General features: G+C 46.1%; 55 protein-coding genes (2 of these 55 cut by a window edge). 32 read left to right on the forward strand and 23 right to left on the reverse strand.

All coding sequences use genetic code 11. From position 1 onward, the window contains the following. The 4 genes in view from OCV50_RS00245 to OCV50_RS00260 are tightly spaced (at most 2 nt apart) and all read right to left on the reverse strand, a layout consistent with a single transcriptional unit that may run on beyond the window. On the reverse strand, nt 1-57 hold the 5' end (the start) of the coding sequence (locus tag OCV50_RS00245; RefSeq protein ID WP_261903381.1) for a hypothetical protein. It extends 1494 nt beyond the left edge of the window; 57 of the gene's 1551 nt are visible here — the first part of the coding sequence; its start codon is at nt 55-57; its stop codon lies beyond the left edge, outside the window. Nucleotide 58: 1 nt separating this feature from the next. Continuing rightward, nucleotides 59-631, reverse strand: a complete 573-nt coding sequence (locus OCV50_RS00250; protein WP_239842168.1) for an ECF-type sigma factor — start codon at nt 629-631, stop codon at nt 59-61. Next, complete coding sequence (locus OCV50_RS00255) at nt 631-2067, reverse strand: chromosome partitioning protein ParA (RefSeq protein WP_261903382.1); 1437 nt, start codon at nt 2065-2067, stop codon at nt 631-633. Before OCV50_RS00255 ends, OCV50_RS00250 begins: the two co-directional genes overlap by 1 nt. A 2-nt stretch (nt 2068-2069) precedes the next feature. After that, nucleotides 2070-3362, reverse strand: coding sequence for a serine/threonine protein kinase (locus tag OCV50_RS00260; RefSeq protein WP_261903383.1), 1293 nt, complete (start codon nt 3360-3362; stop codon nt 2070-2072). A 344-nt stretch (nt 3363-3706) separates the two neighbouring features. Here OCV50_RS00260 and OCV50_RS00265 point away from each other — a divergent pair, with 344 nt between their 5' ends. Continuing rightward, a complete protein-coding gene (locus tag OCV50_RS00265) occupies nt 3707-4948 on the forward strand; it encodes an NADH:ubiquinone reductase (Na(+)-transporting) subunit B (RefSeq protein WP_261903384.1) in 1242 nt (413 codons plus the stop codon). A gap of 79 nt (nt 4949-5027) precedes the next feature. Here the strand turns inward: OCV50_RS00265 and OCV50_RS00270 are convergent, their stop codons facing one another. The 4 genes from OCV50_RS00270 to OCV50_RS00285 all read right to left on the reverse strand — a co-directional run bounded on the left by OCV50_RS00270 (nt 5028) and on the right by OCV50_RS00285 (nt 8701). Next, nucleotides 5028-5276 carry a DUF6482 family protein gene (locus OCV50_RS00270; RefSeq protein ID WP_239842171.1) on the reverse strand — a complete coding sequence of 83 codons (249 nt, stop codon included), beginning with the start codon at nt 5274-5276 and terminating at the stop codon, nt 5028-5030. Nucleotides 5277-5408: 132 nt separating this feature from the next. Continuing rightward, complete coding sequence (gorA, locus tag OCV50_RS00275) at nt 5409-6764, reverse strand: glutathione-disulfide reductase (RefSeq protein WP_261903385.1); 1356 nt, start codon at nt 6762-6764, stop codon at nt 5409-5411. 229 nt (nt 6765-6993) lie between these two features. Further along, nucleotides 6994-7692: a glutathione S-transferase family protein gene (locus OCV50_RS00280; protein ID WP_261903386.1), complete on the reverse strand. Its 699-nt coding sequence runs from the start codon at nt 7690-7692 to the stop codon at nt 6994-6996. 169 nt (nt 7693-7861) lie between these two features. Further along, the gene (locus tag OCV50_RS00285; protein ID WP_032551040.1) at nt 7862-8701 is read right to left on the reverse strand and encodes a 23S rRNA (adenine(2030)-N(6))-methyltransferase RlmJ; all 840 of its coding nucleotides are present in this window, start codon (nt 8699-8701) and stop codon (nt 7862-7864) included. A gap of 272 nt (nt 8702-8973) precedes the next feature. Between OCV50_RS00285 and prlC the strand changes: the two genes are divergently transcribed. After that, complete coding sequence (gene prlC, locus OCV50_RS00290; protein WP_261903387.1) at nt 8974-11025, forward strand: oligopeptidase A; 2052 nt, start codon at nt 8974-8976, stop codon at nt 11023-11025. A 68-nt stretch (nt 11026-11093) separates the two neighbouring features. Here prlC and asnC read toward each other — a convergent pair whose 3' ends face one another. Then, complete coding sequence (gene asnC, locus OCV50_RS00295) at nt 11094-11558, reverse strand: transcriptional regulator AsnC (protein ID WP_261903388.1); 465 nt, start codon at nt 11556-11558, stop codon at nt 11094-11096. Between the two features lie 99 nt (nt 11559-11657). On the opposite strand from asnC, the gene OCV50_RS00300 reads away from it, so the two are divergent. The 3 genes from OCV50_RS00300 to OCV50_RS00310 all read left to right on the forward strand — a co-directional run bounded on the left by OCV50_RS00300 (nt 11658) and on the right by OCV50_RS00310 (nt 16419). Then, entirely contained in the window at nt 11658-14795 is a 3138-nt protein-coding gene (locus tag OCV50_RS00300) for an EAL domain-containing protein (protein ID WP_261903389.1), read from the forward strand. A 117-nt stretch (nt 14796-14912) separates the two neighbouring features. After that, the gene (locus OCV50_RS00305) at nt 14913-15692 is read left to right on the forward strand and encodes a class I SAM-dependent methyltransferase (RefSeq protein WP_261903390.1); all 780 of its coding nucleotides are present in this window, start codon (nt 14913-14915) and stop codon (nt 15690-15692) included. Between the two features lie 121 nt (nt 15693-15813). Continuing rightward, nucleotides 15814-16419, forward strand: a complete 606-nt coding sequence (locus OCV50_RS00310; protein WP_261903391.1) for a hypothetical protein — start codon at nt 15814-15816, stop codon at nt 16417-16419. A 69-nt stretch (nt 16420-16488) separates the two neighbouring features. On the opposite strand, the gene OCV50_RS00315 is transcribed toward OCV50_RS00310, so the two are convergent. Further along, nucleotides 16489-17367 (reverse strand): carboxylate/amino acid/amine transporter, encoded by an 879-nt coding sequence (locus OCV50_RS00315; RefSeq protein ID WP_261903392.1) that lies wholly within the window; start codon nt 17365-17367, stop codon nt 16489-16491. A gap of 51 nt (nt 17368-17418) precedes the next feature. Continuing rightward, nucleotides 17419-17853 (reverse strand): universal stress protein UspA, encoded by a 435-nt coding sequence (gene uspA / locus OCV50_RS00320; protein WP_239842179.1) that lies wholly within the window; start codon nt 17851-17853, stop codon nt 17419-17421. 187 nt (nt 17854-18040) lie between these two features. Between uspA and ftnA the strand changes: the two genes are divergently transcribed. The 7 genes from ftnA to OCV50_RS00355 all read left to right on the forward strand — a co-directional run bounded on the left by ftnA (nt 18041) and on the right by OCV50_RS00355 (nt 23412). After that, entirely contained in the window at nt 18041-18571 is a 531-nt protein-coding gene (ftnA, locus tag OCV50_RS00325) for a non-heme ferritin (protein ID WP_032551049.1), read from the forward strand. Nucleotides 18572-18637: 66 nt separating this feature from the next. Further along, nucleotides 18638-18961, forward strand: a complete 324-nt coding sequence (gene uspB / locus OCV50_RS00330) for a universal stress protein UspB (RefSeq protein ID WP_032551050.1) — start codon at nt 18638-18640, stop codon at nt 18959-18961. Nucleotides 18962-19173: 212 nt separating this feature from the next. Next, complete coding sequence (locus OCV50_RS00335; RefSeq protein ID WP_261903393.1) at nt 19174-20367, forward strand: BaiN/RdsA family NAD(P)/FAD-dependent oxidoreductase; 1194 nt, start codon at nt 19174-19176, stop codon at nt 20365-20367. Nucleotides 20368-20680: 313 nt separating this feature from the next. Next, nucleotides 20681-21151, forward strand: coding sequence for a hypothetical protein (locus OCV50_RS00340; protein WP_239842311.1), 471 nt, complete (start codon nt 20681-20683; stop codon nt 21149-21151). 280 nt (nt 21152-21431) lie between these two features. Next, complete coding sequence (locus OCV50_RS00345) at nt 21432-21701, forward strand: PTS sugar transporter subunit IIB (protein ID WP_032551053.1); 270 nt, start codon at nt 21432-21434, stop codon at nt 21699-21701. Nucleotides 21702-21712: 11 nt separating this feature from the next. Beyond that, nucleotides 21713-22969, forward strand: a complete 1257-nt coding sequence (locus OCV50_RS00350) for a PTS ascorbate transporter subunit IIC (RefSeq protein ID WP_261903394.1) — start codon at nt 21713-21715, stop codon at nt 22967-22969. Continuing rightward, nucleotides 22966-23412: a PTS sugar transporter subunit IIA gene (locus OCV50_RS00355; RefSeq protein WP_261903395.1), complete on the forward strand. Its 447-nt coding sequence runs from the start codon at nt 22966-22968 to the stop codon at nt 23410-23412. Before OCV50_RS00350 ends, OCV50_RS00355 begins: the two co-directional genes overlap by 4 nt. 90 nt (nt 23413-23502) lie before the next feature. Here OCV50_RS00355 and OCV50_RS00360 read toward each other — a convergent pair whose 3' ends face one another. Further along, a complete protein-coding gene (locus OCV50_RS00360; RefSeq protein ID WP_261903396.1) occupies nt 23503-24396 on the reverse strand; it encodes a DMT family transporter in 894 nt (297 codons plus the stop codon). Between the two features lie 136 nt (nt 24397-24532). Here OCV50_RS00360 and rmuC point away from each other — a divergent pair, with 136 nt between their 5' ends. The 7 genes from rmuC to tatC all read left to right on the forward strand — a co-directional run bounded on the left by rmuC (nt 24533) and on the right by tatC (nt 30763). Further along, nucleotides 24533-26065 carry a DNA recombination protein RmuC gene (rmuC, locus tag OCV50_RS00365; RefSeq protein ID WP_261903397.1) on the forward strand — a complete coding sequence of 511 codons (1533 nt, stop codon included), beginning with the start codon at nt 24533-24535 and terminating at the stop codon, nt 26063-26065. A 65-nt stretch (nt 26066-26130) separates the two neighbouring features. After that, the gene (gene ubiE / locus OCV50_RS00370; RefSeq protein ID WP_239842185.1) at nt 26131-26910 is read left to right on the forward strand and encodes a bifunctional demethylmenaquinone methyltransferase/2-methoxy-6-polyprenyl-1,4-benzoquinol methylase UbiE; all 780 of its coding nucleotides are present in this window, start codon (nt 26131-26133) and stop codon (nt 26908-26910) included. Between the two features lie 85 nt (nt 26911-26995). Next, complete coding sequence (locus OCV50_RS00375; RefSeq protein WP_032551061.1) at nt 26996-27601, forward strand: ubiquinone biosynthesis accessory factor UbiJ; 606 nt, start codon at nt 26996-26998, stop codon at nt 27599-27601. Continuing rightward, the gene (gene ubiB, locus OCV50_RS00380; protein WP_261903398.1) at nt 27598-29232 is read left to right on the forward strand and encodes a ubiquinone biosynthesis regulatory protein kinase UbiB; all 1635 of its coding nucleotides are present in this window, start codon (nt 27598-27600) and stop codon (nt 29230-29232) included. Before OCV50_RS00375 ends, ubiB begins: the two co-directional genes overlap by 4 nt. Before the next feature lie 52 nt (nt 29233-29284). Beyond that, nucleotides 29285-29521 (forward strand): Sec-independent protein translocase subunit TatA, encoded by a 237-nt coding sequence (gene tatA, locus OCV50_RS00385; protein ID WP_239842187.1) that lies wholly within the window; start codon nt 29285-29287, stop codon nt 29519-29521. Between the two features lie 3 nt (nt 29522-29524). Continuing rightward, a complete protein-coding gene (gene tatB, locus OCV50_RS00390; protein ID WP_261903399.1) occupies nt 29525-29932 on the forward strand; it encodes a Sec-independent protein translocase protein TatB in 408 nt (135 codons plus the stop codon). A gap of 84 nt (nt 29933-30016) precedes the next feature. Next, nucleotides 30017-30763 carry a twin-arginine translocase subunit TatC gene (gene tatC / locus OCV50_RS00395; protein WP_239842188.1) on the forward strand — a complete coding sequence of 249 codons (747 nt, stop codon included), beginning with the start codon at nt 30017-30019 and terminating at the stop codon, nt 30761-30763. 281 nt (nt 30764-31044) lie between these two features. Here the strand turns inward: tatC and OCV50_RS00400 are convergent, their stop codons facing one another. Then, nucleotides 31045-31830, reverse strand: coding sequence for a TatD family hydrolase (locus tag OCV50_RS00400; protein WP_239842189.1), 786 nt, complete (start codon nt 31828-31830; stop codon nt 31045-31047). Nucleotides 31831-32041: 211 nt separating this feature from the next. On the opposite strand from OCV50_RS00400, the gene hemB reads away from it, so the two are divergent. The 4 genes from hemB to OCV50_RS23320 all read left to right on the forward strand — a co-directional run bounded on the left by hemB (nt 32042) and on the right by OCV50_RS23320 (nt 37312). After that, a complete protein-coding gene (gene hemB / locus OCV50_RS00405) occupies nt 32042-33085 on the forward strand; it encodes a porphobilinogen synthase (protein ID WP_239842190.1) in 1044 nt (347 codons plus the stop codon). Nucleotides 33086-33150: 65 nt separating this feature from the next. Further along, entirely contained in the window at nt 33151-33585 is a 435-nt protein-coding gene (locus OCV50_RS00410) for a GNAT family N-acetyltransferase (protein WP_261903400.1), read from the forward strand. 681 nt (nt 33586-34266) lie between these two features. Then, nucleotides 34267-37071, forward strand: coding sequence for a DNA polymerase I (polA, locus tag OCV50_RS00415; RefSeq protein ID WP_261903401.1), 2805 nt, complete (start codon nt 34267-34269; stop codon nt 37069-37071). A 193-nt stretch (nt 37072-37264) separates the two neighbouring features. Further along, nucleotides 37265-37312 carry a hypothetical protein gene (locus tag OCV50_RS23320; protein ID WP_438356636.1) on the forward strand — a complete coding sequence of 16 codons (48 nt, stop codon included), beginning with the start codon at nt 37265-37267 and terminating at the stop codon, nt 37310-37312. 264 nt (nt 37313-37576) lie between these two features. Here OCV50_RS23320 and OCV50_RS00420 read toward each other — a convergent pair whose 3' ends face one another. Together OCV50_RS00420 and yihA are read right to left on the reverse strand one after the other, a co-directional pair. Further along, nucleotides 37577-38209, reverse strand: a complete 633-nt coding sequence (locus OCV50_RS00420; protein WP_390905105.1) for a GTP-binding protein — start codon at nt 38207-38209, stop codon at nt 37577-37579. Between the two features lie 189 nt (nt 38210-38398). After that, the gene (gene yihA, locus OCV50_RS00425) at nt 38399-39058 is read right to left on the reverse strand and encodes a ribosome biogenesis GTP-binding protein YihA/YsxC (protein ID WP_239842193.1); all 660 of its coding nucleotides are present in this window, start codon (nt 39056-39058) and stop codon (nt 38399-38401) included. A 148-nt stretch (nt 39059-39206) separates the two neighbouring features. Here yihA and OCV50_RS00430 point away from each other — a divergent pair, with 148 nt between their 5' ends. The 5 genes from OCV50_RS00430 (at nt 39207) to hemN (ending at nt 43699) form a co-directional block, all read left to right on the forward strand. After that, on the forward strand, nt 39207-39824 hold the full coding sequence (locus tag OCV50_RS00430; protein ID WP_239842194.1) for a c-type cytochrome: 618 nt from the start codon (nt 39207-39209) through the stop codon (nt 39822-39824). 558 nt (nt 39825-40382) lie between these two features. Further along, complete coding sequence (locus tag OCV50_RS00435) at nt 40383-41021, forward strand: class I SAM-dependent methyltransferase (RefSeq protein ID WP_152467944.1); 639 nt, start codon at nt 40383-40385, stop codon at nt 41019-41021. Continuing rightward, nucleotides 41021-41572, forward strand: coding sequence for a Der GTPase-activating protein YihI (yihI, locus tag OCV50_RS00440; RefSeq protein WP_032551082.1), 552 nt, complete (start codon nt 41021-41023; stop codon nt 41570-41572). Before OCV50_RS00435 ends, yihI begins: the two co-directional genes overlap by 1 nt. A 6-nt stretch (nt 41573-41578) precedes the next feature. Beyond that, nucleotides 41579-42067, forward strand: a complete 489-nt coding sequence (locus tag OCV50_RS00445) for a DUF2489 domain-containing protein (protein ID WP_261903402.1) — start codon at nt 41579-41581, stop codon at nt 42065-42067. 240 nt (nt 42068-42307) lie between these two features. Beyond that, a complete protein-coding gene (gene hemN / locus OCV50_RS00450; protein ID WP_239842196.1) occupies nt 42308-43699 on the forward strand; it encodes an oxygen-independent coproporphyrinogen III oxidase in 1392 nt (463 codons plus the stop codon). Between the two features lie 92 nt (nt 43700-43791). Here hemN and OCV50_RS00455 read toward each other — a convergent pair whose 3' ends face one another. From OCV50_RS00455 to glnA, 5 genes are all read right to left on the reverse strand, one after another. Then, nucleotides 43792-46326 (reverse strand): phosphodiesterase GepA, encoded by a 2535-nt coding sequence (locus tag OCV50_RS00455; protein WP_261903403.1) that lies wholly within the window; start codon nt 46324-46326, stop codon nt 43792-43794. A gap of 106 nt (nt 46327-46432) precedes the next feature. Continuing rightward, the gene (gene glnG, locus OCV50_RS00460) at nt 46433-47833 is read right to left on the reverse strand and encodes a nitrogen regulation protein NR(I) (protein WP_261903404.1); all 1401 of its coding nucleotides are present in this window, start codon (nt 47831-47833) and stop codon (nt 46433-46435) included. A gap of 112 nt (nt 47834-47945) precedes the next feature. Beyond that, nucleotides 47946-49022: a nitrogen regulation protein NR(II) gene (glnL, locus tag OCV50_RS00465; protein ID WP_239842199.1), complete on the reverse strand. Its 1077-nt coding sequence runs from the start codon at nt 49020-49022 to the stop codon at nt 47946-47948. Between the two features lie 167 nt (nt 49023-49189). After that, the gene (locus OCV50_RS00470; protein ID WP_261903405.1) at nt 49190-49753 is read right to left on the reverse strand and encodes a DUF4124 domain-containing protein; all 564 of its coding nucleotides are present in this window, start codon (nt 49751-49753) and stop codon (nt 49190-49192) included. Between the two features lie 189 nt (nt 49754-49942). Continuing rightward, on the reverse strand, nt 49943-51352 hold the full coding sequence (gene glnA, locus OCV50_RS00475; RefSeq protein WP_032551090.1) for a glutamate--ammonia ligase: 1410 nt from the start codon (nt 51350-51352) through the stop codon (nt 49943-49945). A 553-nt stretch (nt 51353-51905) separates the two neighbouring features. On the opposite strand from glnA, the gene typA reads away from it, so the two are divergent. Further along, entirely contained in the window at nt 51906-53735 is a 1830-nt protein-coding gene (gene typA / locus OCV50_RS00480) for a translational GTPase TypA (RefSeq protein WP_239842201.1), read from the forward strand. Nucleotides 53736-53912: 177 nt separating this feature from the next. Here the strand turns inward: typA and OCV50_RS00485 are convergent, their stop codons facing one another. Together OCV50_RS00485 and OCV50_RS00490 are read right to left on the reverse strand one after the other, a co-directional pair. Continuing rightward, nucleotides 53913-54443: an AAA family ATPase gene (locus tag OCV50_RS00485; protein ID WP_261903406.1), complete on the reverse strand. Its 531-nt coding sequence runs from the start codon at nt 54441-54443 to the stop codon at nt 53913-53915. Between the two features lie 14 nt (nt 54444-54457). Further along, nucleotides 54458-55099, reverse strand: a complete 642-nt coding sequence (locus tag OCV50_RS00490; protein ID WP_239842203.1) for a DUF2959 domain-containing protein — start codon at nt 55097-55099, stop codon at nt 54458-54460. 40 nt (nt 55100-55139) lie between these two features. Between OCV50_RS00490 and OCV50_RS00495 the strand changes: the two genes are divergently transcribed. The 3 genes from OCV50_RS00495 to OCV50_RS00505 are packed head-to-tail and all read left to right on the forward strand — an operon-like array spanning nt 55140 to nt 57433. Continuing rightward, nucleotides 55140-56081 carry a virulence factor BrkB family protein gene (locus tag OCV50_RS00495; RefSeq protein WP_239842204.1) on the forward strand — a complete coding sequence of 314 codons (942 nt, stop codon included), beginning with the start codon at nt 55140-55142 and terminating at the stop codon, nt 56079-56081. Further along, nucleotides 56053-56487: a D-aminoacyl-tRNA deacylase gene (dtd, locus tag OCV50_RS00500; RefSeq protein WP_261903407.1), complete on the forward strand. Its 435-nt coding sequence runs from the start codon at nt 56053-56055 to the stop codon at nt 56485-56487. Before OCV50_RS00495 ends, dtd begins: the two co-directional genes overlap by 29 nt. A gap of 10 nt (nt 56488-56497) precedes the next feature. Further along, nucleotides 56498-57433 (forward strand): bifunctional GNAT family N-acetyltransferase/hotdog fold thioesterase, encoded by a 936-nt coding sequence (locus tag OCV50_RS00505; protein WP_239842206.1) that lies wholly within the window; start codon nt 56498-56500, stop codon nt 57431-57433. 46 nt (nt 57434-57479) lie between these two features. On the opposite strand, the gene OCV50_RS00510 is transcribed toward OCV50_RS00505, so the two are convergent. Continuing rightward, on the reverse strand, nt 57480-57671 hold the 3' end of the coding sequence (locus OCV50_RS00510) for an AsmA family protein (protein WP_261903408.1). 1800 nt of this gene lie beyond the right edge of the window; the window shows 192 of its 1992 coding nt (coding positions 1801-1992); the start codon falls outside the window, past its right edge; the stop codon is at nt 57480-57482.

Below are 57671 nucleotides of genomic sequence, written 5' to 3' on the forward strand. Positions count from 1 at the left end.
CAGCAGAACTAATGCTCCGCAGCCAGAGACAACCAAGAAACAGAGGCGCTTTTTCATGTTAAACCAGTTTGCTTTGCAACCAACAACGAGAGAATTTGAGATCTTTTTCAATCAAGCTTGCACTGCACTCTAACAGTTCGCTGATCTCACGATTTCGCATGCCCATTAGGTACTTGAGCTTTAGTGCCTGAGATTGGCGAGGGTAGTGAATGCTGAAACTGTCAATGGCTTTGTCCATCATCATGAACTGCTCAAACTTATCTCCATCATTGTCGCTAATCATGGTCATTTGTTGACGCTTTTGCGCCTGAAGGTGGCGAGCGTTATCGATTAGGATTTGGCGCATCACCTTAGCCGCCATCAAAAAGAAATCTTTTTTGTTCTCGATCGATTGCAGGTCTGAAGACGATATTTTCAGATAGGCATCGTGAATTAACGCAGTGGTGCTATTCATACTGTCGCTCAGCACTTGGTTATCGGTGCCGTATTTCTGTGCACTTCGAGTACGCTCTTGTTGGGCGATCTGACGAAGCTGTAAGTAGGCGAATTGGTACAAGTCTGCTTCGGCGCTTTTGTTACCGGATTGCCATTGGTGGATGATCTGTGTGATATCTGGAGTTGCAGTTGCCATTAGCTGTTAGACCTCACTTTAGAAAACTCAGAAACAGATAGGGTGCTGATATTATGAGATTTATCTGGGTTTAGCGAAATTTTTTGTTTGAACCTGTAGAGAATGCCTTGGTCCCAGTTTTTACCTGCAGGTAGATATTCCCAAGCAGTGAAATGCTGCTGAGGGACGGAATCGTACCAGCGAACGCCAACATTCATTTGAGCGAGAGATGCTGTCGGTTCTGGGTTGCTCAACCACCACATGTCACCGAATTTCTCAGTCACGTCTTTTGTGTATTGTTGGTGGTTTGTTGGACAGCTTTCACCTTCGGTTGGACCTAAAAGAATACGTTGATCCTTAACCAGTAGACATTCTGTGAGGATATCAGCGTGCTGATATTGAGTATGTTGCCAGATGCCCTCATAAGGAATCTTATTGCCACGCTCATTGGTGTAGGTGAACCAGATCATCTCACCCTTGTTGGCATGGCGAATGTGTTCCTTCTGACCTAAGCCTTGGGTTTTCTCCATCAAGAGTTCGGTCTCTGTATCGAAGTCCAAAGCGACAGTACGATACTTCCAGTCCCCTTCATCGTTGTAGTCTTCAATGGAGAAACCACTGAGATCGTGGCGCGTGCAGCCCGTTTGCGCACAACTGGTAAAGCCGGTCCAGCCATCACCCACGGAGAGTGGCTCTCTGATGATTTCTTGAGGGGTGTTGTATGGGCGTAGATTACAGCCATTAAAGTAATCACCCGTTCCTGGGAATTGGATCAACTCACTGTCTGTAATTTGATAGCTCAGCTCGCCAATTGGGCCTTTATATTTAGGGTTCGCGTGGTGAGCGAGATCGTAGAAACAAGCTCTTCCGGCATAGTCTTTCTTGGCGATGATGACGTTATGCAGCACCTTATCTTTAGGTGAGAAGATGATCTCATCAGACGCAAAGTTGCTCTTGATGTATTCCTGGCTTTGATTGAGGTGCTCGGCTGCCTCTTTAACGGAAACCAAATCGATCCCGAGGTCTTGAGCATCGAGATAGCTTAAATCTAGGTTCTTAAGCTTTTTTTGGAACTCCACGTCAGACAGCACTTTACTGGCTAAGATGATCTCATCACGGTGCTCCGGCGTGTCATCGAGTGACAGCAGTAAGCGCGTCATATTGATGCTGCGGCTTGGACGAGTCGATGACAAAGTCGGCGTAATGACTTCTTGACCTGATAGGGTAGTCAGCAGGTAACCCGAGTTATCGGTGCCAATGAAAAAGCTCACGATATCACCTGAGTTGTATTGGAATGCGCCTTTATCGGTGGTGCCTGAAAGGTTAGAACTGGTCTCGTAGTAGAGCCCCGAAACTGGAGAGTCGATAAAGTACCCCGTTAGAGGTGGGTTATCCTCTGCGTGCGCAGTCAGGCTGACAACGCATGTTGCAAAACAGGTTAGGAGAGCTTTTTTCATAATCAGTTACTAGATGAATTTGCTTTGTTTTTATGAGTGACGGATTTTTCTGGTGCTGGCGTTAGCATCGCCAATAACATTTTTTGCTTAACTTCTTTTGGTAAGTCTGGGTTTGAAAGTATTCGGCGCCGTGTCAATTCGAGCATGGTGCCCACCGACATTTTGGCGGCATCGCTGCCTTTGGCATGAAATAGCAGACTCGTGACCTCGTACATCATCTCTTCCGCAACCTGTTTTTCTTTCTGCAGTTGTAGATTCTTATTAAAGATTGCCGTCGAAAAGGTAGTACCTGATATCAACAACAGAATCGTCAGGGCACTCTGTACTGGGCGACGCTTTAGTAGTTTCGATAGGGTATGGAGTGGGTGCTTCTCTCGGAGCGAGATAGGGCGACACTCCAACATACGGACGATATCTTGGCGCAATTCACCTACGCTGGCATAGCGTCGATAAGGCTCATGGTGTGTTGCCTTCTCAACAATAAGATCGATATCCAAGTTGGATGAAGAGTCGAAGATCAGCGCTAGAATCTTACCTAGTGAATAAATGTCGCTTTGCTGCGTCAAAAATTGACCGGCAGCCTGCTCTGGGCTTGCATAAGCCTTGCTATAAGCGGTGAGCAGAGAAGTATCGGTACCCTGATTTGGCGTTGGCTGCTTAACCTTTTGAGTCAGGTTGAAATCCAGAATCTTAGGTGAACCCAGTGGATCAATTAAGATGTTCTCTGGTTTAAGGTCTGCGTGCAGCACCTGTTTCTGGTGAGCGTGTTCAATGGCGGAACACACTTCTTTGAAGAGGTTCAGTTTCTGCCTTTCACTCAACGAACGATTCTGTAAGTGTAGCGAGAGTGTTTCCCCTTCTACACGTTCCATTACGATGTAAACCGACTCTTGATACACACCACCATCAAAAACTTTAGCAATACAAGGGTGGTTGAGGTGTGCGAGTAGCTGCGCTTCTTGGAATAGAGCGTGTTCACCAAGAATGTGTGAAAGGGCTGGCTGGATGAATTTGACCGCTAAGTCTTGCTCAAAAGTTCGGTCTGCTCGACTTGCTGCGTAGACAATGCCCATACCGCCACGACCAAGCTCGTGAGAGATTTGATACTTGTCCACTAGCATATTGGTGAGGTCGAGTTCTGTCTCTGTTGCTTGTTGTGCGTGAAAGCCGAACAGCGATGTGATCTGCTCTGAAGGCTCTTCGTTAATGAGTGGAAGAACTTGTTGGTATAAGCCGGGTTGTTTAGCCTTTAGTTGCTCTAAGTAAAGGCTCTTTTCTTTCTCTGACAGATCCATGAGGTGATAAAAAACCTCAGTGGAGCCACTGCTTTTATTTTGCACAACTGATCTTTTTTATGTCTTTTATTATTCAGGCATTCTATAAGAGTTTTCGATGTTTTTTCGATATTTTTGTCAATTAGTTATGAAAAAATGAGCTAATGAGTCGCATTTTTGAGAGGTGGTGCAAAAACCACCAGTGTGTGATCTTCTCCCCAAACTTAATCGGTTGATTTTTAGGCGATAAACCAAAGTTTCGCTAATGTTGCGTGGTTTATTTATTGGTGTGATTTATCTAAATTGCTCTCAAGTTGAGTTTGTTTCGTATTACTTGTGACTCAAGAAAATGAGGTTACAAAGATATGAAATTGAAGAAATGGATAGAGGGTGTCTCCCCTCAATTCGAAGCGGGCGGTAAGTACGAAAAATGGTACCCCTTGTACGAGGCTGCCGCGACCATATTCTATACCCCTGGCCATGTGAACAAAGGCCTAACTCACGTTCGAGACAGCATCGACCTCAAACGCATTATGATCATGGTGTGGCTAGCTACCTTCCCAGCAATGTTTTGGGGTATGTATAACGCTGGTCATCAAGCCGTTATGGGGCTGAATTCGACCTATACTGGCGCCGAGCTGTTGGCTGTTATTGAAGGAAATTGGCGTTTAGCTTGGGCCTTCGGGAGCGTAGAGGCGCTTACATCTAGCGGATGGTTGAGTCAGATGTGGCTCGGCGCACTCTATTTCTTACCTGTCTATGCCACCGTGTTTGTCGTCGGGGGATTTTGGGAAGTGCTGTTTGCTATTGTGCGTAAGCATGAGGTTAATGAGGGCTTTTTTGTTAGTTCGGTGCTATTTGCGCTGATACTGCCGCCAACGATTCCACTTTGGCAAGCTGCGTTAGGGATTACCTTCGGTATTGTGGTTGCGAAAGAAATCTTCGGAGGGACCGGACGCAACTTTCTTAACCCAGCCTTGGCAGGACGTGCATTTCTCTACTTTGCTTATCCGGCCAATATGTCTGGCGGCTTAGTGTGGGTCGCTGCTGACGGTTATTCAGGGGCAACACCATTGAGTCAATGGTACGAGGGCGGTAACAGTGCGCTGATGAACAATATGACCGGAGAGGCGATCTCTTGGATGGATGCGTTTCTTGGTAATATCCCCGGCTCTATGGGGGAGGTGTCATCGCTATTGATTATGCTCAGCGGCTTGGCACTCATCGTAATGAAAATAGCCTCTTGGCGGATTGTTGCAGGGGTGGTTGTTGGTCTTGTAGCGACTTCTAGTTTACTAAACTTGATAGGCTCAGAGACAAATGCCATGTTTTCGATGCCCTTCTATTGGCACTTTGTCCTTGGTGGTGTGGCCTTTGGTACCTTCTTTATGGCAACCGACCCAGTGTCTGCAGCCTTCACCAATAAAGGCAAGTGGGCCTACGGTATTCTTATCGGTGTCATGACGATAGGGATTCGAGTGCTCAACCCAGCGTATCCAGAAGGCATTATGCTTGCGATATTGTTCGCAAACCTGTTTGCTCCTTTGTTTGATTTCATTGTCCGTGAAGGCAACATTAAGCGCAGAAACCGACGAATGGCACGCTGATTACTATGCAAGTCGAAAAAAGAGGACTTAATTTTAAGTCCTCTTTTCAGTTTGAAATACATTTGGAATGTGGTGGTGCTTACCATCTTAGGTCGACACTGAGAGGAGTGTCGCTGCCGCATTGCTCACCACACATCTCATCATAAGCACTGTTGTGAACCAGCGTCGCAGAGGTGATTGAGTGGTCATGAAAGTGGTCGCGCACTTGGTTGAGGCTCATAAACTTTTTCGGGTGCTGGTCGCTGTCCATCACCAGTCTTCGGTTATGGTCTGTGACTTGATAAGCAAGGTAGATACCGCCTTCAAATGATTCAATCAGTAAGTTCATAACACACTCCGATGTTTCGTTAAGAGGAAATCTTTGTCTGTTACGTTGAAGTGCTGGGCAAGGTTCAGAAGAGACACAAAAAAAAGCAGGCCAAAGCCTGCTTTTCGAAGTCTAGAATGGTCGTAACTGCGATTAACGCATCGTTACGAACTCCTCAGAACCTGTAGGGTGGATAGCTACAACTGAGTCGAAATCTGCTTTGGTTGCGCCCATCTTCATTGCTACGCCGAAGCCTTGAATCATCTCATCTACAGTGAAGCCGATGCCGTGTAGACCAACAACAGTCTCTTCTTCGCCCGCACATACAAGCTTCATCTTACAAGGTTGGCGGTGCTTAGTAACCGCTGTGTACATAGCGGTGAAGCCAGACGTGTAGACCTTGATGTTGTCTTTGCCGTACTTCTCTTCAGCTTCTTGCGTTGTTAGACCAATGGTGCCGATTGGTGGGTGGCTGAATACCACAGTTGGTACCAAATCGTAGTCCATCTTAGCGTTAGTTTTGCCGTTGAATAGGCGCTCAGAAAGTTGACGACCTGCTTTAACAGCAACGGGTGTTAGCTCGATACCACCTTCCATGATGTCACCTACACAGTAGATGCCAGGAACGTTAGTTGTTTGGTATTCGTCTACCTTGATGTAGCCGCGATCGTTCGTTTCTACACCTGTTGAAGCTAGGTTGATTGCGTCAGTCGCAGGGTGACGACCGATCGCCCAGATTAGAGTATCAACGTTCTGGCTTTCACCGTTTTCTAGGTGAAGCGTTAGGCTACCATCTGCTTCTTTAACCACTTCTTTAGGTACAGAGTGAGTGTGCAGAGTTGGGCCTTCAGCGTCCATCACTTCAACTAATGTTTCGATGATCATTGGATCAAAGCTACGTAGTGGAGACTCTTTACGGCAGAACAGGTGTGTTTCTGTGCCCAGTGCGTGTAGAACGCCTGCGATTTCAACGGCAATGTAGCCAGCACCGATAACCGCGACGCGCTTTGGTTGCTCAGCAAGGTCGAAGAAGCCGTTTGAATCAATACCGTATTCAGCGCCTGGAATGTTTGGAATTGTTGGACGACCACCCACTGCGATCAGGATGTGATCTGCTGTGTAGTGTTCACCGTTCACTTCAACCGTTTTCTCGTCAACAAACTTAGCAAAGCCTTTAATCACGTTAACTTTGTTGTTGCCTAGAACACGGTCGTAAGATTGGTGGATACGACCAATATAAGCTTGGCGGCTCTCAACCAGTTTGCTCCAGTCGAAGCCTTTTACATCTACATCGAAGCCGTAGTCTTCTGCGTATAGGTTCATCGCTTCTGCCACTTGAGCACCGTGCCACATAACCTTTTTAGGAACACAGCCAACGTTTACACATGTGCCGCCTAGGTCTTGTGCTTCGATAAGTGCAACCTTTGCGCCGTACATTGCTGCACGGTTTGCTGATGCAATACCGCCAGAACCACCGCCGATACAGATATAATCAAAATGAGTCGCCATTACTTTCTCCAAGAGCTTATTTATTTTGTTGATAACAATTACATTGGGGTGCGTCTGAGTGAACTCAACGTCATCAACATGAATTGTTACCTATCCTATGCTGCTATCATAAATCGAGTCTAGCAATTTACTAAATGGGAAAAAGTGACATTGCTTATGACAAATAGCGATGAGACAGCAACAAAGCGGAATAAGACATCACTCCGCTTTGCTGGAATGGATGAGAAGTTTAGCCACAGCAGCTGTTTGAGCCACATCCGCTCTGAGCTTGCACGTCCTTACCATCAGCAAGATACGTGTTGGTGAGGTAGAAGTCGCTAAACAGCTTAACGAAATCTTCGGAAACGGTTTTTTCGACTAACCCCGACTCTAGAACATTTTTCTGCCAGGCCTGCATTTTTGGTAAACCACAGAAGAAGTCGTAGCCAGAGTGTGCCTTCACGATCGCAGCACGGTGAAGCAGCGGTAGCCACGCCATATCAACATTGCTCATTTCATCCGACTTGAAGAACTTGGTGTCACCGGATAGTTGGTTCTCGGCTTTTTGGAACGCTTTAATCAGTTTCTCTGCACGCTCTTCAAAGGTTTGTTTATCCTTGCTACTCATGGTGCCGCATTGAGGCAGATAGTGTTTCGAGCCTAAATAACTCCATGCGCGGTCTAGGGCGCGTTGTTCATTGGTCACGCCTTGCTCTAGTGGGCCAAACTCATCTTCAATGTACTCGATGATCGCATCTGACTCGAATAGCGCTGTGCCAGACTCGGTCACCATCACTGGTACTTGGCCGTTTGGCGAGATATCGAGGAACCACTGTGGCTTGTCTTTTAGGTTGATGTACTCAATCTCGTAAGGGATCTGTTTTGCTTCTAGCGCTGCAGTGACACGTTGAACAAATGGGCAAATTTTGAAGCTGATAACTTTAATCATGGGGTTTTTCTCACTCTAAGAATTAGTTTACCTACACTCTTAAGACGAGGGTCAGTGAGAAAAGACGAAGCTGAGACGAAAAAATTTACCTTCTAATAAATAAAAAGTGCAGCGAGAGGTTCGCTGCACTTTTATCTTTTTGATTCTATTTGAATAAACTTAAGACAATTTATTCAGGAACAATCCAGTCGACTTTCCAGTGGCCAGTTGCTGGCGCAATGGCGTCTTTTAGGAACGGCAGAATCTCTTTCATCTGGCTTTCCAGTTTCCAAGGTGGGTTAATCACGATCATACCCGAAGCTGTCATACCGCGTTCATTGGTGTCTGGCGATACACCAAGTTCAATTTGCAGAATCTTACGAATGCCGAGACCTTCCAACCCCTCAATCATGTCTTCGATATCACAGCGGTTAACTACTGGGTACCAAATCGCGTAAATGCCCGTAGCCCAGCGCTTATGGCTTTGGAAGATTGCGTTTACGACATCGCGATACTCTTTTGCTAGCTCATAAGGTGGATCGATCAAAACCAGACCGCGGCGCTCTTTTGGAGGTAGGCTGCCCTTAAGTCGCTTGAAGCCATCTTCTTTGTAGATAGAGACTTGGCGATCGCGGTGGAACTCTTGCTCAAGCAGTGGGTGATCGGCTGGGTGCAGCTCAGTCAGTACCATACGGTCTTGTTCACGTAGGTGAGCGCGAGCAACACGTGGTGAGCCTGGGTAGTAACGCAGTTTTTCACCGTTGTTGAGGGTTGCGATAGCGTCTAGGTAGCTTTGAATCTCTTCTGGAATCTGCTTTTGATCCCATACACGTGCAATACCTTGCTTGTATTCGCCTGTTTTTTCCGACCATTCATGAGTTAAGTCGTAGCGACCAACACCAGAGTGGGTGTCGTGGTAGACAAAAGGTTTGTCCTTCTGCTTCAGTGAATTAAGAATAAGGCTTTGTACAATATGCTTAACCACATCGGCATGGTTACCCGCGTGGAAGCTGTGGCGATAACTTAACAAATTAAACTCTCGTAACACTCTCGCTATAGAGTGTGGTTGGTGTCGGTTGGTATTCTGTCTTCATTATATACCGCACTAGCTAATAAATTCTCCCCAAAATAAGTGTGTCGTCGCGCGCAGGAGTGGTTAGTTATTGGTTCTACTATTGAAATTTGCGCTTATGGACACTATTTAATAACTATTCGCATGTATTTATCCGCTGATTAAGCCTAACACTGTAAGACGACCCAATTACATAAAGACGCAAGTCTTCAAGCCAAAGGAATGTTTATATGTCTAACCCGCTATTAACCTTCACGGACCTACCGCCGTTTTCACAGATCACCCCTGCGCACGTCAAGCCAGCGGTAGAGCAAGTGATTGAAGAGTGTCGCAATAAGATAGAACAAGTACTTGAAGGTAATACCTCGCCAAGCTGGGATAACCTAGTGGCGCCAATTGAAGAGGTGGATGACCGCCTAAGCCGTATTTGGTCGCCAGTGAGTCATATGAACTCGGTCGTGAACAGTGATGAGCTACGCGAAGCTTACGAGAGTTGTTTGCCGTTGTTATCTGAATACGGCACTTGGGTTGGTCAACATAAAGGCTTGTTTGAGGCTTACAAATCGATCAAAGCGAGTGATGAGTTTGCGTCACTGAGCCAAGCTCAGAAGAAAACCATTACCGATGCGCTGCGCGATTTTGAGCTGTCAGGCATTGGCCTACCTGCTGACGAACAACACCGTTACGGCGAAATCAGCAAGCGTATGTCAGAGCTAGGCTCGCAATTCTCAAACAACGTGCTCGATGCCACTATGGGTTGGAGCAAGCAGATCACAGACGTTGCAGAGCTTGCTGGTATGCCTGAATCTGCACTGGCTGCACTGGCTGCAGCGAAAGCAGCGGCAGAAGCCAAAGAGCAAGAGGGCTACCTGCTAACATTAGACATTCCATCTTACCTTCCAGTGATGACTTACTGTGATAACCAAGCGCTACGCCAAGAGCTGTATGAAGCGTATGTCACTCGTGCTTCGGATCGTGGTCCAAACGCAGGTAAGTGGGACAACAGCGAGATCATCACCGAGCAACTGAAACTGCGTCACGAAATCGCACGCATGCTTGGCTTTGGTACCTACAGCGAGAAATCTCTGGCAACCAAAATGGCAGAAACGCCAGATCAGGTTCTGGGTTTCTTGAATGACTTAGCGGTGAAAGCGAAACCACAAGGCGAGCGTGAAGTGGAAGAGCTGCGTCAGTTCGCTGAAAAAGAGTTTGGCGTGTCTGAATTAGAGCTTTGGGATATCGCTTACTACAGCGAAAAGCAGAAGCAGCACCTATTTGAGATCTCCGATGAAGAGCTGCGCCCTTACTTCCCAGAGTCAAAAGCGGTCTCTGGTCTATTTGAAGTACTAAGCCGTGTGTTTGGTATGACGGTGAAAGAGCGTGAAGGAGTGGATACTTGGCATGAGTCAGTGCGCTTCTTTGACATCTTTGATGCTAACGAAACACTGCGTGGCAGCTTCTACCTAGACTTGTACGCACGTGAGCACAAGCGCGGCGGTGCATGGATGGATGACTGCCGTGGCCGTCGTATTACTGAAGCGGGTGAACTGCAAACCCCGGTGGCTTACCTAACGTGTAACTTCAACAAGCCTGTTGGCGATAAGCCTGCACTGTTTACCCACGATGAAGTGGTAACTCTGTTCCATGAGTTTGGCCATGGTATTCACCACATGTTGACTCAGGTTGAGGCTGGTGCTGTTTCTGGCATTAATGGTGTGCCTTGGGATGCGGTTGAGCTGCCAAGTCAGTTCCTAGAAAACTGGTGTTGGGAAGAAGAGGCACTGGCGTTTATCTCAGGTCACTACGAAACTGGTGAAGCGCTGCCAAAAGAGATGCTAGAGAAGATGCTAGCGGCGAAGAACTTCCAATCTGCGATGTTTATTCTGCGTCAGCTAGAGTTCGGACTGTTCGACTTTACTCTTCACACTACCTACGACCCAGAAGTTGGTGCGCGTGTGCTTGAAACACTGGCGGATGTGAAATCTAAAGTAGCGGTATTGCCAAGCCTAGAATGGAACCGCTTCTCACACAGCTTTAGCCATATTTTTGCTGGTGGCTACAGTGCGGGTTACTACAGCTATTTGTGGGCAGAGGTGTTGTCATCGGATGCGTTCTCAGCATTTGAAGAAGAAGGCATCTTCAATACCGAAACCGGTAAACGCTTCCTAAACAACATCCTAGAGATGGGTGGCAGTGAAGAGCCTATGGAGCTATTTAAGCGCTTCCGTGGTCGTGAGCCACAAATCGATGCGATGCTGCGTCATGCAGGCATCAGCGCTTAATATCGGGTTGGTCTGAATGTAAAAAGAGCCTCTTCGTGAGGCTCTTTTTGTCTTTATTTATCAAACTATTACGGGTTCACATTGCGATTGATTGGGTTTTGCAGCGAGATCAGCGTCTCTGTCGATTGCACCTCATCAATTGCCTGCAGCTTATCAATCAACACGTATTGCAGCTCTTCAATCGACTTACACATCAGTTTGACAAAAATGTTGTAAGCGCCAGTGGTGTAGTAGGCCTCGACCACTTCATCGAGCGCGTTTAGTTTGGCGATGGCGGAGTGGTAGTCTTTCGCCGCATTAAGGTTGATACCAATAAAACAACACACGTCGTAGCCAAGCTTCTTGGTGTTCACCACCACCTCTGTGCCCTCAATGACTTCGGCCGATTTCATTTTCTCGATGCGTACGTGGATGGTCGCAGGGCTGACATCGAATTGCTTTGCCATCTCAGCATAAGGTGTGCGAGCGTCTTCCATTAAGGTTTTGAGAATGGCGCGATCTAAATCATCAAGACGAGCGGTTGAAGTCGACATGCAAACCTCTGTGAATTGGTTGAAAGTTTAATAGCTAGAGTACACATCATAGCCAAGGGTGATAATATTAGCAGCAAGTATGTTGTTAGGGTGAGCTTAGTGCGATTTTCGTTGTTTTTTATTCTTTTGAGCTGGAGCTTTTTGGTTTCTGCTCAATCAAAAGATGTATTGGTTGTTCACTCTTACCACCAAGGCTTTTTCTGGACCGATAACTTTCAAAAAGCACTGGTCACAGAGCTCGACCGCGATGATATTTCCTATCGTGTGGTGTATTTGGACAGCAAACGGGCTCAAAGCGAAGAGTACTTCGACAAACTCTATCAACTCTACCGTACTAAGCTCGCCAATGAAGAGTTTTCCGCGATTGTGGTGAGCGATAATAACGCGCTCAATCTCATGAAGAGGCTCGCTCCTGAGCTGAAAGGTACCCCAGTTGTTTTTGGTGGTATCAACAACTACTCCCCTTCGATGACCGAAGGGCTTAATGCGACAGGTATAACCGAAGATATTGATCTCAATAGCAACGTTACACTGATAAGACGCTTGCAACCCATGGCGAAGAAGATCTATATCGTTTCAGACTTCTCGGTAACAGGCGAAGCAGTTCGTGCACAAGTGGATCGCCATTTAGAGAAATACCCTGAGCACGCTTCGTTTATTGAACATTATCAACCGAACTCGTATCGCGATTTGGTGACCTTTTCTCAGCAAGCTGATATGACTAAGAGCATACTCTTCTGGGTTTATTATCGTGATGCAAAAGGCAATGTGAGTAGTGATGACGATTGGCGTGAACTGAATAAACTGACGAAAATGCCAATCTATATGGTACATGACCTCGGCTTGGGCTTTGGTGCCATTGGTGGTGTGATTCAGAGTGGCTTGAGTCAAGGGCGTGAAACTGGACGTACCCTGCGACGTATTCTCGCCAATCCAAAGCAAGTCCTGCCACCTGTTCTTGAAGGTGCAGCGGAAATTAAACTCGATTACCAGCAACTCAATCGATGGGAACTCGGTGACCACAACGATATATCGGCGACTTTTTACAATAAACCGCAGCCTTTCTTTGAGCGCTATCAAGACGAGATCCGAACTCTAGGGCTGCTGTTTCTGGCGATGGGCTGCGTGATTATTACCTTGGTTTACTACCTTAACCGCCTTAAGAAGAGTGAGCGTGACAGTCGTAAGAGCCAGCTTTTATTGGAGTCTATTTTCGATCAGAGCTTACAGTTTATGGGCATCATCGATCGCGATGGTGTGCTGCTCTCTAGTAATAGTAAGTTGCATGAGTTGTTCTACAACCAAGGTTATCAGGTGGGCACGCCTATCTATCAGCATCAGCACTGGGAAGACGCGGCGAGTGAGGCGCTCAAGAAGTACTTCATGGGTGCACAATCATACACATCGCTACGTTTTGAAGCCGAAGTGTGGTGTCGAGATAGAGGGGTGCTGGTGCTGGATATCTCACTTAAGCCAATGCCGGATAGCGAATCCAATGAGCTGCAATTCCTATTTGAAGCGCGTGATGTGACCTCTAGAAAGCTTGCCGAGAACAAGCTATTCCAACGTGAAGCGAATCTCAAGCTCTATTACGATAAACAGCCCGTGATGATGATTACATTGGATGAGAACAATCGCATTCAACAGGTAAACCAGTTTGCGGAAGAACTGTTAGGTTACCCATTAAGCGAGTTGCTTGGCCATCGACCTCGTGAGTTTTATGTCGACCGAAATGCAATGATCCCGCGTCAAATCTTACTTCAGCCACAGCATAAATCTCGTGGAGTATGGCGTCGTGATATCCAATATCGTCATGCTGATGGCAGCAAGATCTGGATTCGTGAAAATATTCGTCCTCTGGTCGACTCGAATCAGTTACTGATTGTTGGCGAAGACATCACTGAAACTCACGAACTGGCCGAGCAGTTAGAATATCAAGCGCGTTACGACTTGCTGACTCACACCTTTAACCGCAACCACTTTGAGCAAGAGCTGCAAAAGGCGCTGAAAGAGGTTGAGAGCCACATGCGCACTCATGCGATGTTGTTCCTCGATCTTGACCAACTTAAGGTTCTTAATGATACCGCGGGTCATGAAGCGGGTGATGCCGCGATCTTATTTAGCGCGGGCTTGCTTGAAAATGTGCTGCCATACAATGCGGTATTGGCGCGCATGGGCGGTGATGAGTTTGCCGTGTTACTAAAAGATTGTACCGAGAGAGATGCGGTCAATGTGTGTCGCAGCATTATCGCAATGATGGGTGATAACGCCTTCCTTTGGGATGATATTCAGCTCAATCTCACCTGTTCGATCGGTATTCGTTTGATTGACCATACCGCGGCTTCCCCGCAAATGGTGCACGCTCAAGCTGATGCGGCTTGTCATGCAGCCAAAGAAGAGGGGAGAAACCGCTACAACCTTTACCATCAAGATGATGAAGATCTGCGTCGACGTCATTTAGAGATGGAGTGTGTCAACTTGGTGCATGAGGCATTGGCTAATGATCGCATTGAGCTGTTTGCCCAACGAATTCTTGGCTTAGATAAACAAAGCGAATTGATGCACTTTGAGATACTGGTGCGAATCAAGAATAATAATGGTGAGTACATCTCTCCAGGGATCTTTATGCCGGCATCAGAGCGCTATAACATCGCTCACTTGATTGATCGCCAAGTAGTGAGCCAAACTCTAGCTTGGCTGGAAGAGAACCATGGTGTGGTCGAAGAGTTAGGAATGTGCTCGATTAACCTCTCTGGTCACTCGATGGGTAACCGCGAGTTCGTTGAGTTCTTGATTGATAGCCTAGAACAGTCAATTGTGCCGTGCGACAAAATCTGTCTAGAGATCACTGAAACGGCGGCGATGAGTAACATGAAGCAGGCGATCAAGCTGTTTACGCGCTTGAAGGAGCTAGGCTGTATGATTGCTCTTGATGACTTTGGCTCGGGCTTATCTTCGTTTGGCTACTTGAAGAAGCTACCCGTTGATATCGTGAAAATTGATGGCTTGTTTGTGCGTGATATTGATGTCAACGAAATGGACCACGTCATGGTGCGCTCAATCAATGATCTTGCTAAACAGATGGGCAAATACACGGTGGCAGAGTTTGTAGAGAACACCCAGATCATCGATAAGCTTATCGAGCTTGGGGTAAACTACGCACAAGGCTACATTATAGGGCGTCCGAAGCCGTTAGCGGAGCTGGTGGAAGAGCTAAGACAAGAGCGTTCGCTTTAACGGGTAAGTACGCTGGCATCCAAACAGAAAGTCATTCCAAAATTACGTATTTTTGAGGCAATCAGGTAAACTGGTTGCCTCAACTATTTTGAATCATCGAGTCCTCTGGAGACAACCTTGCAACTACAACTGATTTGCGAAGACGCAAGCCAAATCGAACGCCTCAATGAGCTAGCAACACGCTGGCACCTTTCTCATGATGAGAACAGTGTATTTGCCTTGGTGCTCACCAGTGACAGACTCGAATTGCGCAAAGTCGATGAGCCTAAGCTTGGTGCCATTTTTGTTGATTTGGTTGGTGGTGCAGTAGGGCACCGACGTAAGTTTGGTGGTGGTAAAGGCCAAGCTATTGCTAAGGCTGCGGGTCTTAACAAAGGCGCGACACCGACCATACTCGACGGTACGGCTGGGCTAGGGCGTGATGCATTTGTATTGGCATCATTGGGCTGTAAAGTGCAGATGGTTGAGCGTCACCCTGTGGTTGCTGCTCTGCTGGATGATGGTCTGCAGCGTGCCAAGCAAGACTCGGATATTGGTGCTTGGGTGAGTGAGCGTATGAGCCTGATTCATGCCTCAAGCCACGATGCGTTGGACAAGTTGAGTGATGATCCAGATTTTGCTCAGCCAGATGTCGTCTATCTTGATCCTATGTATCCACACCCTGAAAACAAGAAAAAGTCGGCTTTGGTGAAGAAAGAGATGCGCGTGTTCCAATCACTTGTGGGTGCAGATCTCGATGCTGATGGATTACTACAGCCCGCTTTGAAGCTTGCTGCGAAGCGTGTTGTCGTGAAAAGACCCGATTATGCCGCTTGGTTGGATGAGCAAAAGCCGAGTATGGCGATTGAGACTAAAAAGAACCGTTTTGATGTGTACGTAAAAGCATCAATGACTTAGCGGAAGATAGAAAAATCGTTCCGTCAGAAATACGCTAAAACTGAATTTTTTGCTTGCGATAGCCGTGTTAGAGATGTATATCTAACTAAGAATTATTATTATTCTTAGCTGGAGTTGTAGCATGGCTAAACGCTTTTGTAAGTTAAACCGTCGAGACATTACTGAACACCTAGGCGAAATTCACCGTTTGGTGAGTGAACCTAAGTTTGTGTGCCGTTCGTGTGCTCGCTCGTCTGCCGATAAAGCCAATCTATGCAAGCCCGCTGCAATTCCCCCTGCAAGTTGCCAAAGTAAGCCAGACAGCGAAAAGGTTGCTTGTGGATTGCTTGCAGAGACGCTAACTTCAGCACCTGCTAACGTCCTTAGCCAAGAGATCGTGAGCCTAGCGCCTTCGGCGAAAAGCGTGGAAAACAGCAAGTCTCAACTTGTTGTTAAGAAAGTACAAGCTCAAAAGCTACAAGCGAAGAAAGCACAAATGAATCAGGTATTGGAAGCACCGTTGTCGCCTTCATCGGAACTGCTTGATAAGAGTGAGTTGAAACGCGCTAAGAAAGTGGCGAAAAAGCAGAAGAAGTACAACAAGAAGCTGGCTAAGATGATCAAAAAGCAGCAAAAACTGTACAAAAAAAGCCGCAAGCTGCAGAGCGAGCTGGAAGGCATTAACCTGCAAGTCGATAGCTCTGCTCTAACCGTGAATGCAGCCCCAAAAGTGAGTCATATTCATTAGGGCAACGAACCTAAAACAGAATTGAATCAAAAAGAGCGACCTTAGGTCGCTCTTTTTGATTGTTGCTTCTTAAGCTTTGCTCAGGCTCTGTTCAACACGCTTTTTAACCCAAGTTTCGTTGACCCACAGAGACAACAAGATGATCGCACCGCCAATCGACAACCTTGTCAGGTCGACGTCGCGGTTCCAAATTAGGATGTTTACCACCAAGCCCGCTGGCACCAACGCATTGTTCATTACGGCTAGTGCGCCAGCGTTGACCATGCTTGCGCCTTTGTTCCAGAAGAAGTAGCCCAGACCAGAAGCGATCAAGCCAAGGTAAATTAAGATGCCCCACTGAGTCAACGTGGTTGGTAGCTTATCTGGATTGCCCAATAGTAAGAAAGCAACCGACGCTACACATAGCGCGCCCAAGTAAAAGTAGCCAAAAATAGTATGCTGAGGGAGCTCAACTGATTCCTGTTCCATAAGGGTTTTGTAGCCAACCTGACCAATGGCAAAGCAGAGGTTAGCACCTTGAACAACAAGGAAACCCATCAAGAAGTTGTCACTCACGCCTGCGAACTTAATGAAAGCAGCACCCACCACTGCGATCGCGGCCGTTACCAAATACCACGGCGAAAACTGGCCTTTCAAGAAATCATAAATCAGAGTGACGTAAATCGGGGTGAAGACGGTGAACAGCAACACCTCTGGTACCGATAGCAGTAGAAATGATTGATAGTAGAAGCAGTACATCAAGCCAAGCTGAATACCGCCGATGGTCATCAGTTTCGCGATCAGTTTTTTTGAAATGCCTCGAAATTTCAAGAAAGGAAGGAATACCAATCCGGCAAGCGCGACGCGCATCCAGACAGAAAACCATGAATCAACCTGACCCGCGAGATAAACCCCGATCAGGCTGAATGAGAAGGCCCATAGAAGGGTAACACCAACTAAATAACGCATAACAATAGTACATTGTGAAAGTATTCGCTTATGTTACCCAACTGTAACGAATTAGTCTTCCGGATCCCGTAATGGAATGACCAGCATATCGACAGGCGTGGCGTTGATCAGTTGACGAGTCGATGATAGCAGCTTACTCCAGAAATCCTGGTGGTGGCCGCAAACTACGAGGTCCACATTGTACTCTTTAATGGTGTCGCACAGTTCATGGCTGAGATCTCCACTACCCACTAAGGTATGGGTGATCGGGTATTGCGCGTGCTCAGCAAAGTTGCTCAACTGGATGCGAGAAGCTTCCATGGCGTTGTGCTGGGTTTCCGCCATGTTGATATCAATTAGCCCGGTGTAGAGCTCTGCGTAGTTGATATCGATGTGGATAAAAGAGACTTTGGCATCCAGCGGTTTCGCTAGTGCGACTGCTTTGTCTACGATCAGTTTGCTGTCGTCAGATAAATCGACGGCGACCAAAATATGTTTGTAACTCATACCGCTATCTCCTTACTCATTGTCTAACTAAAGATTAGCACTAAGGCAGGTGTTTTTTTGCTGAAGTGATCTCATATCCACTCTCTTGCGTAAAACCATGCCGAAACAATGGTTAACTAATAGCCTGCGAGATATTCATAAAATAGTGATATAGTAGGGAAAACGAAGGCGTAATTAGGAGACGTAAATGCTGTCTACAACTATGGTTGAACAACTGAATGAGCAAATTAACCTAGAATTTTTCTCATCCAATCTATACTTACAAATGAGTGCTTGGTGTGAAGATAAAGGATTTGAAGGAGCAGCAGAGTTTTTACGCGCTCATGCAGTGGAAGAAATGGAACATATGCAGCGTTTGTTCACTTACGTAAGTGAAACAGGTGCAATGCCTATTTTAGGTGCGATTGAAGCACCAAAGCATGAGTTTGAGAGCCTAGGTGCTGTTTTCCGCGAGACTTACGAACATGAGCAGATGATCACTGAGAAGATCAATAAACTGGCTCACGTTGCTTTCAGCACACAAGATTACTCTACCTTTAACTTCCTGCAGTGGTATGTCGCTGAACAGCACGAGGAAGAGAAGCTATTCAAAGGTATTCTGGACAAGCTAGAACTTGTTGGTGAAGACGGTAAAGCCCTATTCTTCATCGATAAAGACTTAGCGCAATTGGCAAAAGATGGTTCATCTTCAATTATGGATGCTCCTGCAGCGGTATAAGCTGTAAGAAAAAGCTCTGATTGTCTTTTTCTTTTGAGCGCCCTGTGAGGATGTAGGGAGGAAAGGATGATCAGTGGCGATACGATTCTATTTGCATTGATGGTTGTAACCTGCGTGAATTTGGCTCGCTATGTTACGGCACTCAGAAAACTCATCTATATCATGCGCGAAGCGCACCCGCTTTTGTATCAACAAGTCGATGGTGGTGGTTTCTTCACGACCCATGGCAATGTGACCAAGCAGGTGAGGCTATTTAGCTATATCAAGAGCAAAGAGTACCACCATCACCATGACCCGGTATTTACGGGTAAATGCGATAGAGTAAGAGAGTTATTCATTTTGTCGGTCTCGCTTTTGGGTGTAACCCTACTGGCGGCATTTTTGGTGTAATAGCCAAAACGTATCGTAAATAGAATGCTCTGCATTCCCACTTGATTGCGTCCTTTATTGAACGCAACGTAGGCAATTGCAAAGTTAAAATTTGACGCTAGAATAGCGGGCAACGAGTAAGGATGTGCTGATAACGCACATCCTTTTTTATTGGTAACGTCACTAGTATAGGAAGTACTGAGTGATGACTGGGTAAGATAAAGCAGAACACAATGAGTGAAAAATTTGATGTCATCGTAATTGGCGCAGGCGCCGCTGGCCTAATGTGTGCCGCTGAAGCGGGCAAAAGAGGTCGACGCGTGCTGGTGGTCGATCATGCCAAGAAACCGGGTCGAAAAATTCTGATCTCGGGCGGTGGTCGCTGTAATTTCACTAACTATGACGTGTCTGCAAATAACTACCTATGTAACAACCGCCACTTTGTGAAATCAGCGCTTTCTCAGTACACCAACTGGGACTTCATCTCTATGGTGAGCAAATACGGCATTGAGTTTGAAGAGCGCGATCACGGCCAGTTGTTCTGTGTAAACGACCATACTGCGAAAGACATTGTGAGCATGCTGCTTGCCGAATGTGACGATGCGGGTGTTCAGCAGCGCTATCGTTGCGACGTTCATTCAATAGAGAAAACAGAAGCAGGCTTTCAGCTTCACTTGAACACTGAGCAGGTTGAGTGCGAATCTTTAGTGGTTGCCACTGGTGGTTTGTCTATGCCTAAGCTGGGTGCGACACCGTTCGGCTATAAAATTGCTGAACAGTTTGGTTTGTCTGTGATCCCAACCTGCGCAGGTCTTGTGCCTTTCACTCTGCACAAAGAAGATAAAGAGGATTTCGCTGAGCTGTCTGGCATTGCGATTCCTGCAGAGATCACCGCGCAAGATGGCACTCTGTTCAAAGAAGCGCTGCTGTTTACTCACCGTGGTTTATCAGGCCCTTCTGTTCTGCAAATTTCGTCTTTCTGGAAAGCGGGTCAAGCGGTTTCGATTAACTTAGTACCTGAAGCGGATGTGGCTGAACTGCTTGAACGCTCGCGCGAGAAGCATCCAAATCAAAGCTTGAAGAATACGCTGGCGAAAGTGCTACCTAAGCGTCTGGTTGAAGCGTTAATCGAGCGTAAAGAGCTGCAAGATAAGCCTCTAAAGCAGTTCAACGAAAAGCAACTGGCAGCAATTACAGAGCACTTAGAAAACTGGAAGATCGCGCCGAATGGTACTGAAGGCTACCGCACCGCTGAGGTAACATTAGGTGGTGTCGATACCGATCAGCTTTCGTCGAAAACCATGGAGTGTAAAACGGTATCTGGCCTGTACTTTGTTGGTGAAGTGATGGACGTGACCGGTTGGTTGGGAGGCTATAACTTCCAGTGGTGTTGGAGTTCTGGCTTTGCGGCTGGGCAGTGGGTATAGCGGTTAGATAATCAGCCCAAACGTGTAGTTGCATGACAAATTTAGGCGATGAGTAAGACCCATAGAATGGCTTTTTACTCATCTCTTTGGCCGCCTCACTCTCTTTTCCTCTTCTTAAATGATAGCTTTAGCTAATCGAATAACCCTCGCAACTCATTATTTAATAATAGGTATTTCAAATTCTGACCAGAGTTAGTGTGATATATTTGACTTAGAACAGAAGAAATATGATTTAATATGACGATAATGGCGTATATAATTTATTGAGTTAACAAACGGACGTAATAGGTATTGCTGAATGCAAATTAAGAAAATGGACGCACCGCTCGATATGCAAATAGGTGCTAGATTTGATACAAAGAATCATGGCTACGTCACCGTTATCGAATACTACAATACCCATACAGTTATCGTTGCGTTTGAAAATACAGGTAATATTCGTGCTATTACGGCAGCTAAGTTACGTAGCGGCCAATTATCTGACCGTTCTGTTCCACCTCAATCCACATTAGTCGGTGAAACAGTTCAATCACCTAAGCATGGCACGTTAACGATTACAGCGGTAGAGTCTGGAAATATCGTAGTAATGGTAAATAAAGAAGGTGAAGAAGTTCGCATGCTCCTTCCTGCGGTGCAGAAAATGCGAGATCGCGAGGAAGAGGTTATTTCTGATAAAGAATCACCTAAAATGCCAACTTCATTGAGTGCACTCACTAAAAGAAATAAAAAGACGAAAGACGTTAATAGCCTGCTTAAAAAAATGCTTACCGATTACGGGAAATAAGCACAAGATTAATACTGAACTCCTATCGTATACCCAGATCACATTTTATATCTCACCTTATAATATTCTTCAAACTTATATAAAATCACCGCTTCACTCTTAAGTAGTATCGACGATTAAATCGTCTTTTTCTTTATTTTAATGAGACCTGCATCACAAGGTCATTTTGGTTTTGTGATGGTGATCTATTCTGTTTTTGGGTCTTTTCGATACTATCCTTATCAACAAATAAACGGAGACAATATAGTTTCCTGATTAAAACCCTACAGAGATTTATATTATGAAAAAGATTATGGTTGTGTGCGGAAATGGTCTTGGTACTTCTTTAATGATGGAAATGGCGGTTAAAGAAGTTGCAGGTAAAATTGGTTTAGAAGCAGAAGTTGACCATGAAGATTTATCTTCTGCTGCATCAAGCACAGCTGATATTTGGGTAGCAGCAACGGATGTAGCAAATCAATTATCTGAAGCGGGTAAAACAAACATTGTAAGCCTAGCAAATATCTTTGATAAGGCTTCAATTGAAGAGCAACTAAAAACTTTCATGTAAGGAAGTAAATAATGGCTAATTTCTTTGAGTTCATGCTTGGCTTATTAAAAGAGCCAGCAATCATGGTCGGATTAATTGCTTTTATTGGCTTGGTTGCTCAAAAAGCAGACGTTTCTACCATATTAAAAGGCACGATTAAAACTGTAATGGGTTTCCTAATTTTAGGTTTCGGTGCTGGCGCTCTTGTGGGTGCATTAAATAATTTCTCAGTCGTATTTACTGAAGCATTTGGTGTAAGTGGTGTTATTCCAAATAACGAAGCAATTGTTGCATTAGCACAAGAAGCTTTCGGTTATGAAATGGCTCTGATTATGTTCTTTGCTTTCGTTGTGAATATTCTACTGGCTCGTTTTACACCGCTTAAGTTTATTTTCTTAACTGGTCACCACACTATGTTCATGTCGATGCTAGTCGCAGTAATCCTGTCAACGGGTGGCATCCAAGGTACGTTACTGGTAGCGATGGGCTCAGTGATTGTCGGTTCTCTGATGGTGATCATGCCGGCTCTTGCTCAGAAATACACTGAAAAGGTGATGGGTACCGATCAGCTCGCTATGGGTCACTTTTCGACTTTCTCTTACCTAGTGTCTGGTTACATTGGTAGTAAGTTTGGTGATACATCAAAGTCGACGGAAGACATCAACGTGCCTAAAAGCCTGATGTTCCTTCGTGATACACCAGTAGCTGTTGCAACAACGATGGCGATCTTCTTCATGTTCGCATCAATTTTTGCAGGTCCAACATTCGTTGAAACCGTATCTGGTGGTCAAAACTGGATTGTATTTACCTTCATGCAGTCCCTTGTGTTTGCCGGTGGTGTGTACATTGTTCTGCAAGGTGTAAAGATGCTGATTGCTGAGATTGTTCCAGCATTCAAAGGTATCTCTGACAAACTGGTTCCGGGTGCTCGTCCTGCGCTTGACTGCCCGATGGTATTCCCAGTGGCACCTAATGCGGTATTGATTGGCTTCTTGTCTTCATTCGCAGCGGGTCTGATTGCAATGGCTATCCAAGGCATGTTCGATTGGACAATCATTGTGGCTGGCGTGGTTCCTCACTTCTTCGTAGGTGGTGCAGCGGGTGTTTATGGTAACGCGACGGGTGGTCTACGTGGCGCGGTGCTAGGTGCCTTTACTCAGGGTCTATGTATTTCATTCCTACCAATGCTACTGCTTCCAGTGTTAGGTGGTATGGGACTTGAAGCTACAACGTTTGCTGATTTTGACTTCGGTGTTGTTGGTCTGATTCTAGGTTGGATTGTGTCATGAGTATTCTAAAACTAACGGGCGATAACATTGTTATCTCAACGGAACAAAACTTGTCGGTTGACGCTGCGCTAGAGGTTACCTGTTCAAAATTGATTGAGAACGGCAAGGTGGAGAAATCTTACCTAGAAGCGATTCAACAGAAACACAAAGACATCGGTGCTTACTATGTGCTGGCGCCAAAGATTGCGATGCCACACGCGCGTCCTGAAGATGGTGTCAATGAAGCTTGTCTACAGGTCACCGTATTTAAGAACGGTGTTGACCTTGAGTCGGAAGACAATGGTGAAGTGTACTTCTCTATTACTCTAGCGGCGATGGACTCAGACAGCCATATTCAAACAATCATGGCGCTCTCTGAGCTGTTCCAAAACGATGATGATATTGATGCCATCATCGCTGCGAACACCAACAAAGAGATTGCGGACATCTTAGGAAAATACTGATTGTTGACTCCTGCCCCCACTTATCAAAAGGCCCTCATAACGAGGGCCTTTCTTTATTATTTCTATCAACTTCGCGACTGTTCGAGCCATTTAGGCGCTTTTGCCCTTAGATAGCTTTAGTTGTTGAATCACTAAACCAGTAATGATCAGTACCAAACCGAATAAAGTGGATGGATGAATTTTTTCGCCGATAATTGTGGCAAGCAGCATCAATGAGATAAACGGTGAGGCAAAAATCAGGTTACTGATGCGCGCTGTGTTGTTGGTGGACTTAAGTGCTGAAAGCCATAATACAAAGGTTATCCCCATCTCGAACAAGCCAACATAGGTTACTGCCATCCAGCCTTTGGTGGTTATTTGAGTAAAACTTTCGCCTTCATAGATGGTTAGGCCAATCGCAAATGGTAGCGCCACCAAGAAACCAAGCAGTACACCCACCACAGGGTCGGCTTTGTTTTTGGTGTTTAAGATCCAGTAACCTGCCCAAAGAAGTGTCGATAGCAGTGCTAAACCAACGCCGAGTGGGCTATCAAACTGCATCCCTAACACGTCGCCCTTGGTCGCGATCACAACCACACCTAAGTAGCTGAAGGTACAAGCTACCCAGTCCTGTTTACGAATCTTCTGCCCTAAAAACACAGCCGCCATTAGAGTTAAGGTGATCGCCCAGCTGTAGTTGATCGCCTGAGCTTGAGAGGCTGGGAGTAGGTCGTAGGCTTTGAAGAGAATCAGGTAATAAGCCAGTGGGTTGACGAGGCCGAGCAGCAAGTAGTACCAAGGGTTAGCAAAAAAAGTCGTGGAGAGTTGAGAAAGCTTGCCTTGGAAGTAACAGATAACAATCAGAGCAATCGAAGAGACAACGCTGGCAATGGTCAGCATTTGAATCGGTGAAAACTCAGCTAAGGTTAGCTTAAAGGCCGTGGCTACCGTTGACCAGAGTAGTACCGCGGAAAGGCCAAAGCCGAGGGCGCGACGTTCGTTCATAAAAGCTCATCAAGTTGAATAGGATAGAATACGGACGCCTAGTCTATCTGTCGAAATTTAATACGGCAAACTGGACATTTATCCAGTATCAAAATACCATTTAATGAGTTATTTCCAATTAGGCTAAGTTACTACCATGCAATGGATTATCGAGCACCAGACGACCCTTATCGCAGCCGCTTCAACCGCGGTGATCAGCGGGAGCCTCGTCGGTTGGTGGATTAAACAGAAACTCTCATTTCAACAGCAGCTATTAGAGCAGCAGTTGGAGTCTGATCGTCAGTTGCATGAGTCGCAAACCACGCAGCTCAAAGCCTCATTGGCAGAGGCGCAGCAAGAGCTCGATGAGCTTGATGATGAGCGTGATAAAGCCGCCTTCGAGCTTAAACAAGCTCACGGTAAGGTCATGGCCGCGATGGAGAAGCTGCGCTATTTCGAAGCGGTTAAACAAGAGCGTCAACAATACTTTGATGAGATTAATATCCTTAAAGATCAGAAATCTGAGCTTGAAGCTGAGTTGCGTGAGCAAGAAGCTCGTCACGATCAAGAGAACCTCGCCAACCATGAAAAACTGCAACTATTGGAGCAAGCGGAAACCCGTTTAAAGCAGCAGTTTGAACATCTGGCTAACCAACTCTTTGAAGCCAAAACCGCTAAGGTCGATCAGCAGAACAAGCAGAGCCTTGAAGGATTGCTTTCCCCACTCAAAGAGCAGCTAGAGGGCTTTAAGAAGCAGGTCAGTGACAGCTTTAGCCAAGAAGCCAAAGAGCGTCACACCTTGGTTCATGAGCTCAAGAACCTGCAGCGATTAAACGAAAGCATGACGCGAGAAGCGGTTAACCTGACTCAAGCGCTTAAAGGCGACAATAAACAACAAGGTAACTGGGGCGAAGTGGTACTGGCTCGGGTATTGGCGGAATCTGGTTTGCGAGAAGGGCATGAGTATCAAACTCAGGTCAATCTACAAAACGAAGCGGGCAAGCGCTATCAACCGGATGTGATTGTTCACTTACCTCAAGACAAACAAGTGGTGGTGGATTCGAAAATGGCTTTGGTGGCGTACGAGCGTTACTTCAATGCAGAAAACGATGCTGAGCGCGATGTTGCATTGCGAGATCACTTGCTCTCACTGCGCGCGCATATCAAAGGTTTGAGTCAGAAGGATTATCATCAACTAAAAGGCATTCAGAGCCTCGACTATGTATTGATGTTTATTCCGGTAGAGCCTGCATTTCAAGTCGCGATTCAAGCAGACCCAAGCTTAGTCAAAGATGCGATGGAGCAAAACATCATTCTTGTCAGCCCAACCACTTTGTTAGTGGCGCTGCGTACCATTGATAACCTGTGGCGTAATGAGCGCCAGAACCAAAATGCACAGATCATCGCCGAACGTGCAAGTAAATTGTACGATAAGCTGCGCTTGTTCGTTGATGATATGGAAGGCCTTGGTGGCGCACTTGATAAAGCCAACCAAAGCTATCAAGGAGCCATGAATAAGCTGGCAACTGGGCGAGGTAATGTGATTCGTCAAGCCGAGAGCTTTAAACAGTTGGGGGTTGAGGTGAAGAAGCCGATTGCTGTGAGTCTGACAGAGCTCGCGCAAAACGAGGCTTTTTCAGAAAATGCCTCGTTAGTAGAAAGACAACCTGCTGAGGATAAAGTAAACTAATCGACCGCAGCGCGCTCAAAGGCTTATTGCGCTGCCGTTGAGGACTTACCAGGGTAGAGAACAGCATGACGGACACCAGTGTGCAAACAAATACAGCAGTAGAATCAGAAACCACACACTTTGGTTTTGAAACAGTCGCAAAAGAAGAGAAAGTTGCGAAAGTGGCAGAGGTTTTTCACTCTGTAGCCGCGAAGTACGACATTATGAATGACCTGATGTCGGGTGGTGTTCACCGTCTATGGAAGCGCTTTACGATTGATTGCAGTGGCGTTCGCCCTGGTCAACGCATTCTAGACCTTGGTGGCGGTACCGGCGACCTAACTGCAAAATTCTCGCGCATTGTGGGCGAAAACGGTCATGTCATCCTTGCTGACATCAACAACTCGATGCTGAATGTAGGTCGTGACAAGCTGCGCGATAGCGGTATTGTTGGCAACGTTCACTACGTACAAGCGAACGCAGAAGAACTGCCATTCCCAGATAACTACTTCGATTGCATCACTATCAGCTTCTGTCTACGTAACGTGACAGATAAAGATAAGGCTCTACGCTCAATGTACCGCGTGTTGAAGCCAGGCGGTCGTCTATTGGTATTAGAGTTTTCTAAGCCAGTACTTGAACCACTTTCAAAAGTGTACGATGCCTACTCATTCCACCTATTGCCAAAAATGGGTGAGATCATCGCAAATGATGCAGACAGCTACCGCTACCTTGCAGAGTCGATTCGTATGCACCCAGACCAAGATACGCTGGAAGGCATGATGCAAGAAGCAGGTTTTGAAAATACCAAGTATTACAATCTAACCGGCGGCATTGTTGCGCTGCACCGCGGTTACAAGTTCTAAGACAGAACCCAAGTAAAATCGACAACGAATAATAAGATACAACGGATAGGTTTCGGCTTATCCGTTTTCAAAGGTAAGGACAGTCATGCCATTTGACCCACTAGTAACGGCGGTTATCGAAACCTCTTTGAATACTCTCGTCAACGACGATCCAGACTTGGTGCGTCGTTTATCGCGTTTAAAGGGCCAGATCATTCAGGTGAATCTCAAAGAGCTCAATAAAACACTGACATTTGTGTTTAGCCAACAGATAGACGTTTTAGCGGATTACGAAGGGCAGCCTGACTGTTACCTATCTCTGAATTTATCTGTCCTTCCTGAGCTGCGTGAGCAATCGAACATCACTAAGCTGATCAAGCAAGACAAGCTGATTCTTGAAGGTGATATTCAATTGGCGCAGAAGTTTGCTCAGCTAATGACAGACTGCAAACCAGATCTAGAAGAGTGGTTATCACGTGTGACTGGTGATGTTGTGGCACACACTTTGGTGCAAGGCGTGAAGAACGTCGGTGGCTTTGTGGCATCTCAAGCCAATAAACACCAAAATCACTTCGCACAAGTTCTAACTGAAGAGTGGAAAATTGCTCCAGCACCATTAGAGGTCGCGCACTTCTGTGATCAGGTTGATGATGTAAAAAGTGCCGCAGCACGCCTTGAAGCCAAATTGAATGCTCTATTGGAGAAAGCATGACTCCAACAGAACTGAAACGTCTTTATCATATTATTAAGGTACAGTTGGAGTACGGCTTAGATGAATTGATGCCTGAGCACCAGTTGACCAAAGCGCCGTTGCTGGCAAGAAAGTCTCTTTTTTGGCTCAAAAATCGCCATCAAGATAAAGAATTGGGTCATCGCCTGCGCCTAGCACTGCAAGAGCTTGGCCCTGTGTGGATTAAGTTTGGGCAGATGATGTCAACGAGACGCGATCTGTTCCCTCCGCACATTGCTGATCAGTTAGCGCTGCTGCAAGACCAAGTTGCTCCATTCGATGGTGAGCTGGCAAAGCGCGATATGGAAAAAGCCTTGGGCGGCAGTCTAGATAACTGGTTTACTGATTTTGATATCCAGCCACTGGCATCAGCATCCATCGCACAGGTGCATACCGCAAAACTCAAAGATTCCGGTCGCGAGGTGGTACTTAAGGTAATTCGCCCTGATATTCGCCCTGTGATTGATGCAGATCTAAAACTGATGCACCGAATGGCGCGTATAGTCGCCAAGTCGCTTCCTGAAGCACGTCGTTTAAAACCGGTTGAAGTTGTTAAAGAGTACGAGAAAACGCTACTTGATGAACTCGACCTGCGCCGTGAGGCAGCGAACGCGATTCAGCTGCGTCGTAACTTCGAAGGCAGTGAAGAGCTGTATGTTCCAGAGGTGTTGCCGGATCTGAGCAGTGAAACCTTGATGGTTTCTGAGCGAATTTACGGTATTCAAGTGTCGGATATCCCAATGCTTGAAGCTAACGGTACCAATATGAAGCTGTTGGCAGAACGCGGTGTTTCTGTGTTCTTTACCCAAGTGTTTCGAGACAGTTTTTTCCATGCTGACATGCACCCGGGGAACGTATTCGTAAACCCTGAGAACCCAGGCAATCCACAATGGATTGGCCTAGATTGCGGCATTGTTGGCACGCTAAACAGCGAAGATAAGCGCTACTTGGCAGAAAACTTATTGGCTTTCTTCAACCGAGACTATCGCAAAGTGGCAGAGCTGCATGTCGATTCTGGTTGGGTGCCACACGACACCAACGTTGATGATTTCGAGTTCGCGATTCGCATGGTGTGTGAACCGATCTTTGCTAAGCCTTTGGGTGAGATCTCGTTTGGCCATGTGTTGCTAAACTTATTTAATACGGCAAGGCGTTTTAACATGGAGGTTCAGCCGCAGCTGGTCCTTCTGCAGAAGACCTTGTTGTACATTGAAGGGTTAGGTCGTCAGCTCTATCCGCAGCTCGATCTGTGGGAGACGGCGAAACCTTTCTTAGAGACTTGGATGATGAATCAAGTCGGTCCGCAAGCAGTGATAAATGCTGTAAAAGACCGAGCGCCTTTCTGGGCAGAGAAGCTGCCAGAATTGCCAGAACTGCTCTACGATAGCTTGCGCCAAGGTAAAGCGATGAACCAGAGAATGGATCAGCTTTATCAAGGTTATAGAGAAAGCAAGCGTCAGCAGGCAACAGGTAAATTTTTGTTTGGCGTTGGAGCAACTTTAGTCGTATGCTCCGCAATATTAGTTTCAAGCCCTTATCAGCAGCTATCTATGGGCTGTGGCATTGCAGGTGTCACATTTTGGCTGCTAAGTTGGCGAGCTTACCGCCGTTAAGCGGTAGACTTTCTTAATAATTTTTTTGTAGACAGACCCGAGGACAATGACAATGGGTGGAATCAGTATTTGGCAACTTCTAATCATTGCTGTAATCGTAATCTTGCTGTTCGGAACGAAGAAGCTACGCGGTATGGGTGGTGACTTAGGTTCAGCAGTAAAAGGCTTCAAGAAAGCAATGAATGATGAAGAGCCTGCAAAGAAAGATGCAGACTTTGAACCAAAAAACATTGAACAGCAGAAGACTGACGCAACTGCTGAAACTAAGAAAGACAAAGAGCAGGCGTAAGTCGTGTTTGATATCGGTTTTTGGGAACTGGTATTAATATCTGTCGTCGGGTTAGTTGTTTTAGGGCCTGAGCGTTTGCCTGTGGCAATTCGTAGTGTTTCCAAGTTTATTGGATCTGCGAAAAGCATGGCGAATAGTGTGAAAGATGAGCTTTCACATGAGCTTAAGGTGCAAGAACTGCAAGAAAACCTGCGTAAGGCTGAGCAAATGGGGATGGAAGATCTCTCTCCTGAGCTGAAAAAGTCGGTGGATGAACTAAAGCAGGCTGCTGCTGAAGTTCAGCGTCCATACGCTAAGCCTGAGCCTGATAAGCCAAGTGAGGCTCAAACGAGTCACACTGAGACTGCGGATCATGAATCACTTCAGATCAACAGTGAGGCATCAGCTACGCCAGATAAAAAAGCCGAATAGTCTCGCAAGGAGGAGTCGCGAAGTACTTGAACTGATAAGTATACGTGCGGCTCCTTTTCGATCGTCCTTATTAAGAGGTTTGACATGTCTTCGACTGAGCAGACACAGCCTTTAATCAGTCACTTACTAGAGCTTCGTAATCGCCTATTGCGTGCTATTGTTGCCGTATTGGTGGTGTTTCTAGGGCTGATTTATTTTGCCAATGACATCTATGAGTTTGTCTCGGCTCCTTTGGTAGAGCGTCTACCAGAAGGGGCAACTATGATCGCAACCGATGTTGCTTCACCGTTCTTTACGCCGTTGAAGCTAACGCTTGTTGCCTCTATTTTTGTCGCCGTTCCATTTATCTTGTATCAGGTCTGGGCCTTTGTTGCGCCGGGCTTATATAAGCATGAGAAACGCCTGATCATGCCGTTGATGGCATCGAGCTCCTTGCTGTTTTATTGTGGTGTAGCCTTTGCGTACTTTGTGGTATTTCCGTTGGTATTTACCTTCTTTACCACTATCTCACTAGGGCAGGTTGAGTTCGCGACAGACATCTCTAGCTACCTAGATTTTGTGTTGGCGTTGTTCTTAGCCTTTGGTATCGCCTTTGAAGTGCCGGTGGCTATCATCCTCCTTTGTTGGACAGGAGCGACCAATCCGAAGTCGCTTTCAGAGAAACGTCCATACATTGTGGTTGGTGCATTTGTCATCGGTATGATGCTGACGCCGCCAGATATGATTTCTCAAACACTACTCGCAATTCCAATGTGTATTTTGTTTGAAGTGGGCTTATTTTTTGCTCGTTTCTACGTACGCAAAGAAGAAGAGGATGAAGTCGAGTCGTGAGCTTTTTACGCAATTATGCGTAAAAGTTGATTTGATTGATTTATAAACAGAAAAAGCGGCCCCGTGGCCGCTTTTTCTGTTATTTTATTATCGAATTTTTAGCTGGTAGCCACAGTTCTGACAGACGTAAATCTCTTTAATACCAATAAGTTTTTGCCAAAAGGTTCGATGTTGACGTTGCAAGTGCTGCGAATGGTCACACATAAAAACCACCTCCATATGAAGCTGGTTGATATTAGATCGATTGAGCTGCCAACTCAAATAAAAATTGTAACTTTATATCATTTTTTTAACGGAATGGATGGCTGTAATTTAAACAACTGTTCGGCATTTCGGGTTGTGATCGCATCGACTTCTTCTACTGCAATACCGCGCAACTCAGCAATTCGTTTTGCAACAAGCTCCGTATAAGCTGGCTCATTGCGCTTGCCTCGATTCGGTGTTGGTGCTAGGTACGGACAGTCCGTTTCTAGGATGACTAAATCCATATCAAGGTGTGGAATTACCTTATCCATTCCCGAGTTTTTGAAGGTAGATACTCCACCTAATCCTAGGTGAAAACCGAGTGCATTGATCGCTTGAGCCTCTTCTAAGCTGCTACCAAAGCAGTGAAATACACCACGTAGGCTGCCATCTTGTTCTTGCTTCAACAGAGCTAACGTTTCTTCAATGGAATCACGAGTGTGGATTACCACTGGCAGGTCGAGTTCTTTCGCCCATTGTAGCTGGGTGACGAAGGCCATCTCTTGCTCGGCTTTAAAGGTTTTATCCCAGTAGAGGTCGATACCGATTTCACCCACGGCAATAAAGTCGTGTTTGTCGAACCAAGCACGGATAGTCTTGAGTGTTTCTTCGATATTCCCATCAACATAACAAGGGTGGAGCCCCATCATAGAACGGCAAACCTCAGGGAATTGACGTTCAGTAGCCAGCATCGGCTCAATAGAGTCGAGGTCGATATTGGGCAGTAAAATACGATCAATGCCTTGGGCTAATGCGCGTTGCACCACCTGCTCACGGTCGTTATCAAATTCACTAGCGTAGATATGGGCATGAGTGTCGATCATGGTTGTGTCCTGAAAAAGCTGAAGAAACGAGTTGTCCAGAGTATACGGCAGTGTGAGGAGAAGGTCATTTTTTGCCATTTATCCCGGTTTTTACGGAGGATTTAGGTTTTACTGCTAGCGTCTTTAGCTAGCGGTGATATGCTTTTGCCAACTATTTTGCACTTTTTATAATCTAGGTAGTTGTTTACCTAGGCTAGGCAAGGAGAATCACGTGTCTGTATCTATTCAAGGTCAGTTCCCAGGTCGTCGTATGCGTCGTATGCGTAAACACGACTTCAGCCGCCGCTTAATGGCAGAAAACCAGTTATCAGTGAATGACTTAATCTACCCAATGTTTATTCTTATGGGTAAAGACCGTCGTGAATCGGTTGAATCTATGCCGGGCATTGAGCGCCTTTCAATTGACTTGATGTTGGAAGAAGCAGAATACCTTTCTCAACTAGGGGTGCCTGCAATTGCACTCTTCCCTGTCGTTAACCAAGACGCGAAAAGCCTATGTGCAGCAGAAGCTCACAACTCAGAAGGCTTAGTTCAGCGTGCCGTACGCGCATTGAAAGAGCATGTGCCTAATATTGGTGTGATTACAGATGTGGCGCTAGACCCATTCACAACGCACGGCCAAGACGGCATCATCGATGAAGATGGCTATGTGATGAATGACGAAACAACTGAAGTTCTGATCAAGCAAGCTCTGTCTCATGCAGAAGCGGGTGCGGATGTTGTGGCGCCTTCAGACATGATGGATGGTCGTATTGGTAAGATCCGTGAAGCTTTAGAGGAAGCTGGCCACATTCACACGCAAATCATGGCGTATTCCGCTAAGTACGCTTCGTGCTACTACGGCCCATTCCGTGATGCTGTCGGTAGTGCATCTAACCTTAAAGGTGGTAATAAGAAAAACTACCAGATGGATCCTGCAAATAGCGATGAAGCGATCCATGAAGTGGCGATGGACCTTAATGAAGGTGCAGATATGGTGATGGTGAAGCCGGGTATGCCGTACCTAGACATCGTTCGTCGTGTGAAGCATGAACTGCAAGCGCCGACATTTGCATACCAAGTGTCTGGTGAATATGCGATGCACAAAGCTGCTATTCAAAATGGTTGGCTGAAAGAGCGTGAGACAGTGCTTGAATCACTGTTATGCTTCAAGCGCGCTGGTGCCGATGGCATCCTAACTTACTTCGCTAAAGATGTGGCAGAGTGGTTAGCAGAAGACGATGCTCAAGCGGCACAGTTTCTAAGAAACAAATAGTCGTCGAGATAAATCATAAAAGGTCAGCCATTATGCTGACCTTTATTCGTTTTAGGAGATTGAAAATGACCGTTGTGGTTCGTGAGGGAACGCTGGAAGAGTGCGTGGCTGTCGTGGAGCAGATCGATGAGTTCAGCCTTAAAGAGAGCATCGAGTCTCTTTCTGCACGTCTGCAAGACAACAAGCAGTTGGTTCTTGTTGCTGAGGAAGACGGACAACTGCTCGGATTCAAAATTGGTTATCAGTTAGATGAGCAAACTTTTTACAGCTGGTTTGGCGGCGTCTCTCCCTTGGCTCGAAACAAAGGCGTAGCGCAGCTTCAATTGGATGTGCAAGAGCAATGGGTGCGAGATCAGGGCTATAAGCAGCTAAAAGTGAAGTCTAGGAACCAATTTTCTTCGATGTTGAGATTGCTATTGAGAAATGGCTACATGATAGAAAATTTCGAACAAAAAGAAGACATTAAAGAGAATAGAATTCACTTTGTGAAGCAGATGTAAGATGAAGGTTAGGTGACAATTGCAATTAAATGAGATTTATTATCATTTAATTGTTGACTATCAAATGAGAATCATTATTATTAACTTCGTCTTAGGGAATGAGGAAATGTTCACAAGGATGTTTAGTAGCTAAGCGCTCCGCTGAGTTACCAACAGAATTCTCGCGAACTTAAACTAAGTTCTTTTTGACACGACATTGCTCACATTGCTTCCAGTGTAATTTATAGCTTTTTGGTTAAGCTGTGGTATTCAATTGAATAGCTTCACCGCTTTTTGCTAGGCGACATCCTCGGGTGTCGCTTTTTTTCTATCTCAATTTCAACAAGATGCATATCTAGCACCATAAAGGTGCATGCATAAATCCTCATCAATATTCTTTTCCACAACGCAAGATCGAAAAAAGATCGTTGATCATATGTTCGATCTCTATTTTTGTTTATTTATTTCAATGGTTTATGGTGTATTTTTGTTTCATTTTACCAACTTCTCAACAGGGTGGATAAATAATATAAACAGAGTTATCCACAGATGAGGGCGCTTGTGGAACAAAAAATAACAAGATTCTGTTTATAACAAACACAACCCATTCTACGGATACAGATCGACAACGTGGAATCCCGTCACTATACGTGGCATGCTTAACCCATCATTTCTGTACTTATTACTGGATACACAAACATTATGGCTCGTATTCCTGATAATCCATTGATTCTCATCGATGGCTCTTCTTACCTATATCGCGCGTTCCATGCTTACCCGGGCACCATGAGTAATGGTGATATTCCTACCAATGCCATCTATGGTGTGGTGAACATGCTGCGCAGCATGATGCGTCAATTTGCTTCAGATCGTATTGCCGTTATTTTCGATGCGAAAGGCAAAACGTTCCGTGATGATATGTATCCAGAATATAAGGCGAATCGTCCACCTATGCCGGATGATCTTCGTTGTCAGATCGAACCTTTGCACAATGTGATTCGCGCAATGGGCCTGCCATTGATCTCGATCCCAGGTGTGGAAGCGGATGATGTTATCGGTACGCTGGCGTCACAAGCATCTAAAGCGGGCATGCCAGTGCTGATCAGTACTGGTGATAAAGATATGGCTCAGCTGGTTGATGATAACGTTACGCTGATCAATACCATGACGAATGTCGTGATGGATCGTGAGGGCGTTATTGAGAAGTTTGGTATTCCGCCAGAGCTCATTATCGATTATTTGGCACTGATGGGCGATAAAGTGGATAACATCCCTGGTGTACCGGGTGTCGGTGATAAAACCGCGACTGCATTACTTCAGGGCATCGGCAGCATCGAAAAGCTTTACCAAAACTTAGATGATATTGCAGCGCTGGGTTTCCGTGGCTCGAAAACCATGGCGAAAAAGCTGGTTGATAATGAAGAGAATGCCAAGCTTTCTTACGAGCTAGCGACGATCAAGCTGGATGTTGAGCTGGAAGAGACTCCGGAATCTCTAGTAAAAGCAACGCCAAACACAGACGAGCTGATCAAACTTTATGGCCAACTGGTGTTCAAATCATGGCTAAATGAGCTACTTGAGGGTGGCACTGGTGTGGTTGAAGCCGATGAGAAGTCTGGCGCAGTGGTGAGCGGTAGTGCAACAACGTCAGCACAATCAACGGTTGAAATGGATACATCAGCTGTGACCATTGACCGCAGCAAATACGAAACCATTTTGAGTGAAGAAGACTTCAATGTTTGGCTAGAGAAGCTAAAAGCAGCGGAAGTATTTGCCTTTGATACGGAAACAGATAGCCTAGACTACATGGTCGCTAATCTTGTCGGTTTATCATTCGCGACAGAAGAAGGTGTTGCTGCGTATGTACCTGTGGCACATGACTATTTAGATGCACCAGCGCAGCTCGATCGTGATTGGGTACTGGAACAGCTCAAGCCGATCTTAGAAGACGATACTCAAGCAAAAGTGGGTCAAAACCTTAAGTACGATGCCTCTGTACTGGCGCGCTATGGTATCGAAATGAAAGGCATTAAGCATGACACTATGCTCGCTTCATACGTCTTTAATAGTGTTGGTGGTAAGCATGACATGGACAGCCTTGCGCTGCGTTTCCTCCAGCACAGCTGTATCTCATTCGAGCAGATCGCTGGCAAGGGTAAGAAACAACTGACGTTTAACCAGATCGAACTGGGTGAGGCGTCGCCATATGCTGCAGAAGATGCCGATGTGACACTACGTCTTCACAACCGTCTGATGCAAAACATCGAGCAGGATGAAAAGCTGAAAGCGATTTACGAAGAGATTGAAGTGCCATTGGTACCTGTGATCTCTCGCATTGAGCGCACCGGTGTATTTGTCGATGACATGTTGCTAGGCGCACAGTCTCAAGAAATTGCTGCACGTCTTGATGAGCTTGAAAAGAAAGCGTACGAAATCGCTGAACAAGAATTCAATATGAATTCACCTAAACAGCTTCAAGCCATCCTATTCGAGAAGATGGGACTACCTGTGGTGAAGAAAACGCCATCGGGCGCACCATCAACCAATGAAGAAGTACTTCAAGAGCTGGCTTTGGACTACCCACTGCCGAAGCTGATTCTGGAATACCGTGGTTTAGCGAAGCTGAAATCAACGTATACCGACAAACTTCCAAAGATGATCAACGCTGAGACAGGCCGTGTACATACTTCGTATCACCAAGCGGTAACAGCGACAGGTCGTCTTTCTTCGACCGATCCAAACCTACAGAACATCCCAATCCGTAATGAAGAGGGGCGTCGTATCCGTCAGGCATTTGTAGCGCCTCACGGTTGGAAGATTCTTGCTGTCGATTACTCTCAGATTGAATTGCGTATTATGGCGCACCTATCTGGCGATAAAGCGCTGCTTGAAGCCTTCCAACAAGGCAAAGATATCCACGCAGCAACGGCTGCTGAGATCATTGGCGTCAGCATCGATGACGTGACTTCAGAGCAGCGTCGTCGCGCGAAAGCGGTGAACTTCGGGCTGATCTACGGCATGAGTGCGTTTGGCCTTGCTAAGCAGCTAGGTATTCCTCGTGGTGAAGCACAACATTATATGGACACGTACTTTGAGCGTTACCCTGGTGTTATGCAGTACATGGAAGACACGCGCAGTGCAGCTTCTGAGCAGGGCTTTGTTGAGACGATCTACGGTCGCCGTCTGCACCTACCTGAAATTAAGTCTCGCAACGGCATGCGTCGTAAGGCTGCGGAACGTGCGGCGATCAACGCACCAATGCAAGGCACTGCGGCTGATATCATCAAGAAGGCGATGCTATTGGTGGATGAGTGGATTCAAGCCGAAGGTGCGGGTCGCGTGAAACTACTGATGCAGGTACACGATGAACTGGTGTTTGAAGTAGAAGAGTCAGCACTGACTGAAATTGAAAGTAAAGTACAAGAATTGATGGAATCTGCGGCTGAGCTGGATGTCCCACTGGTTGCGGAAGCTGGCCATGGTGACAACTGGGATCAGGCCCACTAATCACTTTTTAACCTTATTTACGAAATTAGTATGAGCCAGCGCACAAACGCTGGCTTTTTTTTGTCATGAATAAAGCTTGTCACAACTGGCTTTTAAGATGTTTTAATAAAACATTCATGAAAAAAAACTACAAAAATTGTTTTCATTTCTGAGCAATTGTTGTACATTAAATCTCGTAGGGTACAGAGGTAAGATGTTCTATCTTTCAGACCTTTTGTTTCACGTTATTGGATTAGGCTGATTCAGCCGCCCCAGTCAGTATTTGACTGGGGCGTTTTTTCTTGTGCGGAAGAAAATTTTCTAACCCCACTTTCCTCACCTAAATTTTGTGGCCTAACTCACCTTTCGTTTATCTATCTGCTCCAGAACATTCCCATCGAAAAATTCGCTATGATTTGTTGTTTGTGGAATAAAGCGATCAAAATGTAACTTTTCATCAAAGCTATTTGACCTTGTTTTATCTGAGAAAATAACCTTATTAAGCCTGGGGTGTGCAGCGATTCCGTTATTGGTTCTGCTCTTCGGTGGTTATACTCGCTTTAACATCACCTTTCTGATCTATGGCTTCCATTAAGTATTGTTGTTTCTCAGTACTGTATTTAAGTGCTTCAGCGGTGATCTGAATAGATTGCGCCATCGCAGAGATATTGCTGGTGGCTTGCACTAAGGTGTGCTGCATCGGTTTTAAGATAATCAAATAGATAGCAATCAGGGCGAGGATAACCACAGCGACAATCGCGACCAGAGCGATGATTATCTTACTTTGAATATCGTTGAGTAGATTTTGACTGGTTTTCTGAAATGTCATGCGTGAGTGTTCAAAGACTTCTGGGAGATGGTTAATGGATTGGGTAGTGGAAGCACTCAGTTGGTTAATGCTGGCAATGGTTTCATTGAGCGCTTGTTGTTGGTCGTCACTGAGGTTGGGGTTGTTGACGATGGATTGCAGCGATTCAGAAATGACTTGCAGTGATTGGCTGGCCTCCTTTGCATACTTTTCCATACCATCTAGGTCGAGTGTCATGTCGACATTCATCAATGCTGGCGGCGGAGCTTGGGTCTCTTCAGCATGTAATAAGAGTGGGATTAGCAAACTGACGAGTGTTAGAAGTCGTAGTGGTATCCATTTTTTTAACATGAGCCTTCCTTTCCCATTATTAAGTTAGATGACAGTGATCTAACCATTGTTACTATCTATTTATTCGGTTTCTAACTTTTAGTATGGATCACTTCTGAGAGCTAACCGATTAAAATTAGTTAAAAAAATACCCTGCTTATATAAGCAGGGTAAGTGTTTTATTCATCAAAGCTAACGAATGAGGCTGCTTTAGGCTTCGTCGTTGCGCTCATCTTCTGCAAGTTCTTCGATCATTTGCTCAGCGAGCGCTGGGGCAAACCATTCATCCATTTTGGCACGCAGTTGGTCAACGCCAATGCCTTTCAATGAAGAGAACACGTCAACGGCAACGTCACCACCGAAAGATTGCGCATCTTTACGAATCTTAAGTAGCTGTGCTTTACGCGCGCCTTGTTTGAGTTTGTCGGCCTTAGTCAGCAGCACTTGTACTGGGATACGACTATCAATTGCCCAGTAGATCATCTGTTGGTCTAGGTCTTTCATTGGGTGGCGGATATCCATGAGAACCACCAAACCTTTTAGCGATTCACGCTTTTGAAGGTATTCACCCAGTGACTTCTGCCACTTTTTCTTCATTTCTAATGGTACTTGCGCAAAACCATACCCTGGTAAATCGACAATATGACAACCGTCAGTCACCTTGAATAGGTTAATCAGTTGAGTACGACCTGGGGTCTTACTGGTTTTCGCTAGACTTTTTTGGTTGGTCACGCGATTTAGTGCGCTAGATTTACCAGCATTGGAGCGTCCTGCGAACGCAATTTCGATCCCTTCGTCTTCTGGTAAGTGACGAATATCAGGTGCACTGGTAATGAAATGCGTGTTTTGATAATGAATTTTTACGCTCACTGTTAACTCCATCTCGACTTTGTGTAGTCGATTGATTACTTTTTTGTGAATTTGTGTAAAATAACCGTGCTCGGCATAAGGTCGCCTATTGTACCATGAGTGGCAACATAGAGTGGTACTGGAAGCTTGATAATTATAATGGAATGTCATGAAGAAATTAGCGCTAATTTTGAGTCTATTAGCCAGCTGCTCAGTATGGGCTCAAGGTAGTATTGAAGCTGGTAAAGCCAAATCACAAACATGTGTTGCCTGCCACGGTGCTGACGGCAACAGTCTGATCACACAGTACCCTAAACTGGCTGGTCAACATGAGAAATACCTTGAGAAGCAATTAAAAGATCTCAAGCTAGGTATGACTAGTGGTGGTAAACAAGGTCGTAACGAACCTGTAATGGGTGCAATGGCGATGCCTCTGTCTGAACAAGACATGGCTGACCTAGCTGCATATTACGCATCTCTGCCTATCTCTAACAACTCTACGCCAGAAAACGTAGTAGAAGAGGGTAAGGCTTTATACACTGCGGGTGACGCTGAACGTGGCGTAACGGCATGTATTGCTTGTCACGGCCCTCGTGGTAACGGCACAGAGCTATCTGGTTTCCCTAAGATTTCAGGTCAGCATGCTGAATACATCAAGGCTCAGCTTGAGAAATTCCGCGATGGTAGCCGTAATAACGACATGAATGCGATGATGCGTGATGTAGCTAAAAAGCTAACAGACGCAGATATTGAAACCTTATCGAAGTACGTTGGTGGTCTACACTAATTTGTCGGTTTCGCGCTCCTAGCCAGAGTGACGAAATGTACGTTCGAGCAAGATTTAGGATGCGCCCTAGCCATGATTGGCTAGGGCGTTGTCTTTTATATAGCCTTACTTTATGTATGGTGTGATCAAATTGGCATTATTTATGGGTGTTCAATAGCTGTACAAAAAGTGTGATGTCGCGCTCTTGTCGTTTTTTGATAAGTGAGTAAAGTATGCGCCATCAGCTTGGAGCTGAAATCGATATGGATGATCGTCTAGTCTAACGGTATAGACAGAAAAGGATCAGGCTAGGATAGCCCAGCGACAAGGTGTTAGAAACGGATAGCCAAAATTCATCAGGGTGATGAACAAAAAACAAATTTGGCAAGGAAAGCACCAATAACAAATGGAGATTTGTGTACCAAGTTGAGTATGCAAATTTTGGCCAATATAGGCAGATTTAGAGAGCGATAGGTTTTCCTATCGCTTTTTTTATTGATTTGATGAAAAAACACCCAATATCTCTCCACTCTAAACGCACTTTCTGGTATGTTTCGCATCCCTGTTTAAGGATGTGCTATGTATACTTGTCCCTTATGCCATCATCACGATGTGCATCACTACTTTGAAGACAAACGCAGAGAGTACCTGCAGTGTCAGCAATGTGAGTTGGTATTTGTAAAACCTGACCAAAGGTTAGAAGCAAGCGAAGAGAAAGCACACTATGACCTGCATGAGAATGATCCTAGTGATGCTGGTTATCGTAAGTTCTTGTCGCGCATTGCCGACCCATTAACAGACAGAATTTCATCTAACTCACACGGGTTAGATTTTGGTTGTGGCCCAGGCCCTACGCTATCTATCATGTTAGAAGAAGCTGGACACACCATGGAGTTGTACGACATCTATTATCACCCAGAACGCGCTGTTCTCGATAAGACGTACGACTTTATGACTGCCACCGAGGTGATTGAACATCTTTATGAACCCGATAAGGTGTGGCAGCAATGGTTGAATTTAGTTAAGCCAGAGGGCTGGATTGGTCTCATGACCAAGCTAGTAATTGACGTGGACGCGTTTGCTGGTTGGCACTATAAAAATGATCCGACGCATGTGGTCTTTTTTAGCCGCCAAACATTCCAGTTTTTGGCTGAGCGGGATAAGCTCGAACTCGAATTTGTTGGAAATGATGTAATTTTACTGAGGAAGACCCAGTAATGAGCCGTAGCAAAAAATCAAGAAAGCCAGGAGCTTACGGTGCTCCTGAAGTGATCGTAACTCGCAACCGTAGCGAATCGGATGTTGAGGGACGTGAACGCAAACGCCTGAAGAAACGTAAAGGTTTGAAATCAGGTAGCCGTCACTCAGACGGTGGTGAAGCGAAACAGCGTAAAGCTGCACAAAACCGTGACCCACGTTTAGGCAGCAAGAAAAAGATTCCATTGGTGATCGAACCGGTTAAGAAGCCGACCAAACAAGAGCGTAAGTTGTCGTTTGAACAAGAGCTAGAGATGCTTGAGAACGATGCGCAACTGAACACCTTGCTTGACCGTCTAGAAGCGGGAGAAAACTTGGGCGCTGGTCTACAGAAGCTAGTAGATGAGAAGCTGGATCGCATTGAGTTCCTAATGGATCGCCTAGGCCTACTTGAGCCAGAAGAGGAAGAGGTATTTGATGACCTTCCTGAATCTGTATCTAAGAAAGCCTCTTCAGATGAAGACCTACTGTCGCAGTTTGAAGACATCGATCTCGATAACTTTAAAGGTTAAGACCCAATGAATGTAACCTTATTAGCAATTGCTGGCGGAATTATCGTTCTCGGCTTGGGCTGTTACGCAGGTTACCTTCTACTTCAAGTGAAGAAGCAGACGGAGTTGCAAAGGCAGCATAAGGCTCTGGCCATCGAGAAGCGTAACGCGAACATTTTCGACAACGTTAACACCCTATGCCTTGCTGGCATTCAAGGGCAGTGCGATCTGTCTGAGATTAGTATTCGTGTATACAACATCATGGACTTTGTTCAAGGGGATGAGCGTGTCGACTTTGACGCCGAGTACCCAGCAACTTCAGAGTTGTATCACGTGGTTAAGGATATGGCGCGTGGCGAAGATCGACAAAATCTTCCGAAGCGCGAGCGTATGCAGCAGAACCTGACTCGACAAAAAGCAGAGTCACGCTTGAATGAATCCATCATTGAAGAGTTGAAGCAGTTACAGAAGAAAGTAAAACCGCTTAATAACCAAATCAACATTCAAATGATCTAATATAAAGGGCTTATGTGGTGTGGTGTCACATCAAATAAGCCCTCTTACCTTTGTGTTATCTTACATCCCCTAAGTCGGTTAGTGATCAAGCTATCAATTTTGAGCATTGGTGCTCAAAAAGCGTTTAGCGGTCAAACGTCCTTACTGGTCGTGTGGCAAAATAACCCGTCTATATTTTAATGTATGTAAAATGATTTGAGAGTACGTCAGTATTCGCGGATCTAAATTGGAAATACCATCATGTCGAGCAAGCCAGCAGTAACGAGCCAGCAAATCGTTTGGGATCAAGCCATCTTAGACAAGTACAACTATTCTGGTCCGCGTTACACCTCTTATCCAACTGCGTTGGAGTTCCATGAAGCTTTCACGGTCTCTGATTATGACATGGCGTGTACTCAGTACCCTGAGCGCCCGCTTTCTCTTTACGTACATATCCCGTTTTGTCACAAGCTTTGTTACTACTGTGGTTGTAACAAGGTAATCACTCGTCACTCGCATAAGGCTGATGAGTATCTGGATGTCATCGAGCATGAGATCCGCCAGCGCGCTGCACTGCTGCAAGGCCGTGAAGTGACACAACTGCACTTTGGCGGTGGTACGCCTACCTTCCTGAGTAAAGCACAAATCACACGTCTGATGATGATCCTGCGTGATGAGTTTAACTTTACTCAAGATGCTGAGATCAGCATCGAGGTTGACCCTCGTGAGATTGAGCTAGACATGCTTGATCACTTGCGCAGTGAAGGCTTTAACCGTCTGAGCATTGGCGTACAAGACTTCAATAAAGAAGTACAGAAGCTAGTTAATCGTGAGCAAGATGAAGAGTTCATTATTGCGATGGTACAACGTGCTAAAGACTTAGGCTTCCGTTCTACCAACCTTGACCTTATCTACGGCCTGCCAAAGCAGACTCAAGCCTTGTTTGCTGACACGCTAAAGCAAGTGCTAGAGATGAAACCGGGTCGTCTATCGGTATTTAACTACGCTCACATGCCTCAACTGTTTGCGGCTCAGCGTAAGATTAAAGATGAAGATCTACCAAAAGCAGAAGAGAAGATGGCGATTCTGCAAGATACCATCGCGACGCTAACCGGTGCGGGTTACCAGTTTATCGGTATGGACCACTTTGCTCTGCCAGAAGATGAGCTAGCGGTAGCGCAACGTGAAGGTATTCTGCATCGTAACTTCCAAGGCTACACCACCCAAGGTGAATGTGACCTGATTGGTTTCGGTGTTTCGGCAATCTCTATGGTGGGTGACGCTTACGCACAGAACCAGAAAGAGCTGAAGAAGTATTACGCTCAAGTGAACGAGCTGCGTCATGCTCTATGGAAAGGTGTTGCACTAGATAGCGATGACCTATTACGTCGTGAAGTGATTAAGCAACTGATCTGTAACTTTAAATTGGATAAGACACAGATTGAGTCTGAGTTCTCAGTTAACTTTAATCGCTACTTCAAAGAAGATTTAGAGCTGCTACAAACCTTCATTAACGATGAGTTAGTGGAAGTAGATGACAAAGAGATCCGCGTAACCCTACGTGGTCGACTGCTGATTCGTAACATCTGTATGTGTTTCGATAAATATCTGCGTGCAAAAGCGCGTCAGCAGCAGTTCTCGCGCGTTATCTAAGCGAGCCTGTTTTTACAATATTTGGTTTACCTATAGAAATGCCAGCATCTTAGATGCTGGCATTTTTTATTCGATAACCATCAAACCCTCAGCTAACTCAGCTGACGTGGCCACTCGTCAAATGGTACAGGACGGCTGTATAGAAAGCCTTGTGCTTGCGGGCATTTTAACTGTTTGAGCAAGTCTGCCTGTTGCTGGGTTTCTACGCCTTCCGCCACCAAGTTAACCTTAAATCCGTGCGTAATATTCACAATCGCCGCCACGATTGAACTATCGAGGTTCTCTTTTTCTAGTTTGTTGACGAAGCTGCGATCGATCTTGAGGCAATCAAATGGCAACTTTTGTAGATACGCCAATGACGAATAACCTGTACCAAAATCATCAATCGCAATCGAAATCCCCAACGCTTTGAGAGCCAGCATGTTGTCAATAATGGTTGGGTCGTTATCAACGATGCGCGACTCGGTGATCTCCAAGGTGAGGTTTTGAGCAGGCAGCTTAGTGTCACGCAGTGTCGTTTTAACTTGCTCAACGAAGCCTGGTTGGCTCAACTGATCAACGGCTAAGTTAACGTGAATTGAGAAATCCGGCGCCCACATACCCGTCTCAATCGCAATCGCGGTATCTCGACACGATTTATGCAGTATCTGTTGGCCAATATCGCTGATGAGTCCAGTCTCTTCCGCCAGAGTAATAAATTCCAAAGGTGCGATAACACCCTGTTCCGTCACCCATCGAGCCAGTGCTTCAGCACCAATCGTTGTGCCTGTTTCTAAATCGATAATAGGTTGATAGAAGGGTTCGAACTGTTGCTTCTCAATCGCTTTATTGATACGAGCTAGCATCTGCGTGCGATGCCTTGAGGCGTTGGCCATCTCAGGGCTATAGATGCTGACACGCGCTTTATCTTGCTTTGCATTGCTCAAAGCGATGCTGCTGTTGCGCAGCCATAGAGTCATATCACTGTCTTCGCACTGCTGAACAATACCAATCGAAATGTTGATCACCACATTTTCTGATTCCATACAGAAAGGGGAGGCGAAGGTCTGCAGAAGTCGGTTAGCCAGCAGATTGACTTCTTCTTGGCCAGTGACGTCGGGAGCGTAAATCGCAAACTCATCGCCACCAGTACGAGCCAACAAGTAATGCTCTGGCAGAATACCTCGCAGGCGAGCAGCGGCGATGATCAGCAATTGGTCGCCATTGTAGTGTCCAAGGCTGTCGTTAATATCACGGAATCGGTCGATACCCACCAAGTACAGGGTCCCGGTGTTAGCGATATTGTGCTTTTTGGCAGCCCCGACTAAGCCTTCACGGCTGTACAGTTTGGTCAATGAGTCGTATGTGAGCTGAGTTTGCAGCGCATTAAATGACGACTTGAGGTTGTTGGTCATCTCGTTAAAGGCTTCAACCAACATACTGGTTTCGTAGATATTGCCAGGCTGTGGCATGGTGCTTTCCCAATCGCCTTTCGCGAGCTGTTTTGCAGCATCAGCGGTTGAGGTGATTGGTCGAGTAACGCGATTAAATGCTAATAGTCCAAGTGTTATACCAACAAAGCTCAGTAGTAAACCCAGTAGCCAGCTATTGCGTTGATTCTCTGGCAGCTTGCCTAACAAGTCCGTTTTTGGAATAGACATACCAATGAACCAAGTAATGCCATGTTCATCAGTATATGGGGTTATCTGGTTGAAGAAGCGCTCGCCGTCGAGATTGAACGTAAAACGGTGAACCTGTTCATCATCAATGAGATGGAATTGATCGACGTAGGCTGCACTTTCACGAATGATTGGGTTCGGGCTTTCTGATGCCAGCAGTCTCTCTCCGCGATCTGAATGGCGCGTATTACCCCATGAGACAACGCTACCACCATCTGAGTGCGCGACCATACGTTGCTCTTTGTCCATGATGTAAACGGAGGCATTGGTCTTGTCTTTGAGCTGTTTTAGGAAGGCGTTGAAGGTATCAATTTTGATGTCGCTGACGATAACCGCCTTAAACTCACCTTGGTCATAAATAGGTGCTAGGGCAGAGAGGGTGATCTCCTGTCTCTCATCAGCATTGGTGTAAATCGTTGACCATGAAGGTTTGGTTTTGTGAGCAACAGGCGTGTACCAAGGGCGAACGCGTGGGTCATAATTCTCGATAACAGAGCGAATATCGTCGCTGACTTTGCTGCCACGATAGATGACCAGTTTATTCTGAGTGCGGTCATCTTGAACCATCAGTGTATAGCCGTTATTGGCCTCTTTACGAAACCCAACGTAATTACTGTCTTCAGAACCAAAGCCAATCACATCCAGCTGTTCGATGGTCGAAAAGTGCCCTGAGAAACTCTGCAGAATATAAGCTTGAACCTCACGCAGGTCACCAGGGTGGTACAGTTGGTGATATCCGATGTTATGGCTCAGAGATAAGTTCGCGTGAAAAGGTTTTTCTAAAAATTCAGAAAGGCTTTGGTGTACGTTTTCTGTCAGCGACGTTAATTGACGCGCACTGACATCACGAACCATTTCCTCGTAGCTGCTCTTTTGGGTTAAAACCATTACACCTATAGTGAAGAGAAAAATCATCACAAACGGCAGAACCACTGCGGTTCTGAGTGTAATTTGGGTTTTTATGGACATCGCTGACTAAAACTTTTGTATGTTGCACTGTAATTGTACCGACTCCGTCCCAGTCAAGCGACACTTTTTTGATTAAAAAGTAACTGCAAGTTTGAGCATATCTAAGCTAGTACAACTCTTTTAGCTTCCTAGTTAGGGTATTTCGTCCCCAACCGAGCACTTTCGCAGCATCTTGTTTGTGGCCATTAGTATGGTTCAAAGCCGCTTCAAGTAGTATACGTTCAAACTCAGGAAGCGCATAAGAAAGCAGCTCTTTTTCTCCGGAATCAAGCGCACACTTTGCCCAATTTGCTAATAGAACTTGCCAACTATCACCGCTATCGCTGGTGGTAACACTCTTCTCTTCGAGTAATTCTGGTGGAAGATCTGAGGGCAATATTTCACTGCCACTTGCCATTACGGTGAGCCAGCGACAGATGTTTTCTAGCTGACGCACGTTACCTGGCCAGTTGAGTTGATTGAGCTTAGCGATGGTCTCTGGGTGAAGTGCTTTTACCTCTACCCCAAGCTCCTCAGCCGCTGAGCTCAGGAAATGTTGCGTCAGCTTTTCGATGTCTTGTTTACGTTCGCGTAGAGCAGGGATGTGGATACGAATCACGTTGAGGCGGTGGAACAAATCCTCACGGAAATCGCCTTCGTGCACCAAACGCTCTAAATCTTGGTGGGTTGCCGCGACGATGCGCACATCAACCTTAACCGCTGAATGACCACCAACGCGGTAGAACTGCCCATCTGAAAGGACACGTAATAGACGCGTTTGGATATCGAGTGGCATATCCCCGATCTCATCCAAGAACAAGGTACCGCCGTTGGCCTGTTCAAAACGGCCTTGGCGCACGCTATTGGCACCGGTAAAGGCGCCTTTTTCATGACCAAACAGCTCTGATTCGATCAAGTCTTTTGGAATCGCGGCCATGTTGAGCGCGATGAAGGGTTTCGTTGCACGGGGACTATGACGATGCAGGGCGTGAGCAACCAGCTCTTTACCTGTCCCGGATTCACCATTGATCAACACAGAAATAGAAGAGCGCGATAGACGACCGATAGCACGGAAAACTTCTTGCATCGCTGGCGCTTCACCAATGATTTCTGGTGCGTTGGTATCGACTACTTCACTGGCTTGTTCACGCTTCTGTTCATGGCTGTGGGCAATTGCACGCTCAACCAGCGTTAGGGTCTCATCAATATCGAATGGTTTAGGTAGGTATTCGAAAGCGCCTTTTTGATAAGCGTTAACGGCTGCGTCGAGATCTGAGTGAGCAGTCATGATGATGACCGGCAGATCCGGCGAACGCTGCTGAACTTGGTTAAGTAGCTCGATACCGTCGATACCCGGCATGCGGATATCTGAGACTAAAACATCAGGGGTTTCGCGCTCCAATGCCATGAGCACGCTCTCCGCATCCGCGAAGGTTTCACACTTAATGTCCGCCGAAGAGAGCGTCTTCTCAACGACCCAGCGGATAGAGCTATCGTCATCGACGACCCAAACATATCCTTTACTCATAGTTCCATTCCTTTGCAGCCAATTCTATTGTGATGATCATTGTTGTTTTTATGCTGTTATATCTTGTTGTCAGCACCATCAGAGCAGCCCTCCGTTGATGCCAATAAATTTGTTAAATCGGTAGATAGATGGTGAAGGTGGTATTCCCCGGCCAGCTCTCAACATCGATTTTTCCGTTGTGTTGGTCAATCAGGTTCTGCGAGATGGATAATCCAAGACCGGTACCCCCTTCTCGTCCGCTGACCATTGGATAAAAGAGGGTATCTTTGAGCTCATCTGGGATACCCGGTCCGTTGTCGCAGATCTCAATGCGTGCCGCCAGCTTGTGTCGTTGCCCATGAATGTTCGCTTGATGCACCGTTCTGGTGCGAATGGTGATTTTGCCCGATTCTTGTGAGCTTAAAATCTGCGCCGCGTTGCTGACAATGTTGAGCATTGCCTGCTCGACTTGAGCCGAATCCATCAAAATATCAGGCAAGCTTGGATCGTAGTCGCGCTCAATCGCTAGCGAAGAGCCTGATTCTAACTCTACCAGTTGACGTACTTTTTCTAGGATCTGGTGAAGGTTCTCTTCACTCTTTTTGCCCGGTTTCTGAGGACCCAACAGGCGGTCAACCAAGGCTCTCAAGCGATCGGCTTGCTCGATGATGATCTGGGTGTATTCATTCAGAGACTGGTCTGGCAGCATTTTCCCAAGAAGCTGCGCCGCGCCGCGCAGTCCACCCAATGGATTCTTGATTTCATGGGCTAAGCCGCGCACCAATAGCTTGGCCGCTTGTTGCTGGGCATGCTGGTTCAGCTCTTGGCTGAGGCGTCTTTGCTGGTCTATCTTGCGCATCTCTACTAGTAATAAAGTCTCGCGTTGCCACGTCATTGGGCTTACGGTGACTTCCAGCATCAACGGGCGGTTATCGACCACAAAGGTCACGTCACTGTCAGTGATGCTTTGCCCACTTTGTAGTGGTTGTGTCAGCAGTGCGAGATCGAGAGAGGCGTGTTGAATAAGCTGGCTGAGTGGATGATCGACGATGCGTTTAGCACTCTGTGAAAAGAGTTGTTCGGCGGCAGGGTTGGCATAACGAACATAGAGTTGCTCATCGAGCATCAAGGTCGCTGTCACCATATTGTCGAGTATGGCGTTAGATAATTGATGTGTCTCTATACTGTCGCTCTGCGCTGATCGATTCACTGTGACATCCTTGAACTGAGATTATTTCCTTGCACCAAATTGGTGCGTTGATAAGTTCAAGTATGGCGCATCTCAACCAGAAGCTAAAGATAATTCCTATCTGTTGCCTAAAGTGGTCAGTATTCGGTGAAAAACAGACAAACTGGGCTTGTTTTGTGCACATTGGCCTACTTGATCGTTGCACGGTGTAAAAACACAGTGACTGGAGTAGTAGATGCAATAAGCTTGCCGCTTCTATGTGCTTGAATAGCAATGGTATGTGTGCCGCGATCGATGTTTTTTAGGGCCCATGTTGATGAAGTTTGCGGTGCACCATAACGGCGCCCATCTAGCATCAATTGTAGTTGTTCCCCAATGCCGAGTTTTCGGTTGAGCTCTATTTCAATAGCGATTAAACCGCGATTGCTGCGCAAGGTTTGATCGTGCTGCGGCGTGATTAGGGTCAGTTCGAGTGGAGCCGGAGTATCAGGCTTGTCCCGAACCGGTGCTTTGTGAGCTGTGGCTTCAGTCGGTAAAGGCTTTACCGGTTGAGGATCAACTGGCGATGTGCTGTCAAATTTAGGCGCTGGGGCAACAGCTTTAACATCGGGCAAACTTAATGCCTTGGCTCTGTTGCTGTCTGGCGTATCACTAAAGTGCAGCACGCCACTCTCATCTTCCCAAGTGTAGACAGTTTGAGCACTTACGATTCCCGAGAGTATCGCTCCAATTAACATCCATATCGCTTTCATGAGGTTGACCTTTTTCAGGTGTTATTAATGCGCACGTTGTTGGCAGTCGAAATGAGCTTATTTGATAGGGAATGGTACGAAGCAGAAGAGAAGTGAGGAACATAAAAAAGGCCCGCCTGCGAGGCGAGCCTAATATTTAGTGAGCGATTCTTACAAGATTGCAGTAAGAATGCTTATCTCTACCAGAGATTAAACAGAGTAGTACAGTTCAAACTCAAGTGGGTGAGTTGTCATGTTTACTTTCTCTACATCTTGAGACTTAAGGTCGATGTAAGAGTCGATGAAGTCATCAGAGAATACACCGCCAGCTGTTAGGAACTCACGGTCAGCGTCTAGACACTCTAGAGCTTCTTTTAGTGAGTAAGCTACTGTTGGGATTTCTGCTGCTTCTTCAGCTGGTAGGTCGTATAGATCCTTATCCATAGCTTCGCCTGGGTGGATCTTGTTCTTAATACCGTCAAGACCAGCCATTAGCATTGCTGCGTAGCATAGGTATGGGTTCGCCGCTGGGTCACCAAAACGTAGCTCGATACGACGTGCTTTAGGGCTTGGTACCACTGGGATACGGATAGAAGCAGAACGGTTACGTGCAGAGTAAGCAAGCATAACTGGAGCTTCGAAGCCTGGTACAAGACGCTTGTACGAGTTTGTTGCTGGGTTAGAGAATGCGTTGATAGCGCGAGCGTGCTTGATAACACCACCGATGTAGTAAAGTGCAGTTTCAGATAGGCCGCCGTACTTGTCACCAGCAAATAGGTTAACACCGTCTTTTGCTAGAGATTGGTGAACGTGCATACCAGAACCGTTATCACCTACAAGTGGCTTAGGCATGAATGTCGCTGTTTTACCAAATGCGTGAGCAACGTTGTGTACAACGTACTTGTAGATTTGAGTTTCGTCAGCTTTAGTCGTTAGCGTGTTGAAGCGAGTTGCGATTTCGTTTTGACCCGCAGTTGCTACTTCGTGGTGGTGCGCTTCAACAACTAGGCCCATCTCTTCCATTACTAGACACATTGCAGAACGGATGTCTTGAGATGAATCAACTGGAGCTACTGGGAAGTAACCGCCTTTAACGCCTGGACGGTGACCTTTGTTACCGCCTTCTACGTCAGAACCAGTATTCCATGCCGCTTCGATGTCGTCGATCTTGAAGAAAGAACCAGACATGTCTGTTGCGAACTTAACGTCGTCAAATAGGAAGAACTCTGGCTCAGGACCGATTAGAACTGTGTCTGCGATACCTGTAGAGCGCATGTACTCTTCAGAGCGTTTTGCGATAGAACGTGGGTCACGGTCGTAGCCTTGCATTGTTGCAGGCTCAAGGATGTCACAACGGATGTTTAGCGTTGCGTCTTCCGTGAATGGGTCAAGAACAGCAGATGATGCGTCTGGCATCATTACCATGTCAGATTCGTTGATGCCTTTCCAACCAGCTACAGAAGAGCCGTCAAACATCTTACCTTCTTCAAAGAAGTCTGCGTCAACTTGGTGAGCAGGTAGAGAGATGTGCTGCTCTTTACCTTTAGTATCTGTAAAGCGTAGGTCTACAAATTTAACTTCGTTCTCTTGGATCAGCGATAGTACGTTTTCTACTGACATCTTGGATAACCTCCAGTGTTATTAATTTGGTATGTGCTCGATTCGGTCGAAACTAGCATTGATTAATGTCTTTCGGTGCATTAATCGATGCTGTTTTAACTAAAGCTAAAAGCGTGCCAAAAAATTTAATCCATTAATTTCAATAATTTAGCTTGTTTGTGTTTTTCTTGGTGCGTTTCTTTGCACCAAAATGATCGCGCGTTGCACTGTTGTGGTGCAATGGTTTGGTTGTGCACCAATATGAGTCACAAACGGGTACCATTCAGCAACGATTTGCATTGGTTGTCAATCCACTTTTTTATTTTAAGGAGGGATTTCACGGGCTTGGCTGAGATAAATAGAAGGCAGGGCTCTTTTGAATAGTGAGCAGCTGATGGCCGATTATCTAACGGAAATAAACGCCTGTGGAAAAAGGCTTTGGTTCAGATCACATATTTCTGGGGTTTTTGCTAGAATCTGGTATATTATTGACCGTTTTTTTAATCAAGCTAGTGGCACTTACCCTGATTTTAGAGGTGATGTGCGGCTACTTTTATGAGTGAATCGAGAATCCATGTCTACTCCACAGATTGATAAGTTAAGAAATATCGCGATTATCGCGCACGTTGACCACGGTAAAACTACGCTGGTTGATAAACTGCTACAACAATCAGGCACACTAGAATCTCGTGGTGAGACTGAAGAGCGCGTAATGGACTCGAATGACATCGAGAAAGAGCGTGGCATTACCATCCTTGCTAAGAACACAGCAATCGACTGGAACGATCACCGCATCAACATCGTAGATACTCCGGGACACGCGGACTTCGGTGGTGAAGTAGAGCGTATCATGTCTATGGTTGACTCAGTGCTACTGATCGTTGACGCAGTAGACGGCCCAATGCCTCAAACTCGTTTCGTAACGCAAAAAGCATTCGCACACGGTCTTAAGCCAATCGTTGTAATCAACAAAATCGACCGCCCAGGTGCGCGTCCTGATTGGGTTATGGACCAAGTATTCGACCTATTCGACAACCTAGGTGCTTCTGACGAACAGCTAGACTTCAAAGTAGTTTACGCTTCTGCACTTAACGGTTGGGCTTCTCTAGAAGAAGGCGAAACTGGCGAAGACATGGAACCACTATTCCAAACTATCGTTGAAGAAGTAGCAGCACCACAAGTTGACCTAGACGGTCCACTACAAATGCAAGTTTCTCAACTAGATTACAGCTCTTACGTTGGTGTTATCGGTGTTGCTCGTGTAACTCGTGGTAGCGTTAAACCAAACCAACAAGTAACGATCGTAAGCGCAGACGGTAAAACTCGTAACGGCAAAGTTGGCACAGTAATGGGCTACCTAGGCCTTGAGCGTCACGAAGTTGAACAAGCGAACGCGGGTGACATAATCGCGATCACTGGTCTTGGTGAGCTGAAAATCTCTGACACTATCTGTGCACAGAACCAAGTTGAAGCACTACCAGCACTGTCTGTAGATGAGCCTACAGTAACAATGACGTTCCAAGTAAACACGTCTCCATTCGCTGGTAAAGAAGGTAAGTTCGTAACTTCACGTAACATCCTTGAGCGTCTAGAGAAAGAACTAGTACACAACGTTGCACTACGTGTTGAACAAACAGACGATCCAGACAAATTCCGCGTATCAGGCCGTGGTGAACTTCACCTATCTATCCTGATCGAAAACATGCGTCGTGAAGGCTTCGAACTAGCAGTATCTCGTCCAGAAGTAATCATCAAAGAAGAAGATGGTCAACTAATGGAACCGTTCGAAACTGTAACTATCGATGTTATGGAAGAGCACCAAGGCGGTATCATGGAGAACATCGGCCTACGTAAAGGTGAGCTGACTGACATGTCTCCAGACGGCAAAGGTCGTGTACGTATGGACTTCGTTATGCCATCTCGTGGCCTAATCGGTTTCCAAACTGAGTTCATGACGCTAACTTCTGGTTCTGGTCTTCTTTACCATACATTCGATCACTACGGTCCACACAAAGGTGGCGAAATCGGCCAACGTGTGAACGGTGTACTAATCTCTAACGGTATGGGTAAAGCGCTAACTAACGCACTATTCAACCTACAAGAGCGTGGCCGTATGTTCATCGGTCACGGTGTTGAAGTATACGAAGGCATGGTTGTTGGTATCCACAGCCGTGACAACGACCTAACAGTTAACGTACTGAAAGGTAAGCAGCTAACGAACGTTCGTGCATCTGGTACTGATGACGCACAGGTTCTTACTCCGCCAATCATCATGACGCTTGAGCAAGCTCTAGAATTCATCGATGACGACGAGCTAGTAGAAGTAACACCTGAAAGCATCCGTATCCGTAAGAAGTTCCTAACAGAATCGGATCGTAAGCGTGCTTCACGTGCAGCGAAATAATCAGATTTAACTGATTGAGATTAAAAAGCCCCGAGTAGCGATGCTGCTCGGGGCTTTTGTTTTTTTGGTTAGCTTAGATACGAGTATGCGGGATGCGGGATGCGAGATACGAAGAGCGCGTACCATTTCAATTCATTGGATCGTCATTCCAGAATCGAGGAACGAGATATCTGGAATCTAGTTTTTGACTTCTAAGTGACTTTCAACGAACTGAACTCGCTCTTCAACCGTCATAAACGGCACGTCAATCACTTTATATCCGAGCTGCTGATAGAGGGCGACTAAGCTGTCGTGAATCTCTAACGCACCCTCAAACGGATAAGGGCGCACCTCATCTTGTACGTAGATACTTGCTTCTGGGCGACACAAGAACACTTGAGGGTGGTAACCCTGACTCGCCTTTAGGTACTTTTCATCAATCTCTAATTCTGCCTGAGATAGATAACCACAGATGTCAGGGATAGCGCGATCGAGAAAAGCGATTGAGTGTTGGTTGGCTAGCGTCTTCTGCTCACTCATCACCTCTAAACAGAGTGCAGCAAAGCCGGGCAGGTTGATCCAAGGCAGTATGCCACCTTCAATCTGGCTCTGTTGTTCAATTAACTGACGAGAAGCCTCGGCAAAGGTGGCGTAGTGGCGATCTGCAAGTGCGTTAACCAAGGTTGTTTTGCCCGCACCAGGGCCGCCACTAATGATGATAGGTTGCATTGATTTACTCTGATTTATTTCTGGTTTAGCTGCGCAAGAAACTTATCTGACTCTTCAATGGCTGCATTCATCTGTTTGATTGCAAAGGCAATGTCTTTTTCTAAGCTCATGAACTCACCCTGCAATGAACCGACTGCACTCGCATTTAGGTTATGCTTAAGATAAAGCGTGTTGTCGCGAAGAGTGTTGAGCACTGGGTCCATTTTCTTTTCGGCACGCTTCATTGCTGAGAGCATAGTTTGATAAGAGGATTTGGTTTCTCGTAGCTTTTGCTCACTAGAGCGGCGTAGCGAAGCGCTGGTGTAGAGGTTGAGCTCTTCTTGCCACTCGGCGAATAGTGCATCAGAGACATCTTCGATTGCAGAGATACGATCACTGACGTTTTGTGCGGCTTTCTCGCTGTCTTGGTATTTGTCGTTGATCTTGTTGTACATGCTCTCAAGGTCGCCGCCATTGAAATTCGTCAGGCTACTGAGGGCTTCTAGGGCGCTAGTAAACTCTTCTTGAGCGTCTTGTTGTGACTCTTTGGCGTCTTCTACACGGTCGACCATAATATCGCGCTTGTGGTAACCCACTTGCTCCATGGCAGAGTAATAAGCCGACTGACATCCAGTTAGGGTAAAAATAGATAGCACTAAGGCGAGTAAATAAGGCATCCTTGGTTCCTATATACAATTAATCAACATTATTAGGACTATGAACGAGTTACATGGGAGTTACAAGTTGAAGATCCAAAAGACAACCGAACTCGGCCTCGCGTTCTCACAATACCTGATGGCGCGGATGAAACACGATCGGGTAAATGTGAATGCGGGCTACTTGGCATACATCACCTTACTGTCGATAGTGCCTATGCTCGCCGTACTGCTTTCGATACTCTCTTCCTTCTCGGTTTTTGCTGATGTTGGGGTTGTGATTCAGAAGTTCATCATCAATAACTTTGTTCCGGCCTCTGGGGATGCGGTGCACAATGCATTGCAGGAGTTCGTCGCTAATACCGGCAAGATGACGGCAGTTGGTAGTGGTTTCTTGTTTATTGCAGCAATGATGCTGATCTCTAATATTGACAAGAATCTTAACTATATTTGGCGGGTGACCGCTAAGCGTCGTCCTGTCCATTCGTTCTCTATGTATTGGATGGTCTTAACACTTGGGCCAATCTTAGTTGGGGCGAGTATCGCATCAACGTCTTATGTCACTTCGTTGAACTTGCTGCAGCATGAGGCTGTGTCTGGGCTTTATAACTTTGTGATTCGCAAGCTGCCACTCATTCTCTCTTTTTTCTCATTCTTTGGTCTGTACTTGCTGGTCCCTAACAAGAAGATTAACTTCTCGCATGCAGCGGCAGGTTCGTTGGTCGCGGCTCTTCTTTTTGAGCTAAGCAAGAAAGGCTTTGCCGCTTACATTACCCAATTTCCGTCTTATCAGTTGATTTATGGGGCATTGGCAGCGATTCCGATCTTATTCGTGTGGGTTTACTTGTGTTGGTTGATTGTATTGGTAGGAGCTGAGGTGACCGCTGCACTTGGCGAGAGTGAAAAGTGGAGTGAGACGAAAGAAATGGTACACTCTACCGATAATCAAAAAGTTCCAGAACAAGGAAATCACAGTGATAGCACTGATTCAAAGAGTAAGTGAAGCTGCCGTTCGCGTAGATGGTGAAGTAGTTGGGGAAATCGATAAAGGCTTATTGGTGTTGCTAGGGGTTGAGAGAGACGACGACGAAGCAAAAGCGAAACGCTTAATGGAGCGCGTTACGACCTACCGAGTTTTTGAAGATGAAGACGGAAAAATGAACCTCAATGTTAAGCAGGTTGAGGGTAAGGTTCTCGTTGTCTCGCAATTTACGCTGCCAGCTGACACCAAGAAAGGGACACGTGCGGGCTTTTCTCGCGGCGCACATCCAGCCGATGCTGAACGCCTTTATGACTATTTCTCGGATCTATGTGAGACCGTATTACCAACGGAGCGTGGTCGATTTGCAGCAGATATGAAGGTTTCCCTGATCAATGATGGCCCTGTGACATTCTGGCTACAAGCTTAAAGGAATAAGCATGTTTAAACTCATTACTCCAACCACGGAGAATCAACTCAACAAGTATTATCACTTTCGTTGGCAGATGTTGCGAGAGCCTTGGCGCATGCCTGTGGGCTCCGAGCGTGATGAGTACGATGGCATGAGTCATCATCGAATGATAGTTGATGGCCGTGGTCGACCAATGGCGATAGGACGCCTCTACATTACGCCAGATCTCGAAGGTCAAATCCGCTACATGGCGGTAAAAAACTCACGCCGCAGCAAGGGGATGGGTTCTCTTATCTTGGTTGCACTAGAGTCTCTAGCCCGCCAAGAAGGTGCGAAACGCTTAGTGTGTAACGCGCGTGAGGATGCCATCTCATTCTACGAGAAGAACAGTTTTGAGCGTCGTGGCGAGATTAACGACCAACGTGGTCCGGTGCGTCACCAGCAAATGGTTAAGCAGCTTGATCCAATGGCGGACGTACTGCGTAAGCCGGAATGGTGTAATGAACTTCAGCAGCGTTGGGAGCATCAGATCCCTATCAGCGACAAGATGGGCATTAAGATCAACCAATACACTGGCTATCAATTCGAGTGTAGCGCTCAGCTTAATCCGAACCTTAACCCCCACAACACGATGTTTGCGGGTTCTGCGTTCACCTTGGCGACCTTAACCGGTTGGGGGATGACTTGGCTGCTGATGAAAGAGCGCGGCCTGACAGGTGATATCGTATTGGCAGACAGCAACATTCGTTATCGCCATCCGGTAGAGCAAAACCCAGTTGCGTCGACTTCGCTAGATGGTATCAGTGGGGATTTAGACCGACTGGCTTCTGGGCGCAAGGCGCGAATCATCATCCACGTGACAATTCAGAGTGGTGATGTGGCAGCGGTTGAGTTCACTGGGACTTACATGCTGATCCCAGATTACAAAAAGGTTCTTAACTCTACTCAGAATGTTTCAGAGTAATCGAACCAATTAAACAGACTTACGCCACTCCTTGCGAGTGGCGTTTTTATTGGCAGCTCTCTTTCTTAATCAGTTGTGCTTGTGTCACTAATCCCGAGACTTGGTAGCACTCACTCGTTAGAGAAAGCGTCAAACTGTGCGCTTGTGGCGTCACGAGATCGAGCTCTCCACTGACCTCGCCTGTGAGTGTCACGGGTTGCGGCTGGTCGCCTTGTTGTGTTGCACCAATAATGTGCAA

Origin of the sequence: Vibrio fortis (assembly GCF_024347475.1) — a bacterium.
Taxonomy (GTDB): domain Bacteria; phylum Pseudomonadota; class Gammaproteobacteria; order Enterobacterales; family Vibrionaceae; genus Vibrio; species Vibrio fortis.

What these genes read in the sequence shown, in the direction of transcription:
- ftnA (WP_032551049.1), top strand. Translation starts at nt 18,041, where the DNA reads ATGCTGTCTACAACTATGGTTGAACAACTGAATGAGCAAATTAACCTA.
- uspA (WP_239842179.1), bottom strand. Translation starts at nt 17,853, where the DNA reads ATGAGTTACAAACATATTTTGGTCGCCGTCGATTTATCTGACGACAGC.
- OCV50_RS00470 (WP_261903405.1), bottom strand. Translation starts at nt 49,753, where the DNA reads ATGAAAGCGATATGGATGTTAATTGGAGCGATACTCTCGGGAATCGTA.
- OCV50_RS00435 (WP_152467944.1), top strand. Translation starts at nt 40,383, where the DNA reads ATGTATACTTGTCCCTTATGCCATCATCACGATGTGCATCACTACTTT.
- OCV50_RS00360 (WP_261903396.1), bottom strand. Translation starts at nt 24,396, where the DNA reads ATGAACGAACGTCGCGCCCTCGGCTTTGGCCTTTCCGCGGTACTACTC.
- OCV50_RS00355 (WP_261903395.1), top strand. Translation starts at nt 22,966, where the DNA reads ATGAGTATTCTAAAACTAACGGGCGATAACATTGTTATCTCAACGGAA.
- glnG (WP_261903404.1), bottom strand. Translation starts at nt 47,833, where the DNA reads ATGAGTAAAGGATATGTTTGGGTCGTCGATGACGATAGCTCTATCCGC.
- tatA (WP_239842187.1), top strand. Translation starts at nt 29,285, where the DNA reads ATGGGTGGAATCAGTATTTGGCAACTTCTAATCATTGCTGTAATCGTA.
- glnA (WP_032551090.1), bottom strand. Translation starts at nt 51,352, where the DNA reads ATGTCAGTAGAAAACGTACTATCGCTGATCCAAGAGAACGAAGTTAAA.
- rmuC (WP_261903397.1), top strand. Translation starts at nt 24,533, where the DNA reads ATGCAATGGATTATCGAGCACCAGACGACCCTTATCGCAGCCGCTTCA.
- hemN (WP_239842196.1), top strand. Translation starts at nt 42,308, where the DNA reads ATGTCGAGCAAGCCAGCAGTAACGAGCCAGCAAATCGTTTGGGATCAA.
- OCV50_RS00410 (WP_261903400.1), top strand. Translation starts at nt 33,151, where the DNA reads ATGACCGTTGTGGTTCGTGAGGGAACGCTGGAAGAGTGCGTGGCTGTC.
- OCV50_RS00310 (WP_261903391.1), top strand. Translation starts at nt 15,814, where the DNA reads ATGGCTAAACGCTTTTGTAAGTTAAACCGTCGAGACATTACTGAACAC.
- OCV50_RS00265 (WP_261903384.1), top strand. Translation starts at nt 3,707, where the DNA reads ATGAAATTGAAGAAATGGATAGAGGGTGTCTCCCCTCAATTCGAAGCG.
- OCV50_RS00455 (WP_261903403.1), bottom strand. Translation starts at nt 46,326, where the DNA reads ATGTCCATAAAAACCCAAATTACACTCAGAACCGCAGTGGTTCTGCCG.
- polA (WP_261903401.1), top strand. Translation starts at nt 34,267, where the DNA reads ATGGCTCGTATTCCTGATAATCCATTGATTCTCATCGATGGCTCTTCT.
- OCV50_RS00250 (WP_239842168.1), bottom strand. Translation starts at nt 631, where the DNA reads ATGGCAACTGCAACTCCAGATATCACACAGATCATCCACCAATGGCAA.
- yihI (WP_032551082.1), top strand. Translation starts at nt 41,021, where the DNA reads ATGAGCCGTAGCAAAAAATCAAGAAAGCCAGGAGCTTACGGTGCTCCT.
- prlC (WP_261903387.1), top strand. Translation starts at nt 8,974, where the DNA reads ATGTCTAACCCGCTATTAACCTTCACGGACCTACCGCCGTTTTCACAG.
- OCV50_RS00400 (WP_239842189.1), bottom strand. Translation starts at nt 31,830, where the DNA reads ATGATCGACACTCATGCCCATATCTACGCTAGTGAATTTGATAACGAC.
- OCV50_RS00430 (WP_239842194.1), top strand. Translation starts at nt 39,207, where the DNA reads ATGAAGAAATTAGCGCTAATTTTGAGTCTATTAGCCAGCTGCTCAGTA.
- typA (WP_239842201.1), top strand. Translation starts at nt 51,906, where the DNA reads ATGTCTACTCCACAGATTGATAAGTTAAGAAATATCGCGATTATCGCG.
- tatC (WP_239842188.1), top strand. Translation starts at nt 30,017, where the DNA reads ATGTCTTCGACTGAGCAGACACAGCCTTTAATCAGTCACTTACTAGAG.
- OCV50_RS00255 (WP_261903382.1), bottom strand. Translation starts at nt 2,067, where the DNA reads ATGAAAAAAGCTCTCCTAACCTGTTTTGCAACATGCGTTGTCAGCCTG.
- OCV50_RS00270 (WP_239842171.1), bottom strand. Translation starts at nt 5,276, where the DNA reads ATGAACTTACTGATTGAATCATTTGAAGGCGGTATCTACCTTGCTTAT.
- OCV50_RS00485 (WP_261903406.1), bottom strand. Translation starts at nt 54,443, where the DNA reads ATGCAACCTATCATCATTAGTGGCGGCCCTGGTGCGGGCAAAACAACC.
- OCV50_RS00375 (WP_032551061.1), top strand. Translation starts at nt 26,996, where the DNA reads ATGCCATTTGACCCACTAGTAACGGCGGTTATCGAAACCTCTTTGAAT.
- OCV50_RS00280 (WP_261903386.1), bottom strand. Translation starts at nt 7,692, where the DNA reads ATGATTAAAGTTATCAGCTTCAAAATTTGCCCATTTGTTCAACGTGTC.
- OCV50_RS00335 (WP_261903393.1), top strand. Translation starts at nt 19,174, where the DNA reads ATGAGTGAAAAATTTGATGTCATCGTAATTGGCGCAGGCGCCGCTGGC.
- OCV50_RS00260 (WP_261903383.1), bottom strand. Translation starts at nt 3,362, where the DNA reads ATGGATCTGTCAGAGAAAGAAAAGAGCCTTTACTTAGAGCAACTAAAG.
- OCV50_RS00345 (WP_032551053.1), top strand. Translation starts at nt 21,432, where the DNA reads ATGAAAAAGATTATGGTTGTGTGCGGAAATGGTCTTGGTACTTCTTTA.
- OCV50_RS00490 (WP_239842203.1), bottom strand. Translation starts at nt 55,099, where the DNA reads ATGCCTTATTTACTCGCCTTAGTGCTATCTATTTTTACCCTAACTGGA.
- OCV50_RS00315 (WP_261903392.1), bottom strand. Translation starts at nt 17,367, where the DNA reads ATGCGTTATTTAGTTGGTGTTACCCTTCTATGGGCCTTCTCATTCAGC.
- asnC (WP_261903388.1), bottom strand. Translation starts at nt 11,558, where the DNA reads ATGTCGACTTCAACCGCTCGTCTTGATGATTTAGATCGCGCCATTCTC.
- OCV50_RS00495 (WP_239842204.1), top strand. Translation starts at nt 55,140, where the DNA reads ATGAACGAGTTACATGGGAGTTACAAGTTGAAGATCCAAAAGACAACC.
- OCV50_RS00445 (WP_261903402.1), top strand. Translation starts at nt 41,579, where the DNA reads ATGAATGTAACCTTATTAGCAATTGCTGGCGGAATTATCGTTCTCGGC.
- uspB (WP_032551050.1), top strand. Translation starts at nt 18,638, where the DNA reads ATGATCAGTGGCGATACGATTCTATTTGCATTGATGGTTGTAACCTGC.
- gorA (WP_261903385.1), bottom strand. Translation starts at nt 6,764, where the DNA reads ATGGCGACTCATTTTGATTATATCTGTATCGGCGGTGGTTCTGGCGGT.
- OCV50_RS00505 (WP_239842206.1), top strand. Translation starts at nt 56,498, where the DNA reads ATGTTTAAACTCATTACTCCAACCACGGAGAATCAACTCAACAAGTAT.
- OCV50_RS00340 (WP_239842311.1), top strand. Translation starts at nt 20,681, where the DNA reads ATGGACGCACCGCTCGATATGCAAATAGGTGCTAGATTTGATACAAAG.
- ubiE (WP_239842185.1), top strand. Translation starts at nt 26,131, where the DNA reads ATGACGGACACCAGTGTGCAAACAAATACAGCAGTAGAATCAGAAACC.
- OCV50_RS00350 (WP_261903394.1), top strand. Translation starts at nt 21,713, where the DNA reads ATGGCTAATTTCTTTGAGTTCATGCTTGGCTTATTAAAAGAGCCAGCA.
- ubiB (WP_261903398.1), top strand. Translation starts at nt 27,598, where the DNA reads ATGACTCCAACAGAACTGAAACGTCTTTATCATATTATTAAGGTACAG.
- OCV50_RS00420 (WP_390905105.1), bottom strand. Translation starts at nt 38,209, where the DNA reads ATGTTAAAAAAATGGATACCACTACGACTTCTAACACTCGTCAGTTTG.